Here is a 57671-nt window from a genome sequence, read left to right as displayed (position 1 = left end):
AGTGGTGGACCTGAGCCGATGGAACCAAATGTCGCTGCAACCACTGGATTTTGTCGACGTACAGAATAAAAACTGGCAATTCAACCCGGCACCTGAACTACTGCGTCAACGCCTGCTGGCCGAGGGCATTCAGGTGGTGATCAGTGTCTACGAGACGCCATCCCTGGCCTTTTTGCAATGCAGCAGTTATGGCTGCAGCGAGTTTTATAGCCAGGGCTATGGCCTCTTTACCCGCAGTTTTTTAGGTATGGATATGTATTTCAGCTCTGCGGCTTTTGCCATCAGTGTGGAAACCATCCATCAGCCGGTGGATTTGACGCTGATGCCCAAACTGGAAGCGCTGACCAACTACCAGGCCAAACATAAAGAACTGGGTGATTTTGAGGATCCAAAAGACTTTAACAACATCACCGCCGAAGAAATGGAACCAGTCCGCCAGAGTATTCTGACCTACTTCAGCGGCCTGGGCGCACAAATCAAGGCGTACCTGAATGGCGAAGACCTCGGCAAAACCAGTTAAGTAACCCGCAAAAGCTATACAGAGGAGCAGGAGTATGAAGCAAAAACACATCGCTGCGTTGCTGGTACTGCTGGTTTCGGCCTGGGTTCAGGCCACAGAACTGAACGGCAGCTGGCAGTTGGTGGAAGGGGAATATCTGGATGCTGAAGGCCAATTGGTGTCGTATCAGGATGTCAAAATGACAGCACAAAAAGTGTTGTCGGACCACCACTTCAGTTTTACCTCCATGCGTGACGGCAAATTCTGGGCGGCCGGTTCAGGGACCTACAGCACCAAAGCGGGCCACTACACCGAAACGCTGTCGTTGAATTCGTTTGGTGAGGCCAGCGGTGCACAGTTTTCCTTTAGTTACACAGTGGAAAATGGCGTTTGGACCAACTCACGCTGGAAAGAGGGCAAACGTGTGGAGTATGAAGTCTGGCGGAAACTGGAGTGATCCACAGTGTCACGCCAAAACAAAGGAAGGCTTAGCCTTCCTTTGTTTGTTCTGGTGTATCCAGATAAAAATGCAGTTGCTCAGGCAATAAATACCCATCAAAACTCAACAACTGCACATAAGTTCTCCAGAATGCTGCACTGAACATAGCGACCTCCCAGGGTGGTGACTGCACCTTAAAGTATAGTCCGCTGCACCAACACAGCAGCACTGAACGCCGGCTTGCTGAATGAAGTCAGATTCAACAAGGGCGGGCAAAGCCGGGTTAAGCACCCGGTCCCTGCCCCATGTGCCATGCCAGCTGCCATTGGCGAAAAAACTCCGGGTAGCGCTCCGCCGCAGGCCTTGGGGGGGTAAACAGTGGTTGATGCACCTGGCCGACACTGGCGGTTTGCACCGGCGCCCGGTTCTGGTAAAAGCTCAGCATGGCCGGCTCGAAAGGCAGTTGCAGATGCTGGCAGATACGCCGTAGCGTCTGTTCGGGCGAGTTCAGTAAATCGGCATAGTCCACCGTCAGAATGCGCTCCGGGTACAGGGCCAACCAATGCTGCATCAATTGCCGTTCCAGCCTTAGATAACTGGCAATGTCGTCAGCTCGCCAGCTCCAGTCTGCCTGCTGGCGGAAATTGGTTTTGTAACAGGACCAGGCCGTTTCAGCGTCGTCACGGCGGATATAAATGGCTTTGCCTTGCGGAAACAAGGTGGCCCAGATATCAAAGTACTGGGTCAGGTTCAGCGCTTTATCGACAATAGCACCTTGCCCCGGCGTACGTTCGCCAGCCAAACGCAGGTACAACGCAGCCATATGCTCCAAAGCGGCGCCCGGTGCGCCATGCACCGCCAGGTACTGGTTAAACTGGCTGAGTTGGCTCCGGCTTAAATGCATACAGCTGACGGCCAGCGCCGGGTGTTCAGCCGCCGCATTCAGTGCACTGTGACAACCGAGCATTTGGCCGAGCAAGGTGGTGCCGCTGCGCGGTACACCTAAAATCGCCACTGGTGGTTTAGCGGCGACAACACGGTGCTGGCGCTTTGGGTTTGGCCACTGGCTGTCGGCCATTAACTGCTGTACAAACTGCTGATGCTCCGCCGGCTGATAACGGCTTTGCGCCGCCGCCAATGCCGCACCTTGCTGGTAGCATTGCCAGGCTTGCTGGTAGTCGCCACGGTCGTCCCAGGCTTTGGCCATGGCGTAATGAAAATGCCGGGCTTCGGCTTGGGCTGGCTGCAGATGCTGCTGATAGGCCGCCGACAAGCGGCTAAAGGCCTGCTCGTCTTTGGCAAAGTTCACCATACTCGCCAGCGTCAGCCAGCTGATGCCAGATTGCGGGCTTAAGCTCAGGGCTTTTTTAAGCTCAGTAACCGCCGCTGCAATAGCGCCGGTTTGCGATTTTGCCGTGCCCAGCAAATGGTAAATACCTGGGTAAGGCAAACCTTGTTGTGCCTGCGGCTGCACCAGCTGAATGGCCAGGTCTGGCTGGCCCGCTTCGGCGTATAAACCGGCGCATTGCAGCAGTTCATTCAGCGTCATTTCTTTGCGCTGACGGAATTGGTCCAGTAACAGGCGCGCCAGGGCCAGTTCACCAATTCCAATAGCGACTGCCGCCAGTGGCAGCTTGTTTTGTGGCTCAGATAACCCGGCCAGATACTGCAAAATTGCCTGCGCTTCGGCTCTGCGGCCGGCCCGAACCGCCGCCATTAAATCGTCGGTCTGATAAAGAGGGTGAGCTTGGGTCATGGGTAAGCTCCATAAAAAAGCCGGAGAGGGAAAACTCCGGCTTTGGTGTGACTCACTAGTGATGCTCAGTCTAACCTCAGAACTTCACTTCTGCACTTAAACGCACATAACGTGGGGTCTGGAAGGCCGTTGGCAAACCGTACAGCGCGCTGGTCTCGCCAATGTACCGACCTGTCTCCGGGTCTTCATTCGCATAAATCTCGTTCACTTCGTTAAACTCAGTGGCACGCAGGTTATTGAATACGTTGAATACATCAGCACGCAGGACCAGGTCTGTCCCAGCCAGATCCAGCGCATAAGTCGCGGTCAGGTCCAGCGTCCAGCTGCTTGGCGTTCTGCCCATAGCACCACGGGACGACAACTGACCGTTGTGGACAAAGGATTCCGCTTCATACTGCGACGCGAATACATCAGTCGGGTGGAAACCGAACGAGCTCAGGGGGCGGCCCGATTCCCAGCGGAAGTTGGTACCTAAAGAGAAAGCGTCGGTCAGTGCATAAGAGGCCTGAATTTTCACCATATGGCGGCGGTCATTCGGCAGGTTGCCTGACGCGCCGTCAACCAGACCTGGCTGGTCATAGTTGGTGGTGCCACCGGCATCGTCCTGGCCGTTGTCAGAGCGAACGAAACCTTCGTTGTTACCCCAGCTGTGTGACCAGGTGTAGGTCGCATCTAACATCCAGACATCATCAAAAGCACGCTTGACGTTAAAGTCGATGGCGCCGTACTGACGTTCGGCTTTCGGGTAACCCAGCAGGTTGGCCGGAATGGTGTATTGCTGGTTTGGCAGCGCACCGTCACCGTCCGGGTCTGTGGTGATGGTCACGTCTTTACCCGGGTTGGTCAGCACGTAGTAGTGGAAACCTGAACACATGGTGCAGCTGGAGCCAAACTCTTGTTCCAGGTACTGGTTAAAGCCGTAGTCAATCGCCACGTCTTCCAGCGAGCTCTTCAGATCACGGTAAGTCCCTTTCACGCCGACTGACCAGTCGTCATCCAGCATGGTTTCAAAGCCCAGAATAAACTCGTCCTGGTACATAGGGTCAATGTCGGCATTGACTGTCTCACCAGTGCCTTTTAAGGTGCCGTCTGAATAAACCGTTTTACCTATTGGCGAATCCAGATCAACAATAGGTGAGAAGTCCGGGTTTACGCCTAACAGGTTGTACGTGGTCAGGGTGTACAGCTCGTCACCGGCCAGACGGATATTGGTGTTGGTGGCCACGGGCAGGAAATAACGGCCATAGTTGGCAAACACTTTGGTTTCGCCTTCACCGGTCAGGTCATACACCAGGCCGACACGAGGTGCCCACTGGTCTGACACATCAATAAATTTCTCACCGGCTTTATTGAAGTTCTGGAACTGCTCGTTACGTAAACCAATACGGGCCGTTAACTGGTCGGTGACAGACCAGGTGTCCTGAATGTAGTACGCATTCGACTTGGTCTGGAAGTCACCCGTGTTGCGGTATTCATTAAAACGTACGCGGGTACAACCGGCATTGATCAGGTCACGCTGCGAGGTAAACGCAGAATCACAGCCAATGTACTGATACAAAGCCCCACCGACACGGCCAGTCGCTTCTTTGGCCGTCATGTCTTCATAGTCGATACCAAAACGCAGGCTGTGGTCATCATTCACATACCAATCCACGTCAAACCGCATGGCTTCACGTTTGTCGTTTTGCATGGTGGGTGTAGACAGCGCGTAAGGTGTTAACTGAATGCCAGCGGTTAAATCTGTGGCCGCCACACCTGTATTGCCTGTGTTCAGCTCGCTGTACGAGGTTTTATTCACGCCATATAAAGCGCTGATGGTTAAGTCATCCGTCAGGATACCGGTGTACTGCACCGCATACGACTTACCGCCGCCTTCCAGCACGTAATCACCAAAGTGTTCACCACGGCTGTTTTCGCCAAAACTGTACGCATATTTGCTGGCTTCCAGCTCAGTGGAGTTATCCCAGCCGGTAAATTCCAGAATATGGTTCTGGGTGATGTACCAGTCAATTTTGGCAGAGTACAACACATCGCCGGCATCGCGGTCATAGGCCAAATCGTCCGTGGTGTAATCGCTGACGCGGTCTTTGTAGTTGACTAAACCGAAGAAGAACAACTTGTCTTCCACCAGAGCACCGCTGGCCCAGGCGTTGTAGTTGTTTTCACCGATGTCGTGGTTGCTGTTAATTACATAATACGGCGTACCGTTTTCATTGATTTGAGCCGCGTCGCTCAGAATCACGTCCGGACGCTCAGCGCGCAGTGACGACGGCTCAAAATAAGCGCTGGCGCCGGATTTAAATTCATTGGAACCGGATTTAGTGCGGGCGTTCACCACACCACCAGTGGAACGGCCAAACTCGGCAGAATAACCACCGGTTTTCACTTCAAACGACTCGTACATTTCAAATGGCAGTTCAGAACCACCCAGACCATTACGGAAGTTGGTCACGTTCAGGCCGTTGACATAAAAGGCGTTTTCGCCAACAGAGGCACCGCCAAACGAGGCGAGGTTACCGAAATCAGAGTCACCTTTGGTGGTGCCCGGAGCCAGCAGCGCTACAGACGCCAGGTCACGTGGTACTGGTACTTTGGACAGGAAGTCCGCATTGACCACAATTTCCGCTTCGGCTGAACGGGTGTCAATGGCCGCCACACGGGAACCACGCACCTGAATGGACTCCACATTGCCTTCCGGCAGCATGGTCAGGTTCAGACTGGTGTTGCCACCGGCTGAGACCGTAAACTTTTCTTCCGCGACCACCTCATAACCGGCCTTGGTGGCTTTCAGCGAGTAAGCACCTGGCGGTAACAGCGGGAAACGGTAAGCGCCGTTGCCGCTGCTGTTGACTGTACGGGTTAAGCCGGTTTCCAGGTTGACGATGGTGATCACCACGTCACTGACCACCTGGCCGTTCTGATCCTGAGCCTGGCCAATTAACGTTCCGCGCGATGCATCTTGTGCGAATGCGGGTGCAGCAGCACCCAAAGACGCCATGACCGCTACTGCGGTCAGCGTCTTGCTAAACATGTTTTTTGTCATTTATAAGTTCACTTTGGCTTGTTGTACTACAGAAAAAAGGCGCAAAAACACTATTGCGCGGCGTGCGGTGTACCACCTGACACTTTTGCTTACAACTCAGAAGCCCCGCAATGGGGGGCCGTTAGACGCAGCTTGCAGACCGCTCAGCGCAAGAAATTCGCTGCAACCCAGCAAAAGCAAAACTTCACCAACACCTAATATAAGCAGATGTTCAGATGGCTAAATTCGCGGCAAACAGCGCAGAAAACCAGCAACTTGTCTGACTTGATCCCAAGTGACAGGCAAGCCACAGCAAAAGGCCGGGCAGAAGGTTTGCAGCCGGTCATGGCTGTGTTAGTTTTTGCCAAACCAAAACAAAGGGACACCCCAATGAAAGTTTCTGCATTTTGCGCCGCGCTGCTGTTGACGGGCAGTCTTCAGGCGGCTGAACCCATCACGGCTGAGCACCTGTGGCAGGTTGCCCGGCCAGGCAACCTGGAGCTGTCACCCGACGGCAGCCAGCTGGCCTTTACCCTGACCCGCTTTGACCTGAACACCGACAAAAGCAACGCCGATATTTACCTGCTGAATTTGCGTTCGAATCAGCTGCAGGCACTGACTTCGCATCCGGACCCCGATACCAGCCCGATCTGGAGCCCAAACGGCCAGCAGCTGGCGTTTTTATCCAAACGCGGTGCTGACAAGCCGCAGTTATTTGTGATGCCACTGACCGGCGGCGAAGCGAAAAACCTGACCCAGTTACCGGTTGCGGTGCAGCAGCCGGTCTGGTTTCCGGACGGCCAGCGCATGTTGTTCCTTGCTGATGTTCCCAAAGGCTTTAATGGTGATTTCACGGCGCTGGCCACCCAGCTGAAGCAGAAAAAGCAGCAGCATGTAACAGCCAAGGTGACCGAAAACCGGGTCTACCGTTACTGGGACCACTGGCTGACCGATGACAGCTACCCGCATTTATTCAGCCTGAATGTGCAAAGCGGCGAGATCACCGATTTAACCCCAGGCTGGGACCGCTGGTTCAGCCTGAATGGCGGCGCTGAATTTGAGTTATCGCCAGACGGCCGTTTTATCGCTGTTAGCGCCAATACCAGCCCGGCGCCTTATGACAAACTGAACCAGGATATTCTGCTGCTGAAAACAGACGGTTCAGGCCAGTTTACCAACCTGACGGCCGACAACCCGGCCGACGACAGCAAGCCACACTTCAGTCCGGACGGTAAATACCTGTACTACGGTGCGCAGCGCAGCACCAGCTTTTCATCCGACAATGTGCAGCTGACCCGGCTGGAGTTGGCCAGCGGTAAAAAAGACCCACTGACCGCCCAACTGGATTTATCTGTACAGGACTGGCAGACCGACCCAAGCGGCCAGACGCTGTATTTTTCTGCCGCCGACCGTGCCAAAACCGCCTTGTACAGCAGGCCGGCAACTGGTGGTTCAGCAACACCAAAGGTGCAGCAGATTTTCCGTCAGGGCGACAGCCAGGACTTGAGCGTGGCTGGCGGCCAGCGGCTGTACTTTATCCACCACAGCCTGAACCAGTTGCCTGAACTCTATAGCCTGGACAACAAAGGCCGCACCCTGAAACAGCTGACCCGTATCAACAGCGAACTGCAGCAAAAACTGGCCTGGGGCAAAACCGAAGATGTCAGCTTTGCCGGTGCGGAGGGAAAACAGATACAAGCTTATGTGACCTACCCACCCAACTTTGACCCGGCGAAAAAATGGCCGTTGCTGAACGTATTGCACGGCGGCCCACACAGTTTCAGCGCCGACAGCTTTGGCTACCGCTGGAACCCGCAGGTGTTTGCCGCGGCCGGTTATGTGGTGATCCAGCCGAATTTCCACGGCTCCACCAGTTTTGGTCAGGCCTTTGCTGAATCCATTCAGGGCGACCATGCCAGCAAACCTTTTGCCGACAGCGAAGCCGCTGTGGACTATATGATTTCGCGTGGCTTTATTGACGCCACCCGGCTGGCTGCTGCTGGCGGCAGCTACGGCGGTTATCTGGTCAGCTGGATAGCTGGCCATACCGACCGCTACAAAGCGCTGATCAACCACGCCGGGGTGTACAACCTGATGGCACAGTTTGCCTCTGACTCCACCGAACACAGAGTAAACGCCTACGGCGGTGCGCCCTGGGATGGCCTGCCGAACCTGCTGCAGTCGAGCCCGGCCATGTTCGCCGACAAATTTGTTACGCCCATGCTGATTATGCACGGCGAGCAGGACTACCGGGTGCCTGTGACTCAGGGGCTGGAGATTTACGGTGTGCTCAAAGGCAAAGGGGTTGACGCCCGGCTGGTGTATTTCCCCAATGAAAACCACTGGGTGCTGAAACCCAATAACTCGCTGTTCTGGTATCAGGAGTTTACCGGCTGGTTGCAGCGTTATGTTCCAGCAGGTCCGACCGATTGATCCCCTCGCTTAGTGCGCGTTATCAGCAGCAGGTGCAACAAGGCCTGCTGCAACAGGACGCCGGCCAGCAGCAGGCGCTGGCACAGCTGGAGCTGCGGCTGCAGGCACTGATCCAGCACCAGCCTATGCAGGGCCTGTATCTGTATGGCCCGGTTGGCCGTGGCAAAACCCTGCTGATGGACTGGTTTTATCAGGCCATTCCGGGCGAGCGGAAAAACCGGCTGCATTTTCATCACTTTATGGCCGCCGTGCACAAAGCCTTATTCAAGCTGCAAGGCCAGAAAAACCCGTTGCAACAGCTGGCACAGCACTGGGCGGCGCAGTATCAGGTGCTGTGTTTTGACGAGTTTTTTGTCACCGACATTGCCGACGCCATGTTACTGGCTAACTTGTGGCAGGCGTTATTTGATGCTGGCGTGATGCTGGTAGCTACCTCCAACTGCGCGCCGCAACAGCTGTATCAGAATGGCCACAGGCGCGAGCGCTTCGAGCCTTTTATTGCATTGCTGCAACAGCATTGCCAGATACTGCAGCTGGACGCAGGCCAGGATTACCGACGGCTGGGCGCCGCGTTGCCGCAGTATTACTGGCTGAATACCGACACGCAGACCACGCTGCAACTGGCTTCGCCTTACACTGGCCAGCTGTCTGCCCCCACCGAGCTCCTGCTGAACCAGCGCCGCCTGCCCTGCCTGGGTCAGAATGAGCAGGCCATTGCCTTTGAGTTTTTTGCGCTCTGTGGCGAGGGCCGCAGCCAGCTTGATTATATGCAGCTGGCCAGCCATTTCCGGCTGGTACTGCTCTGTGGCGTGCCGGCCTTTCGTGCTGACGTTCAGGCAACAGTCACCCAGGGCACGGAAGATGGCTATCAGCGTGACGCTGTTGCCGGCCAAAGCGCCCTGCTCGACAATGAAGCCCGGCGTTTTATTGCGCTGGTGGACGAATGTTACGACCGGGGCTGCCTGCTGCTGTTAAGCGCCGAAGTTCCGGTCGAGCAGTTATACCAGGCCAGCCAGTTGCAATTTGCCTTTGCACGCACCATATCCAGGCTGATTGAAATGCAGCGCTGGACGCCGCCCACCCGATCTGAGCTCAGCAGGAGATCCTAATGGAGCAGTATTTACATCAGCTACTCGACCAGTACCAGCATCTGGCGTTACTGATCCTGTTTGGTCTGGTGTTTTTTGAATCTGTGGCTGTGCTTGGTTTGTTGCTGCCTGGCACCGCGCTGATGTTCAGTTTTGGCCTGCTGATTGGCTCAGGCCAGATAGGGTTCTGGCAGGCCTGCCTGGTCGGTGCCGCTGCCGGTATTCTGGGTGACGGTTTGTCTTATCTGGCAGGCCGGCATTTCCGCCCTCAGCTGGAACGCTGGTCCTGGCTGGCCAAACAGCAAAAGCAGCTGGATAAAGTGCGCGCCATGTTGGATAAAAGCGTCTGGCTGGCCATTATTGCCGGCCGTTTTATTGGCCCCAGCCGGCCTTTGTTGCCATTGCTGGCCGGTATGCTGCAACTGGCACCAGCCCGTTATTTTCCGGCGTCCATTCTGGCCTGTTGCCTCTTTCCTGTGGCTTATTTCCTGCCCGGTATTCTGGCCGGTGTCGCCTGGCAACTCAAAGGCACCAATCTGAGCTGGTTTTATCTGTTGCTGGCAGGTTCTATTGTGCTGGCGCTGTTATCCGCCTGGTTGATTACGCGCTATCTGGGGTCTACGGAACCAGAGGAAAAACCCCGTCAGCCCTGGTTTTGGAGCTCCTTGCTCAGTGCCCTGCTGACCGCTTTTTGTCTGTTCGAACTTAGTCAGCACCCGGCCACCCCCATCTACCTGAAGCAGTTGTCTGGGTTGATGTTTTGATCACATAACGCCTTTTGTGCTGAATAATCGACATTCCTTTTTTGACGATCACAGCGCCACAACACCCTATGAACCAAAAAAGGAACACTTCGCTTCTCTGTAGGTTCTGTTGCTGGTAGTGTACAGGCGTTTTTGTTGTGGAAATCGCCAGCTACATGCTTAAGGAAGAGCTAAAAAAATGAGATTTTTCAATCACCTTATCGTCTACACCCCATTTCTGGTTTACTTTCTGTGTTTCCTGCTCAATTGGTATTTTGAATGGGAAATTACCGGCGCACTGGCGGGCACGCTGTTGACTTTGCTGGTGGCTGGCGGCTGTTTTTATAGTGGCCTGAAACGAACATCACCCAACAGAATGCACTTAGCACAAACCTGGATCTCGTTAATGTTTCTGAATTACCTGTTTGGCCCTGTGGGGAAAGATTGGAATGTCGAATCGCATTTCCGCTCGGGTTCACATCTGTACTTTGTGCAAACCAATAATCTGGCGGGGGCAACATCCGGAGTCACCGCCAAAATCAGCGTCATGGACGGCCATTTTTTGCTGCATAACAAACGCGCGTTAAAAGTCGCTTACAACTATGACACCGCTGAATTTATTCAGAAAGAAACTCGATTGATTGTAAAGCTGGGGCGAACCTATATGGTCGAAAGCAAAGATTACCCACCCCATCTCTGTTTTGAACTAAGCCCAGAACAGGCAACAGAAACAGACTGCGCTTTAATCACCACCCCACAGCATTAGTGGGGTGTTTTCTATCTTGGCTTTACAGTCGGTTATTGTGCGCGGAAAAATCCGGCACCGTGCGCTGGTAGTCTTGCGCCACTAAGGTGGAATGCACAATAAAGTCCGCCGTGGCTTTGTTACAGGCCACCGGAATATTCCACACTACGGCCAGCCGGATCAGTGCTTTGACGTCCGGGTCATGTGGTTGTGATGACAATGGATCCCAGAAAAACACCAGCCAGTCGATTTGTTGTTCGGCAATTAAAGCGCCAATTTGCTGGTCGCCACCTAAAGGGCCACTGGCCAGGCATTTCACCGGCTTTTGCAGTACATCCCCCAATAAGCGCCCTGTCGTGCCCGTCGCCACCAGCTCTTTGTCCTGGAAAAAGGCCGCATGCAGTTTTACCCACTCCAGCAATTCCGCCTTTTTCCCGTCGTGCGCAACCAAAGCTATTGTTTTCATTCTGAGTTCTCGTCATCCGCTAATCAGGCTTGTTGTACCACAGCCCATCATTGGGTAACAGAGTCTGCTGGTTTTACCAGAGCAACAGGTAATCGCTTTCTTAATTTATTTTTTTTAAAAACATATAGTTGATAAATATTAACCTGTATGAACCAAATATTTTTTGGTAAACGTTTTCCTTAAGTGGTATAAATAAACACCAGTCAGGTCGCCAGACTTGGACAACAACAAAAAACATCACTTCGGTACGACAGGGGTAGGCAATGACAGTTCGATTCCAGAAAACTGCTGTAGCACTGGCTATGGCACAGATTTTATTCGCTCAACCGCTGCTGGCTCAGCAGCAAGACACTGAACAAACAGCAAAAAAAGCCGAACCTTCAATTGAGGTGATTGAGGTACGTGGTTTTGGTGCTTCGTTAAGCAAATCTTTAATGCAGAAAAAACTGGCTGAATCCACAGTGGAAATTGTCACCACGGACGATTTAGGCCAACTGCCGGATGTGACCATTACCGACTCTCTGGCCCGCCTGCCAGGCATCGCCGCTGAGCGTGACCGGGGTAATGCCAGCAGTATTTCCATTCGTGGCTTGGGTGCCCGTTTAAATGCGGCCACCATGAACGGCCGCGAAATTGTCAGTGCCGAACCCAGCCGCGACGTGCGTTACGAGCAATTCCCGGCCGAACTGATTAACTCGGTTGAAGTGTACAAAAGCCCGCTGGCGTCGAACCTCGAAGGCGGTATTGCCGGTCTGGTCAATATGAATTTCATCAGCCCGCTGGCCAAAGACAAACGCATGATCACCATCACCGGTAACCTGATGGATTACCCGATGGCCGACGATCTGCCAGGTGCCGATGGCACCGGCAAAAAAGGGTCGTTCTCGTACGTCGACCAGTGGACCGACAATTTTGGGGTGGTGTTTGGCCTGACCTATCAGGACCAACCCTCAGTACAACGTGAAACCGCCTCGTACTCCTACAATAAAACCGACGCCGACATGGGCGACGTCAATGGCGATGGCATCAAAGAAGTGGCGCCCTGGGGTGGTAAAGCCGGCACCAAGATGGGCAACAACGAACGCGTTGGCAGCCTGATGATTCTGGAATGGCAGCCGACAGACGCGCTGAATTTCAAATACGACCTGTTTTACTCTGAGTTCGATATTAAAGAACGGGAAGACCAGTTCTGGTTTGACGGCTGGGGTAACTGGCAGGACAGCAGCAACTGGAACTACAACAACTCCGCCACAGCCCCGACTATTGTCACGAACGCCGATGGCAGCCAGCAAATTACCGGCGGTGGCCTGTTATGGGGCGCGCATTCCGCCAATAACGCCACCTGGTTCCAGAAAAACGATTTACTCAGCACGGGCCTGAAAACCACCTTTACCGGCGATGTCTGGACCTCTACGCTGGATATCGGTTACTCAGAAGCCAGCATTGAATCGCGTTGGGTCAACCTGACCTCAGCCTACAACGGCCCAACCCCGCTGGATATCAGCTGGAGCAATGCCGGTGGCCGTTTAGGTATTTGGGTGAATGAAGACATCGGCAACCCGGATTATTACACCTTAACGGGCATGACAGTGGACACAGACCGTGACCTGACCGATGAGATGGTGTCTGTGCGCACCGACTTTGAACGTGGCCTGGACTGGGGTGTGGTGGAAAGCCTGGTGCTGGGCCTGCGTTACAGCGACCGCGACAAAGACAATGACGTGCAAAGCTGGTGGCAGCCTGTGACCAACAGTGGCCTGACCGATTACGGCGTCAGCTACAGCATGGGTGGCGATTTCACAGCGCCGGCACTGTATGGCATGAAGAACTGGGATCAAGTGGTCAGCGACGCCTTTGGTGGCATCGATAACCGCAGTGAACATGAAAAAACCGACACAGACCGCGTGTCGTCCTGGCATGTGACGGAAACCAATACCGCCGCTTATGCCATGTTCAGAATGGCAGGCGAGCTGGGCGATTTGCCTTACACCGGTAACTTTGGGGTGCGTTATGTCCGCACCGACTCCACCTCCAGTGGTTACCAGTTTAAAGACGGCGTCTACTCGCCAGTGTCGGTTGATCATGACTACGACGAAATTCTGCCGGCGCTGAATATGATCTTTAACCTGTCAGACGAAGCACAGGTGCGTTTCGGTCTGTCACGTGCCTTATCCCGTCCGCCACTGATTGAAATGCGTTCGGGCTTCCAGCTGGACGCACAAAGCCCGGTAAAAACAGGTTCAGGCGGTAACCCAAGCCTGGATCCATTTGTGGCCAACCAGGTGGACCTGGGCTTTGAATACTACTGGTCGGAGAAACATGCGTTTTCAGCCTCCACCTTCTTTAAAGACCTGACCACCCATATCGGCAGCGCCACTGAGCCAGTGACCATTGACGGCGTGGTGTATCAGTTTACCGGCCCCATCAATGGTGAGGGTGGCCAGATTAAGGGCATAGAGCTGATGTATCAGCGCGCGCTGGATATGTTGCCAGAGCCGTTCGATGGTTTAGGCTTCTATGCCAACTACTCACTGACCGACAGCAATGTGTATGAGTTTGTACCGGCCGATAACCCAATGCCATTGGGTGGTTTATCCAAACACGTGGGCAGCCTGACGCTGTGGTACTACAAAGCCGGTTATGACGCCAAGCTGTCGTACAACTACCGCAGCGCCAATACCCGGGTCGGCAGTTGGACACCCACGGAGATCACCCGTGCTGATGCCGAGGCAACCTTAGACGCCAGCCTGTCGTACGAAGTGACCGAAAACTTCAAAGTGATGCTGCAGGGGCAAAACCTGACCAACGAGCCTGCGGTCACCTACTTTGACAATGATCCAAGCCGTCCGGCCAATTACACCGAGTGGGGCCGTCGTTTCCTGCTGGGCTTCCAGCTGAATATGTAATTCCCACAGACGTAACCAGACTGGCCCTGCGTGGCGGGGCCAGCTTTCCGAGGTAAATGTTGTGACTCTGCATTCCCCCCACGTACTGCTGACAGGTGCCTCCTCCGGGCTTGGCCGTGCCATTGCGCTGCGTCTGGCGCAGGCTGGTTACCGGCTCAGTTTATCTGGCCAGAATGCGGAAAAATTACAACAAAGCCTTAATCAGTTGCCAACAGACAGCCAGTTGCAGGCCAAAGCCTTTAATCTGGCGGAACCAGAGCAAGTCGACGCCTTTTATCAGCAGGCCATCCGTAGTTTTGGCCCGGTCGATGTACTGGTGAACTGCGCCGGTTTGAATAACAGCAGAACGCCTGCTGATTTGCCCGACTGGGCTGCACTGGAGCTGATGCTGCAGGTGAATTTTAAAGCCCCTGTGCAACTGATGAGCCTGGTGCTGCCGGCCATGCGCCAGCAAGGCCGTGGTGACATTCTGAATGTACTGTCGACTGTCTGTTTATTTTCCAACCCGGGTATTGCCGCCTACACCGCCAGTAAAACCGCACTGGACAGCTACAGCAAGGTGCTGCGCAAAGAGCTGACCGGCAGCGGCGTGCGGCTGATGTCGCTCTACCCCGGTGGCATTAACACCCAATTTCGCGCCACAGCACGGCCGGATTATCTGTCGGCCGATGAAGTGGCCGACGCCGTGCTGATGATGTTGCAAAGCGCCCGCACCAGCCAGTGGCATGAGCTGGTACTGCGGCCTGCAGCCGAAACCAATTACGGCTGAAGTCAGCAGCAATGGCCCTGATCAAAAGGAATAACCCAGTGTTAACACGAGTGATGCAGATTTTATGCTTCAGCGCCATGATGGCCGCCTGTACCCCCCAAACATCGACAGAACAGCCTGCCGCCGTCAGTGCGGCCACAGAGCTGCAGCTGAACCTGCACTGGCAGTTTTTTAAAAGCCAGGTTGCGGACGCGGATTTAACCCAGGCCAGCTGGCAAGCTGTCACTTTGCCACACACACCACAAATCGAGCCTTTGCTGGTGAATAACCAATGGCAGGGCTTTGCCTGGTACAAACGCGAGCTGACCATTGCGCCGGAATGGCAGGGGAAAACGCTGTGGCTGCGCTTTGAAGGCGCGATGAACCATGCCGAGGTTTATCTGGATCACCAGAAAATTGGCGAACATTTAGGGGGTTACCTGCCCTTTACACTGGACCTGACCGGCAAGGTCAGCCCAGGTACAACCCATCAGCTGCTGGTGAAACTGGACAACAGAGACAACGCCATTACAGGACCAAAACCACTGCATTTGCTCGACTTTAATACCTATGGTGGCCTGTACCGCGACGTGCGCCTGCTGGTGAAAAACCCGGTGCATATTACCGATGAACAACTGGCCAACCAGGTGGCCGGTGGTGGTATTTTTGTGCGTTACCCTCACATCAGCGCTGAAGAAGCGCAAGTGTCCGTGCAGACTGAACTGGCCAACAGCGGCGCTGCAGAAGCGGTGGTCACTGTGCAGCAGCAGTTGTTTTTTAACGATCAGCTGGTGAGCACCACAGCACAACAGCTGACACTGGCCGCCAACAGCAATCAGCCACTGACCCAGCTGTTAAAGGTGAAGCAACCTGCGCTGTGGAGCCCGGACGCGCCACACCTGTACCGGCTGGAAACCTCAGTGCTGCACCAAGGCCAGTTACTGGAGCAGCAAACGCAAAAAATTGGCCTGCGCCAGTTCAGCTTCACGGCCAATCACCAGTTACTGATCAACGGCAAAGTGACCTTTCTGCGCGGCGTGAACCGCCACCAGGAACACCCGCATGTGGGGTATGCCACCTCCGCCACTGCCGATTACCGCGACGCCGTGCGGATTAAATCGGCGGGTTTTGACTATGTCCGGCTGTCGCATTACCCGCATTCCAAAGCCTTTATGCAGGCGGCGGATGAGCTGGGCCTGGTGCTGATGAATGCCATTTTAGGCTGGCAGTATTACAACCCGGACCCGGCTTTTATTGCGCACACCATACAAAGCTGCCGTGACCTGATTCGCCGCGACCGTAACCATGCCAGCGTGTTGGCCTGGGAATGTTCGCTGAATGAATCCGACATGCCGAAAGACTTTATCGCCAGCCTGCACCAGACGGTGAAACAGGAATACCCGGGCGCCTATTCAGCTGGCTGGCAACATGGTTATGACATGTACCTGCAGGCCCGTCAGCACCGCCAGATGCACTATGAAACCCCGACTCAGCCGTACAATGTGTCCGAATACGGCGACTGGGAATACTATGCCCAAAACGCCGGTTTGGCCCAAGACAGCTGGGCCGATTTAAAAGAAGAAGAACGCACCAGCCGCCAGCTGCTGAGCCATGGCGAAAAACGCCTGCTGCAACAGGCACGCAATGTGCAGGAAGCGCATAACGACAACCTGAGCACCCCGGCTTATGCCGACGGCTATTGGGTGATGTTCGATTACAACCGCGGTTATGCCAACGACCTGGAAGCGTCAGGTGTGGCCAGCATTTACCGTCTGCCGAAATACAGCTATTTCTTCTACCAGAGCCAGCGCAACCCGGCCACTCAGGCCACGGCTTACCAGGCTGGCCCTATGGTCTATATTGCCAGCGACTGGACGGCCGACTCCGCCCTGGATCTGCGGGTGTTCAGTAATGCCGAAGAAGTGGAGCTGCTGCTCAACGGCCAACTGGTGGCCCGGCAGAAACCGACACAAAACCAGTATTCCACCCATTTGCAGCATCCGCCTTTTGAATTCAGGCTGCCCGCTTTTGCGCCTGGTACCTTAACAGCCCGCGCTTATATCGGCGGCAAACAGGTGGCGGAGCACCAGGTCAGCACACCGGGCCAGGCCAGCACTATTCAGTTGGAGCTGGATACTCAGGGTATTACCCCTGTTCCGCACGACGTGATTTTTGTCCGGGCTTATCTGAAGGATGCCAATGGCACCACAGTGCCCATGCAGGGTCAGCAGGTGCAATTTAGCAGCACGGGTGACGTGCAGATTTTAAACCCGGATGTCACAGTGACTGAGCAGGGTATTGCTACAGTGGTAGTGCGCCTTGGTGAACACTTCAGCGGGGCCAGCATTCAGGCCGGTGTGGCAGCGCTGTCGATACCGGCACAACAAATCACATTTGAATAAAGGACTGAATCATGAAGATTTTAGTGACAGGCGGTGCGGGTTACATTGGGTCTCATACCTGTGTCGAGCTGCTGCAAAGCGGCCACCAGGTACTGGTAGTGGATAACCTGGCCAACAGCAGCCTGGAAGCCATCAACCGCATTGAAGAACTGGCCGGCAAAGCGGTGCAGTTTATTCAGGGTGATGTACGCGATGAGGCCCTGCTGTCTGAAATCTTTACGGCAGCAGCCGCCACTGGCCAGCCGGTCGATGCGGTGATCCACTTCGCTGGCTCCAAAGCTGTGGGTGAGTCGGTGCAGTTTCCGCTGGCCTATTACGACAACAACGTCTGCGCCAGCCGCACTTTAATGGCGGCCATGCAGCAGCATGGCGTGAACTGCCTGGTGTTCAGCTCGTCCGCCACTGTGTACGGCGAACCGGACCAGGTGCCGGTGACCGAAGACTTCCCGACCCGCCCTTTTAACCCTTATGGCCGCACCAAACTGATGGTGGAGCAGATGATGGGCGACCTGGTGGTGGCAGCGCCAGCCTTCAGTGCTGTGGTGCTGCGGTATTTTAATCCGGTCGGCGCGCACCCGTCAGGCCGCATTGGCGAAGACCCACAAGGCATTCCAAATAACCTGATGCCTTTTATTAACCAGGTGGCTGTCGGCCGCCGCCCTTTCCTGTCGGTGTTTGGCAATGACTACGACACACCGGACGGCACAGGCGTACGGGACTATATCCACGTCTGCGATTTAGCCGAAGGCCATGTGCGGGCGCTGGAACAGCTGGCAGCCACACCAGGCTTGCATACCTACAACCTCGGTACCGGCAGCGGCATTTCGGTGCTGCAAATGGTCGAAGCCTACCGCCAGGCCTCTGGCCAGCCGATTGATTATCAGATTGCACCGCGCCGCCCCGGCGATATTGGCTGTTACTACGCCGACGCCAGCAAAGCCGCCCGTGAACTGAACTGGCGTGCCAGCCGTGATTTAACCCAAATGGTGACAGACGGCTGGAACTGGCAACGCCAGAACCCCCATGGTTATGCCAAAAATTAAGTTTGACTCAAGAACAACCCGGAGTTTTCAGACATGTCTGAATTTGAAGCCAAAGATCACCCGCACCGTCGTTACAACCCGCTGACCGGGGATTGGGTGCTGGTGTCGCCGCACCGTGCCAAACGCCCCTGGCAGGGCCAGATTGAAAAAGCAGAAACGGAGCAGAACCCAAGTTATGACCCAAGCTGCTTTTTATGCCCGACCAACACCCGGATCTCGGGCGATCTGAACCCGGATTATCAGCAGCCTTTTGTGTTCACCAATGACTTTGCGGCCCTGATGAACCACACGCCTTTTGCCCATCAGGCCGACGACGAGCTGTTTCAGCTGAAATCTGAACGTGGCACCAGCCGGGTGATTTGTTATTCGCCAGACCACAGCAAAACCATGCCTGAACTCAGCACCGGCCAGATTGAAGCCATAGTGCGCACCTGGATTGCTCAGTACCAAGAGTTGTCGCAGCAGTACAGCTGGGTGCAGGTGTTTGAAAACAAAGGCGCCATTAACGGCTGCTCCAACCCGCACCCGCATGGCCAGATTTGGGCCAGCAGCACGGTGCCGACCCTGCCCGCCAAAGCCGACGCCGCCCAAAAAGATTACTTCGAGCGCCATGGCCGTTCACTGCTGTTGCATTACGCCCACACCGAGCTGCAAAACGGCGAACGCACTGTAGTGGCCAATGCCGACTGGCTGGTGGTGGTGCCCTTCTGGGCCAGCTGGCCCTTCGAAACCCTGGTCCTGCCGTTATTCCCGGTGGCGCGTATGGAGCAGTTAACCGAAGCGCAACAAGCCAGCCTGGCCGATATTCTAAAGCAGCTGACCATTCGCTACGACAACCTGTTCCAGTGCTCCTTCCCTTATTCCATGGGTTGGCACTGTGCGCCTTACAGCCCGGGCCAGGCCGAAACCGACCACAGCCACTGGCAGTTGCATGGCCATTTCTACCCGCCCCTGCTGCGGTCGGCCACCATCAAAAAATTTATGGTTGGCTACGAAATGCTGGCCGAAACCCAACGTGATATGACCCCGGAACAGGCCGCAGAACGTTTGCGGGAGCTGAGCCCTGTCCACTACAAGCAACACGTTCTACAGCAAGGTACCCACTGATGTCTCTGATTGAACAGGTAAAAGCCGAATTCCTCCGCCACTATCAGCAACCAGGTGAACTGGTGTTCCGTGCCCCGGGCCGGGTGAACCTGATTGGCGAACACACCGACTACAACGACGGCTTTGTGTTGCCTTGCGCCATTAACTACGAAACCGTCATTGTGGCCCGCCCACGGCAGGACCAGCTGGTGCGGGTACTGGCGCTGGATTACAGCCACCAGACCGACGAGTTCAGCCTCAATGCGCCGCTTTCGCATCACGCCACCCAGCAGTGGTCGAACTATGTGCGCGGCGTGGCCAACAGCCTGCTGCAAAAAGGCCATACGCTGAAAGGCTGTGACCTCGCCATCAGCGGTAACGTGCCACAAGGTGTGGGGTTAAGCTCCTCTGCCTCACTGGAAGTGGCCTTGGGGCTGGCTTACAGCCGTATTGCCGGCATTGAACTGTCCAGCCGCGACAACGCACTGAACGGCCAACACGCCGAAAACACCTTTGTCGGCTGCAACTGCGGCATTATGGACCAGCTGATTTCAGCCCAGGGCCAACAAGGCCACGCCGTGCTGATTGACTGCCGCAGCCTCGACAGCAAAGCCGTGCCGCTGCCAGCCGGGCTTGCGGTGATGATCATCAACTCCAATGTGAAACGGGGCCTGGTCGACAGCGAATACAACACCAGACGTCAACAATGTGAAGCGGCTGCCGCCAGCTTTGGTGTCAAGGCGCTGCGTGATGTCAGCCCGGAATTACTGCAAAGCCGGATTACCGAGTTAGACCCGCTGGTGGCCAAACGTGCCCGCCATGTGGTGACTGAAAACGCCCGCACCGAACAAGCCGCAGTGGCGCTGGCGCAAGGCGATATCGCCCGCTTAAGCGAGCTGATGGCGCAGTCGCATGTCTCGATGCGTGACGATTTTGAAATTACCGTGCCAGCCATTGATTACCTGGTGGCGCTGGTGGGTGCCGCGCTGGGCCAGAGCGGCGGTGTGCGCATGACTGGCGGTGGTTTTGGCGGTTGTGTGGTGGCGCTGGTGCCGGAAGCGCAGGTGGAGCCCATCAAAGCTTTGATTGCCGCCAACTACCAGACCCAAACCGGCCTCACTGCGGATGTATTTGTCTGCACCGCCAGCCAGGGCGCGGAGCAAGTGGCGTGAGTTCGCCTTTCACGCCCATTCAGTTAACAGATAGCGCTGGCCTGGAGCTGGAGCTGCTGCCTTTTGGCGCCAGCATCCAGCGCATTCGCTTTTTCGGCACTGAAGTGACGGTCGGATACCCCGACCCGGCGTCGTATCAGCACAACCCGTTTTATTTAGGGTCCACGGTCGGCCGTTTTGCCAACCGCATTGCCAAAGGCCAGTTCAGTCTGAACAACCAGCAGTATCAGTTGCCGGTGAATAATGGCCCCAACCATTTGCATGGCGGACCGGACGGCTGGCACCAGCGCCCGTGGCGGCTATTGGACCAGAAAGCCGACTCCGCCCTGCTGTATCTGTGCGCGGAAGATGGCGAAAACGGTTTCCCGGGCACGGTCGAGGTGTGGCAGCGCATTGTGCTGCAACAGGGCGAAGTACGGCTGATGTTTAAAGCCCAAAGCAACAAAGCCACGCCGCTCAGTCTGACCAATCACAGCTATTTCAACCTGAATCAGAGCGCGGCAGACATCAGCAACCATCAGCTGCAGATCTTCAGTGAAAGCTACCTGCCCACCACAGCAGACGCCATCCCAACCGGCGAACTTGCCCCAGTGGCAGAGACGGCCTTTGACTGGACACAAGGCCAGCAGGTCGGCCAGGCGTTAGCGGCAGAGCACCCGCAACTGGCGCTGGCGCGCGGTTTTGACCACAGCTATGTCTGGCCCCACTGGCACAAAGACCAGCTGCCACAACGCCAGGCCAGGCTCTATTCGCCGGAGTCCGGTATTGCGATGGAACTCTGGTCTGATTTACCAGCAGTTCAGTTGTATACCGGCAACTACCTGAGCAGCCCATTTGCGCCGCGTCAGGGGTTGTGCCTGGAAGCCCAGCACTGGCCGGATGCGCCCAATCAGCCGCTGGCCCCGTCGGCCATGTTATGGCCCGGCGATCTGTACCAGCACTGCATTTCCTTTCGTTTCAGCCAACAACAATAAATCTTATGATGGACAGGGTATAACTTATGTTAACTAACTTGGATCTCAGCATTCTGGTCATCTATGTGATTGGCCTGCTGGTTTTGGCCTGGTGGATTTCCCGCGACGACGGCAATCACCAGAAAGACACCAACGACTATTTCCTGGCGGGCAACAGCCTGCCCTGGTGGGCCATTGGCGCCTCGTTAATTGCCGCCAACATTTCAGCCGAACAGATCATCGGTATGTCAGGCTCAGGTTACGCCATAGGTTTGGGGATTGCGTCCTACGAATGGATGGGCGCGCTGACGTTGATTATTGTCGGTAAGTACTTTCTGCCTATTTTCCTGAAACGCAAAATCTACACCATGCCGCAGTTTCTGCAGCAGCGCTTTGATAACCGCGTGCGCACCACGCTGGCGCTGTTCTGGTTGGGTGTCTATGTGTTTGTCAATCTGACCGCTGTGCTCTGGTTAGGCGCACTGGCCATTCATACCATGACCGGGCTGGACTTAACGGCCAGCATGCTGATTTTAGCGCTGCTGTCGGTGGCCTATTCGCTGTACGGTGGCTTAAAAGCCGTGGCCTACACCGACATTATTCAGGTGGTGCTGCTGGTAGCCGGTGGTTTGTTCCTGTCGACCTTAGCCCTGCAACAACTGGGCGACGGTGCTGGTGTGCTGGCCGGTTTAGACCGCCTTTTTGCCGAAGCGCCGGACAAATTCGATATGATCCTGACGCCGGACAACCCGCATTATGTCAGTCTGCCGGGCATCTCAGTGCTGGTCGGTGGCCTCTGGGTGATGAACCTGTCGTACTTTGGCTTTAACCAATACATTATTCAGCGCACCCTGGCGGCAAAAGACCTGCCTGAAGCGCAAAAAGGCATTGTGTTTGCCGCCTTCCTGAAGCTGTTAATGCCCATTATTGTGGTGCTGCCGGGTATTGCCGCGGTGCTGATCCTGCCGGAGCTGAGCAAACCAGACCAAGCCTACCCGCAGCTGATGAGCCTGATGCCGTCCGGTGTCAAAGGCCTGATCTTTGCCGCCCTGGTGGCCGCCATTCTGTCCAGTCTGGCCTCGATGACCAACAGCGTCGCCACTATTTTTACCATGGATATTTACGCCCAGCTCAAACCCAACCAAAGCCAGAAGCAGTACGTACTGGTCGGCCGGGTAGTGAGCCTGCTGGCACTGGTGCTGGCTCTGCTGACCGCAGAGCCGCTGTTAGGCAAATTCGAGCAGGCCTTCCAGTATATTCAGGAGTTCACCGGCTTCTTTACCCCGGGTATAGTGGTGTTATTCCTGCTGGGTATGTTCTGGCGCCAAATGACAGCCACAGCGGCCCTGGTAGCAGCAGTGGGCTCGGCGGCGCTGTCGCTGCTGTTTAAGTTTAATCTGCCAACGCTGCCATTTATGGACCGGGTCGGTCTGGTGTTCCTCTGCTGTCTGGGCCTGGCTGTACTGGTCAGCCTGCTGAAGCCGGAAGACACCAGCGGCAAGGCCGTTGAGCTTGAGGATATTCAATTCGACACCCGTGCCAGTTTCAACTGGGCTTCTGTTGCCGTCTGCCTGGTGCTGGCGGCCTTATACGCAACCTGGTGGTAAGCATGAAAAACTTAACGAACACGCACTGGCTACGGCCTTCTCTGCTGATAACGGCGCTGGCGTTGGCCAGTGCCGCTGCCCTTGCCACGCCAACAGGCCCGGTGAAGGTCGACAACGGCGTGATGCGCTGGGCCGACGGCTCGGAAGTGGCGCTGTTTGGTGTGAACTACAGCGCGCCTTTTGCTTACGGCTACCGTTCCCTCAAACGCCTGGGTGTGGACCATAAAGCGGCGATCCGGATGGATGTGGCCCATATGAAACGGCTGGGGCTGGACGCCTACCGTGTTCACCTGTGGGACCGCGAGCTGGCCGATGACGAAGGCAACCTGCTGCAAAACGAACACCTGGAGCTGTTCGACTATTTGCTGGCCGAGCTGGAAAAGCATCAGATCAAAGTGATCATTACGCCCATTGCCTGGTGGGGCAGCGGTTATCCGGAGCCCGACCCGGTCGAAACCGGCTTTGCCCGCCACTACAGCAAAAACCAGATGAACGAAGTGCCTGCCGCTATTGCGGCGCAGCACCGTTATCTGACCCAGCTGCTGGCGCACAAGAATCCGCTGACTGGCAAAACCTATGCACAAGACCCGAACATTATTGCCTTTGAGCTGTTTAATGAGCCTAAACATGGCCAGGCTCCGGCCAAAAGCGCCGCTTATATTCAGGGCCTGATTGATGTGGTGCGCAAAGCCGGCGTCACCAAACCGCTGTTTTACAACACCAGCGAACAGGGCAACCAGCCTGATTTTGCCAAAGCCCTCTGTGAAACCTCCATCGACGGTGTGGCGTTTCAGTGGTACCCGACTGGCCTGTTAAAATACAGCGCCATCAACGGCAATATGCTGGGCGCTGTGGCGGCTTACCATAACCCCTTTGCGGCCATTGACGCCTGTCAGAGCAAAGCCAAAATGGTGTATGAATTTGACGCCGCCGATGTCGCCGCCAGTACTATGTATCCGGCGATGGCGCGCAGTTTCCGCACTGCGGGTATGCAATGGGCCACGCAGTTTGCCTATGACGCTGCCTACGCGGCGCAAACCAATTCGGAATACAACACCCACTACCTGAACCTGCTGTACACGCCGTCCAAAGCCATCAGCCTGATGATTGCTGCCGAGCAGTTCCGCCAATGGCCACGGCTACAGCACCCTGCGGCCTACCCTGCCAGCAATACAGCCGGCCATGTGACGCTGGACCCACAGACCGACGTGGCGCTGCTGCAAAGTGACAGCCAGTTGCTGTACAGCAACAGCACCAACGCCACGGCCAAAGACATCAGGCAACTGACGCAGATTGCCGGTGTCGGTTCGTCGGCTTTGGTGCAGTATCAGGGCAATGGCGCTTATTTTCTCGATAAACAGCAGGACGGCCTGTGGCGCTTAGAGGTGTACCCGGATGTGCTGGAATTACAGGACCCGTACCAGAATTCCAGCCTGCGCCGTGAAGCACGCCGCCTGTACAGCACCAGCCGCAGTATCACAGTGCAATTGCCAGATTTAGGCCACAGCTATCAGTTGAACGCCATTAATACAGGCAACAGCAGCAAGCAACAGGCCAAAGCGGGCACAGTGCAGGTTCAGCCTGGGGTGTACCTGCTGGCCAAAACGGCCGCTCAGCTTGGTAGCGCCGCGGTCGACAACAGCTATTTGTTGCCAGAAACCCGTACAACCAGCCTGGACGTTGAACACCAAAACCTGCGTGAAGCCGCGCTGAAACAACAGTTGCCACTGAGCTTCCGTATTGGCAGCACTGTAGCGCCAGAGAAAGTAGAACTACTGGTGCGTTATCAGGGCGATCGCCAGTTCACGGCGCTGCCACTGCACAGCGCCAGCAGCGGCTTTAGCGGGGATTACCAGCTGAACTTAAACACCACAGATCAATTTAACCGCCCCGGTGTGTTGGAGTATGCACTGGTAGTCACAGCAGAAGGCAAGCAGCGCAGTTTCCCGGGTAATGCAGAGGGCAGCCCGCAGGATTGGGACTTTGTGCAGACCCAAGCCTACTGGCAAACCCGGCTGGTCGAGCCTGGCCTGCCGGTGCGGCTGTTCAGTGCTGCGCTGGACCAAAGCGTCAGCCAGTACCCGCAGCAAGCCAGTGTGGAGCCACGTTGGCTGACCACCGCAGAAGCTATGGCGCTGCAGCTGGGTATTGCCGATATCAAAGCCCAGCCGACGGACGCAGTGCCGCTGCTGAAAACCACCTTAAGCCCCAACCTGAAGCTGGACCGCTTTGCCTTGCAGGGCTACAACAGCCTGTCGGTAAAACTGCGCAGCTACCAGCCACAGCAACTGCGGCTGGCGCTGTTAGACCAGGATGGCTTGGCGCATGGTGCTGAGTTTGCCGTGAAAACCGGCTGGCAGCAGGTGCTGATCCCCCTGAGCCAGCTCAAGCCGGTGGATACCTTATTGCCGCAGGCTTACCCGACTTTCTCGTCGCCATTACTACCTGCAAATCAGGTGCAGCCACAACCTCTGCAGCTCAACCAATTGCAAGGCCTGCAACTGCAGCTGCTGCGCCAAAGCGGCCAAAGCGGCTGGCAAGGGGTGGAGCTGGCCGAAGTAAGCTTACTAAAACGTTGAATTAAAAGGCCGGTTGCTGAAGAAATTCAGCCCGGCCTATAATCGGTTTTGCTTCAAAGCCAGAACCCGCAACTTATGACCCCAACCTCAGCCCCGACTGCGTTGCCGACAGGCCCTAAGCTGGCGTTGGGCTTTGGTTTTTTATCCACCTTTTTTGCCAGTCAGTCGGTGGCTGTGCTGGCTATTCCTTATTACCAGATGACCTTGGGGCTGGACCCTTTTCTGCTGGCACTGGCGCTCACCTTGCCACTGCTGCTGGGTTCCCTGTTAGGCCCCTGGGTTGGCCATTTATCCGACCACAGCCAAAGCCGCTTTGGCCGGCGTAAACCTTATATTCTGGTGGGCTCCTGGGCCAGCTGCATCAGCTTTGGCCTGATCTGGATGGTGCCTGCCGGCTGGGCCGACTGGGCACAGCTGCTGTATTTTGTGCTGTGTTCCTTGTGTTTTTATGTCTGCGCCACGCTGGTGGCCGTGCCGATGACCTGCCTGGCGTACGAGATGAGCCCGGACTACCACCAACGCACTGAAATTATGGGTTTTACCAGTTACTTTCTGAAGCTGGGGTCTTTGTTGTACCAATGGTTATTTCCGCTGGCGCAGCTCAGCCTGTTTGGTTCGGTGTTTTTTGGCATTCAGGTGGTGGGTTGGGGCGTCGGTATTTTACTGCTTGGCGTCTTGGGCACCATAGCCGCACTCGGCAGCCAGGAAAAAGTGCGGGTCAGTGCAGCCCCCATCCCCCGCCCCTCCTTGCTGACCAGCCTGAAAACCTTATCCGGCAATACAGGGCTGAAGGTGTTATTGGGCCTGACGTTGCTGCAAATGGCCGGTGGTGCCGCCGTGGCCAGCCTGGATTATTACCTGCTGGTGTATGCAGTCAGCGCGGGCTCGATAGAACAAGGCGCTGTGCTGAAAGGCTGGCTGTCGATGGCCTTTGCCGCTTTGGGCATCTTATCCATTCCGCTGCTGGCCAGTCTGGCCAGACGGGTCGGCAAAAAAACGGCACTGCTTTGGGTGTACTGGCTGACTCTGGCCGGAGGTGTCGCCAAATGGTTTATCTACACACCACAAGGTGTGTATTGGTTATGGCTGGACGCACTGCTGTGCACCGCCAGCTGGACAGCCATGACCATGCTGATCCCCTCAATGATTGTCGATTTATCTGACGAAGATGAATTGGCACAGGGCCAGCGCCGCGACGGCGCTTTTGCTGCGGTGCATGGTTGGGTCACCCATTTAAGCGCTGCGCTGGCTTTACTGGCCACCGGGCTTTGCCTGAACCTGATCCAGTTCGACGCGCATCTGGGCGCGGCCCAAAGCCCACAGACGCTGGACTGGATGCGGGCCATTTTATCCGGCGGCACAGTGCTTTTTGCATTGCTGTCACTCTGGCTGCTGCGCCACTACCAGCTGGACGCCGCCCAGTGCAGGAAAAACCGTGAGCAGCTGCAGTTACGCCAGCGGCAGCAAACTGGTACTATCGCAGCAGAAACAGCAGGAGCTGAATAAGAATTTTATGGTCACAATCAAAGACGTAGCCAAAGTGGCCGGCGTGTCCATTGCCACCGTATCACGGGTGATCCACGACGGTGGCCAGGTGGGTGATGCCTGCCGGGCCCGGGTGAAAAAAGTGATAGCCGAACTGGGCTACCGCCCCAACAGCAATGCCCGCGCTCTGGTCAGAAAAACCACCAATACGCTGGGTGTGGTCACACCAAAAATTTCTATGCCGTTTTTCGGCAGCTTAGCCAGTGGTGTGGAAAAAGGCGCACGGGAAAACAACTACAAGTGCCTGATGAGCAACTCTTTGTACGAGACTAAATCGGAGCTGGAAGCCATTGAGTCACTGCGCGACCATAACTGCCGCTCCATTATTCTGCACAGCGAATACTCCGACGAAAAAACCTTATTAAAACTGGCCGAAGAAATTCCGGGCCTGGTGCTGATTAACCGTTATATTCCGGCCATCTCCAACCGCTGCGTCTGGCTGGACAACCAGACCGGCGCTAAACACGCTACGGAGTACCTGCTTAAACGCGGCCACAAAAAGTTTGCCGTGATCACCAGTATTTACCAGAACGGCGACCCGGGCTTCCGGCTGCAGGGCATTCGCGAGGCGTTAAAAACTGCCAACCTGCCACTGCCTGAACAGGCGATTGAGGAATCCACCGCCAACCTGGAAGGCGGCGAGCAGGCCGTGAAAGCCCTGCTGGCCAAAGGCATCAAGTTCACAGCGCTGCTGGCGTACAACGACAATATGGCCATAGGCGCCATTCACGCCTTATTTGAAGCCGGCCTGCGGGTGCCAGAAGATGTGTCGGTGATAGGTTTTGACGATTTAATTATCAGCCGCGTCTGCCGGCCGCGCCTGACCACAGTGCATTACCCGGTGGAAGAAATGGCCAGCTACGCCACCAAACTCGCCATAGAACTGGGTGAACACCCAGACGCCAGCCACCACCGCACCCATTTGTTTATTCCGCATTTGGTGGAGCGGGACTCAGTGGCAGATGCGCCGAAGAGCTAATCTCGGCGGGAGTCACCGCCGCCAGCTTTAGATTCAGTATCATATTCTTTAGCCGACGACTAACTGGTTTTTACTAAAAGCTTTCGCCTTTGGCGAGATACTTTCTTTTGCTTCGCCAAAAGAAAGTATCCAAAGAAAAGCGACCCCAGGTCGCAGCGAAAGCCCGGCCCAAAATCGTGCGTCCAAGGCGCCGGCGCAACTCGCTCGGCATTACCATGCCTCACTCAAACACTCACCGGCTTAAAACCTTGGCCCCCCAATTTTGCCCGGCTCGCACCCTAATGGGGGAATTGGTGCACTAGTTGGTTCTGTTTTATGCAAGCCTACTTTGTGCCAAAAGCGGACATTTTGCGTTGTGGTAAATGCCTGCTCATCACTCTCTTCATAAGCCCAAACCACCGGTCAAAATCCCATATATCCAGCTTGAGTAAAAATAAGAATAACTAGCGCTGTGCGTGTATAAATTTTGTCTGGCGCAAATTCACTGACTTTAGAAAAATCTGTTGAAATAGGGTACATGAACGTTAGCTTGGTATGAGTTGAATTCAGGAAAGAAGGCGTAAAAATGTTGGACTTGCGGGCAGAGCCCCTCCTATTAAATTGTTCTGTCTCGCCGGATTAAGGGCTTTAGATCGGTGGGGCATAATGTCCAGATTTAGAGAACAAACTAATCTTGAAAAGTTTGTGTTGTTCTGCAACGCTCGAAGCGTTCGCGTCACCGCTGATGCGAGCATGCAGACTGATGACGCGCACCAGCTTCGAGTAAAGCCACAAACCCCAACACCGGAGAGTTGTCGCGTCGAGAATTGTTTTACTGCTTGAGTCATAAGGAACCAAGGGAATAGTGGTCCACCGCAAACCAAAGACAGAACAAGACGCTGCAATGGACGCTAAACGAGCCATTGAGCTATATCGTTATGGTGCAAGCTACGTGAGTCGAGAAATAGGGACTGTATGAATCAAAGGACGATGGCAGACATACATTACGGAATTCAAAATCCAAAAGACCTTTTGGATAAACTTCTGCAAGATGCTAGTAAGCTTTCAAAACTTCCAGATAAATATGACTTGTTCAATTTCGTTGTTACAGCAGCTGTTCTGAGTGAGTGGATTTGCAAATTCTATAAAAATGTAATGCCAGAGGATGTGTTGAGGGCCATGAACGGAGAGTCTGAAACCGGACTTCCTATAGATGCTGAAGACTGGATAGATGACAAAAGCTGTTTGCCAAATCCCGCGCAAGGAGCATGCAGGCACATATGCAATGCGATACGTATATGTTGGGGTACAGCCAATGCGAGCAAGCATTACTATTGGCAAAAAAGTAGCGGTGTGCAGTCAATCGGCTCTGAGCCGGAAATTAATGATTTTTATAGTTATTGCAATACCGCAGTAGGGACCGGTATATTCATAAATTACAACGGTGAATATTACACTGTAGAACAAGTTAAAGAGATATTAGTGCAGTTCTATCCCAGCTTCATCGAATACCTGGAAGCCTTGCAAGAGGGGCATGGAAATGCACCATAACAAACGCCAGCACAACGTGCCTTCGGCACTCGACTTGCAACAAGTTGCTCGCGTGTGTGGCGGGCGTTAACGTCAGCAATTCGCTCTTAGCGCACCATAAAACTAGTTAACTTCAACTACTGGCACCAATTCCCCATTAGGGTGCGAGCCGGGCAAAATTGGGAGGCCAAGGTTTTAAGGCTGGGAGTGTTTGAGTGAGGAACGGTAGTGACGAGCGAGTTGCCCAGCCGCCTTGGACGTACGATTTTGAGCCGGGATTTCGCTGCGACCTGGGGTCGCTTTTTCTTTGGGTACTTTCTTTTGGCGAGACAAAAGAAAGTACCTCGCCAAAGGCGAACTCTTTGCTAAGCGATCTTTCCCCATCAAAAAAAATAAAAGAACACAAGATCAGCAGTTAACAGTCAGTACATCCATCTACCAACAAGCGAAGACGATAATCAGGAAATCGGAACTTGCCGCGATCAGGCAAAAAAAAGCCCGGCATAGCCGGGCAAACAACCAAGGTCCACGTAAAAACTCGGTACCTGGGGTTGAGGCTTAGGGAGCCTCGCTACTCACCGACAATCTTCTTCATTGCGGTCATATAGCCCCGTAACTTTTTACCCACCTGCTCAACCGGGTGCTGACGAATCGCTTCGTTCACCGCAATCAGGCGGATATTGTCCACGCCTGTGGCGGCTGAACTTAAACCTTTGCCTACATATTCAGTGCTTAACTGGTTCACAAAATCGCGCAGCAGTGGCACTGCGGCATTGCTGAACAGGTAGTTGCCGTATTCGGCGGTGTCTGAAATCACCACGTTCATTTCATACAAGCGCTTACGGGCAATGGTGTTCGCAATCAGCGGCGTTTCATGCAGCGACTCGTAATAGGCCGATTCTTCAACAATGCCAGCCGCCACCATAGTTTCGAATGCCAGTTCTACCCCGGCTTTGACCATGGCCACAAACAAGATGCCGCGGTCGAAGTAGTCTTGTTCGGCAATCTGTTCGTCCGACACTGGTGCACTTTCAAAACCGGATTGACGGGTTTCTTCACGCCAGCCCAGCAGATTTTTGTCGTCATTGGCCCAGTCGGCCATCATGGTGCGGGAGAACTCACCGCTGATAATATCGTCCATGTGTTTTTCAAACAGCGGACGCAGTTTTACTTTTAACTCTTCTGCCAGATCAAAAGCTTTGATCTTCGCCGGGTTCGACAGACGGTCCATCATATGGGTGATACCGCCGTGTTTCAGCGCTTCTGTGGTGGTTTCCCAACCAAACTGGATCAGCTTGGCGGCATAACCTGGCTCAATACCTTCAGCCACCATTTTGTCGTAGGCCAGGATGGACCCGGTCTGCAACATGCCACACAGAATGGTTTGTTCACCCATTAAGTCGGATTTCACTTCCGCCACGAAGGACGATTCCAGTACACCGGCACGGTCGCCGCCTGTGGCTGAAGCGTACGCCTTGGCAATTTCTAAACCTTGTCCTTTCGGGTCGTTTTCCGGGTGCACCGCAATCAGCGTTGGCACACCAAAACCACGTTTGTATTCTTCGCGCACTTCAGTACCCGGGCACTTCGGTGCCACCATCACCACTGTGATGTCTTTACGAATTTGGGTGCCTTCTTCCACTATGTTGAACCCATGCGAATACGCCAGCGTCGCGCCTTCTTTCATCAATGGCATAATGGCCTGCACCACTGAAGTGTGCTGCTTGTCCGGCGTCAGGTTTAACACCAGGTCAGCCGTTGGAATTAACTCTTCGTAAGTGCCTACCTTAAAACCGTTGGATGAAGCGCTCTGAAACGACTTCCGTTTTTCAGCAATGGCTTCGGCACGCAGTGCGTAGCTGATATCCAGGCCAGAGTCGCGCATGTTCAAGCCTTGGTTCAGGCCCTGAGCACCACAACCTACAATCACAACTTTCCAGCCTTTTAACAGCTGACAACCATTGGCAAACTCTTCTTTGGCCATAAAGCGGCATTTGCCTAACTGCTTTAACTGCTGACGCAGATTTAAGGTGTTGAAATAATTGCTCATACAGGTCTCACATATTCTTTGGGCCGGCTCTCTGGCACAGCGTAACAGTGGCTGACACTTCGCACTGTTTTGATGCGACTGAGAATAAAACAGTGCATTCATTGCGTGAAGTGATATATTCACAATACAGTATTTCACTTTATGCAACACAGAATGGATATCCGCACTGCCCAGTTATTTCTGCATTTGGCCAGCAGCCTGAACTTTGCCCGTACCAGTGAACAGATGTATGTCAGCCCCTCCACCTTAAGCCGCACCATTCAGCGGCTGGAGCAGGAACTGAATGTGGAATTATTTATCCGCGACAACCGCTCGGTGCGCTTAACGGCCGCCGGTATCCGGTTGCAAAGTTTTGTCAAAAATTACCTGGAACAGTGGCATCAGCTGCAGCTGGACCTGAACCAAAACAGTGCAAACCTGACCGGCGAAATCCGGCTGTTTTGTACTGTCACCGCCAGTTTCAGCCACCTGCCTGCCATTCTGGATAAATTCCGGCTGGTTTGCCCTTTGGCCGAAATTAAGCTGATCACCGGCGACGCCGGTCAGGCGCTGGATAAAGTGAAACAGGATGAAGCTGATATTGCGCTGGCAGTCTACCCCGAACATTTGCCAATGAATATGGCGTTTCGCAGCATTGCCAAGGTGCAGCTGCAGCTGATAGCCCCAGTGATCCCCTGTAAAGCCAATGACTTACTCAGCCAAAACCCGGTGCCCTGGGACCAGGTGCCACTGATCCTGCCCGAACATGGGCCGCTGCGGGAACGCTTTGAGCAGTGGCGTAAAGCCAGGGGGATAGAGCCGAAAATTGTCGCCAAGGTGGAAGGCCATGAAGCCATGGTCAGTATGGTGGCTTTGGGCACAGGTGTCGCATTGGCACCTTCTATCGTGGCGTTACAAAGCCCGGCCAAAGACAGAGTGCGGTTTTTAAGCCCGCCAGATGAATTTACGCCATTTAATTTGGGCTTATGTGTGTTGTCCAAACGCCTGCACGAACCGCTGCTGCGGGCTTTCTGGCAAGTGGCTTCGGAATTGAAATAATGCGGCGGGCAAACGCCCGCTTGCGCTTATTTGATCACTTTCAGGTGAGACACTTTTTTGCCGGCAGGGGACGTGGGTTCTGGCGGCTCTGGCAAATGCTCTTCGCTGTCCAGTTCGATGTCGTCCTCTTCCGTCTCGGCTTCAAACATAGTGCCAGCACCGTTTTCACGGGCATAAATCGCCAGCACAGCTTTTAATGGCACAGAAAGCGCAAAAGGCTGGCCTCCAAAACGGGCATTGAAGCTGATGATGTCATTGCCCATTTGCAGATTGCCAATAGCTGAAGGGTTAATATTCAGCACGATCTGGCCGTTTTGCACGTGCTGCTGAGGCACTTTCACTCCACGCAAAGTCGCATTGACCACCAGGTAAGGCGTCAGATTGTTATCGACAATCCATTCGTAAAAGGCCCGTACTAAGTACGGCTTGTTGGATGTCATTTCCATGAAATTACCCTCTTCTGATCTCGCGTTCTGCGCTGGTCAGAGACTGCTGAAAGCCATCGCGCTCAAAGATGCGGCCCATATACAGGTTCAGCGTTTTGCTGCCCATACCGGAGAGCTCAATGCCCATCGCAGGCAAACGCCACAATAAGGCGGCCAGATAACAATCAACCAGGCTGAATTCGTCACTCATAAAATACGGATGTTCCTGAAACAATGGCGCCATCGCCAGCAAACCTTCACGCAAATCACGGCGGGCTATGGCCGCATCGTCACTGTGATTCAGTACCTTGATAGCCAGACTGAACCAGTCCTGTTCAATACGGTGCATCATAACCCTGCTGTTGGCACGGGCCACCGGGTACACCGGCATCAAAGGCGGATGTGGGAAACGCTCGTCCAGGTATTCATTGATAATGGGCGCTTTAAAAACCGACAGCTCACGGTCAATTAAAGTGGGCAGGCTGCCATAGGGATTGACCTCGTACACATCTTCCGGCACTTGCTCTGGCCGCACTAACACTAAATCGTAGGCCACGCCTTTTTCTGCCAGCACAATCCGGACCAGATGGCTGTACAGTTCGTCTTTGTCTGAAAATAAGGTCATGCCAGTACGTCTGTTGGCGTGTTGACTCATGTTTTCCTCCATAAGTGGGGCAAAAATACAAAGGGGCCTTTTGGCCCCTTTATCGGCGTGGCTTGTGCAATCAATGCACGTCGCGCCAGTATTCCTTCTTCAGCAGGAACGCAAAGATAAAGAAGATCACTAAGAAGATCATGACCTTAATACCTAAGCTGTGAGATTCCAGCTTGGATGGTTCACCCACATATTCCAGGTAGTTTACCAGGTCAGCCACAGTACGGTCGTATTCTTCCGTACTCAGCTCACCTGAACCATCGGTTTTGATACCCACATGAACTTCCACAGGCACACCGTCGACCAGACGGGTTTCAGTGGCTTCATAGGGCACCCCTTGCAATTCCTGCAGTACGTGAGGCATACCCACCATTGGGAACACTTTGTTGTTCACACCAAATGGGCGGCTTGGGTCCACATAAAAGGAACGCAGGTAAGTGTAAATCCAGTCCGGACCACGAACACGGGCCACGTTGGTTAAATCTGGTGGTGCGGCACCAAACCAGCGGGCCAGGTCTTCTTTGGGAGCGGCGTTGGTGATGTGTTCACCCACTTTTTCCGCGCCAAAAGCCAGAGTTTCCATGCCCACGTCATCCGGAATCCCCAGATCACGGAAAGTACGGGAATAACGCTGGTACTGCATCTGGTGGCAACCCAGGCAGTAATTCTGGAAAATGCGGGCGCCACGCTGCAGCGACTCTTTGTCATGCAGGTTGATGGGCGCTTTGTCCAGGTGCACCGCATGGCCACCTGCCGCCATTGCAGCGCCAGATGCAACCAGCGCCAGCACAGTCAATAACTTCTTCATCATTATGATAACCTCACTGGCAGCGGCTTGGTTTTTTCGTTTTTACTGTAGAACCATAACAGGCCAAAGTAAGCGAAGTAGGTCAGCGAGAAAATTTGTGCAAACAGGGTGTAAGTTGGAGTTGCTGGCAACACACCTAACACGCCCAGAGCGATAAAGCTGATCACAAAGTTCACCAGGTTCAGTTTGTGGAAAGTGCTGCGGTAGCGCACTGAACGCACCGGGCAACGGTCCAGCCAAGGCAGCAGTGCCAGCAGGATAATGGCCACAAACATTGCAATGGCACCAAACAGCTGGTCCGGAACTGCACGCAAAATGGCGTAGAAGGGGGTGAAGTACCACACTGGCGCAATGTGCTCAGGGGTTTTCATTGGGTTAGCCGGTTCAAAGTTTGGTGGTTCCAGGAAGAAACCGCCGCCTTCAGGCACAAAGAAAATCACCCAGCAGAACACCAGCAGGAAACCGACCACACCGACAATGTCTTTTACTGTGTAGTAAGGGTGGAATGGGATGGCATCCACAATAATTTTCTTACCACCTTTGGTGAAGTATTCATGGAAGCTGAACTTCTCAGACACGTTGTCTTCGTAAGGCGTACCGTCATTGGCACGTTTCACGTCGATACCGTCCGGGTTGTTCGAGCCCACTTCGTGCAATGCGATAATATGCAGGAACACAAGAATCACCAGCACCAGAGGTAAAGCGATCACGTGCAGGGCAAAGAAACGGTTCAGCGTCGCGCCGGAAATCACGTAGTCACCCCGGATCCACAGCGTTAAATCATCACCAATCACCGGAATCACACCGAAGATGGAAATAATTACCTGAGCACCCCAGAACGACATCTGGCCCCAAGGCAGCAGGTAACCCATAAAGGCTTCCGCCATCAGCACCAGGAAAATCAGCATACCGAAGATCCACAGCAGCTCACGTGGCTTCTGGTAAGAGCCATACATCATGCCGCGGAACATGTGCAGATAGACCACGACGAAAAACGCCGAAGCACCGGTGGAGTGCATATAACGCAGCAACCAGCCGTAGTCGACATCACGCATGATGTATTCAACAGAAGCAAAAGCGCCTTCTGACGTAGGAACGAAGTTCATTGTCAGCCAGATACCGGTCAGGATCTGATTGACCAGTACCAGCATGGCCAGAGAGCCGAAGAAGTACCAGAAGTTAAAGTTTTTTGGCGCTGGGTACTGCAGCACGTGGAGATTCATCTTCTCCATAAATGGCATGCGGTATTCAATCCAGCTCATCAGATTTTTAAACATCAGGCTGTCCCCTCATCTGCACCAATCAGAATGGTGGTGTCGTCGACGAACATATAAGGTGGGATCATCAGGTTTTTCGGTGCTGGTACACCAGAGAAGACCCGGCCGGCCATGTCGTAGGTTGACCCGTGGCATGGACAGAAGAAACCGGAAGGAATACCTTCAACCTGCGCGGCAAAATCATTGATCAGATAGGTTGGAGAACAGCCTAAGTGCGTGCAGATCCCCACAGCCACGAAAATTTCTGGTTTTTTCGACCTGTGCTGGTTCTTGGCATAATCTGGCTGTTGTGGTTCTTCAGAAGCCGGGTCACGCAGTTTTTCTTCAGCTTTTGCCAGACTTTCCAGCATGGCCGGAGTCCGTTTGACGATCCACACGGGCTTGCCTCGCCACTCTACCCGGATCAGCTGCCCGTCTTCGAGTTTGCTAATATCAGCAGTCACCGCAGCACCTGCTTGTTTAGCTTTTTCACTCGGATTCCAGGATGCTAAAAAGGGAACAGCAGCTCCAACCGCACCAACCCCACCGACCACAGAGGTCGCAATGGTCAGAAAGCGGCGGCGACCATGGTCTACAGGCGCATTGCTCATCCACTCATCTCCACGTTAAACGCTTAAATGTTGTTTTTTTAAGCGGCTGATTTTCAGCAATTATTATAAGTTGAAAAATACGGCGGATCATAAAGAAAAGCCCTGCTTTACACAAGGATTAAGCCCAATTCAATTGAGGTTGAGCGGCATTTTTTCGACGAATGCCCCTCGCCGATCACAGTGTAAATGGCCCTTTCACAAATTATTAAAACTGACAATGACCCAGGCTAAAACTTTGTCAAAAAACTTAGCAGATTCAGTAAGGAAAGACAGGTTCAGCTGCAAACTTTGTTGGCAGCGTGCAGGCGGCCTTTGCAATAAAACCACAAAGGTGCTCTGGCATGAAAGGCCGGTTGCAGCCATAAAAAAACCCGGCATAAAGCCGGGTTTTTGGCAGACAACAAACGAATTAACGTTTGGAGTACTGTGGACGCTTACGTGCTTTGTGCAGACCGATTTTCTTACGTTCCACCTGACGGGCGTCACGTGTAACGAAACCGGCTTTACGCAGAGCTGGACGCAGAGATTCGTCGAATTCCATCAGCGCACGGGTGATACCGTGACGGATAGCGCCGGCCTGACCAGAGATACCACCACCTTTAACAGTGACGTACAGGTCAAATTTGCCAACCATATCCACCAGCTCTAACGGCTGCATTACAACCATACGAGCAGTTTCACGACCGAAGTATTCAGTGATAGAGCGTTGGTTGATAACGATGTTACCTGAACCTGCTTTGATGAATACGCGAGCTGTAGAGGTCTTACGACGACCAGTACCGTAATATTGATTAGTTGCCATGTTCTGCTCCCGTTAGATGTCTAATACTTGCGGTTGCTGAGCAGCATGTTGATGCTCGGCGCCTGCATACACTTTCAGTTTACGGAACATAGCACGGCCCAGTGGGCCTTTTGGCAGCATGCCTTTAATAGCAGCTTCCAGTACCATCTCCGGTTTCTTGGCGATTAATTTTTCAAAGTTGATTTCTTTGATACCGCCTGGGAAACCACTGTGAGAGTAGTACATTTTGTCTTGTGCTTTTTTGCCAGTCACAGCCACTTTCTCAGCATTTACAACAACGATGTAATCGCCGGTGTCAACGTGAGGAGTGTATTCTGGCTTGTGCTTGCCACGCAGGCGAGCGGCGATTTCTGTTGCCAGACGACCCAGGGTTTTACCTGAAGCATCAACAACGTACCAGTCGCGTTGTACGCTTTCTGGTTTAGCAGTAAAAGTTTTCATCAAAAACTACCCAATTAAATAAAGCTGTTACACCTATAATCCGGCCTTCACCGGATCGCTTGAACGTACCCCTTCGAGTACAACACTGCCTGGCTAAGGCAGATTTCAGGCTGTAACGTGGGCCGGCGCGGGATTATACAGGAGGAATTAACAAAAAACAGCCACTTCACTAAAAATTACGGTAAATGCTCGCGCGCCAGATAGTCACGCGACTGCATCTCCTGCAACCGGCTCAGGCAGCGCTTGAACTCAAAAGACAGAATGCCTTCTGTATACAGCTGTTCCATCGGTATCGCAGCAGAAATAATCAGCTTCACATGACGTTCGTAAAACTCGTCGACCAGCGCAATAAAACGCCGCGCCACATCGTCTTTGCTTTGCCCCATTTGGGTGACATTGGAGATAAGCACCGTATGGTAGAGTTTGCTTAATTCCATATAGTCGTATTGGCTACGGGCGGTCTCACAAAGCTCTGAAAACTCAAACCAGATAATGCCATCCGCCTCTTTGCGGCTTTGCAATTTTCGGCCAGCAATTTCAATGGCGACCGCATCCTGTCTGGGTTCAACCGACAAAGCCTGGAAATAACAATGCAAATTGGCTTCGGCTTTCTCATCCAGAGGGGAGTGGTAAATTTCGGCTTGCTCCAGCGTACGCAGCCGGTAATCAATGCCGCTGTCGACATTGACGATCTGCGTGTGCTGTTTGATCAATGCAATAGCTGGCAGGAAACGGGCCCGCTGCAAACCATTACGGTACAGGCCGTCCGGTTCAATATTGGACGTGGCCACCAGGGTAATACCGCGGGCAAATAATTCCTGCATCAGGGTGCCAAGAATCATCGCATCAGTAATGTCAGACACAAAAAACTCGTCAAAACACAAAATATCGGTTTCCGCTTTAAAGCGGTCCGCTACCACTTTCAGCGGGTCAGAGACACCGGCAAGGGTTTTCAGCTCGTCATGTACTTTATGCATAAAGCGGTGAAAGTGAATACGTAACTTGCGCTGAGTGGGCAGGCACTCATAGAAGGTATCGACCAGATAGGTTTTACCCCGGCCAACCCCTCCCCAAAAATACAGCCCTTTGAGCGGCTGCTCTGCAATGGCTTTCCCTGTCAGTTTTTGCCACAGACTGGCTTTGGCCGGAGTGCGGCTGACAAAATCATCAAACAACCGTTGCAGTTGATTCACTGCATGTTGCTGCGCCGCATCAAACTGGAAATCGTCCCGGGTCAGGTCCTGCTGATATTTTTGTAATGGAGTGGTCATACGACGGATTGAAAAACTACTGTTTCAGCCTTAGATAATGGTCGTAATAGTAACATGCTCTACCACTTTGGATAACAAGTTGAGTTAAACTGTTGTTGGACGAGATTATTTATCAGGAGTGGATATGACTGTTACTTTTGCCTTGGCCTGGTTAATTGCAGGTTTGGTGGTTGGCATAGTGGCAACCCGGTTTTATTGTGTACGTCAGTTTAATCAGAACAAATTGCAGCTGGAACTGAATGACACCAAACAACAGTTACAGCAGTACCGTACTGATGTCACTGAACATATAGAGACCACTCATCAGTTGATGAATCAGCTGCATGAGCACTATGACAAAATAGCCCGCCATATGGCACAAACCAAAATGCAGTTAATTGAACGGCCTGGTTTTGAACCCCGCAGTGACGTCAATTATTTAGCTGGCGACACCGCGGCCCAAATCCGCCAGTCAATTCATAAACTGGATGAGCGTCGCAAAGTGAACGATCAGGCTTCACACCAGCCGCTGGATTATTCGGCTGATGCCAGCGGGTTGATGCGTTCAACCACTGAGCGAACTGCTTCAGACAATTGAACTTTTTGACTGGTAACGCATTCTTAGTGGCGTCGTCCCTGTAAGGAGCATTACCTCTTATGAAGTCGCAGTTTTCTGTTTTAACCGCAGCTATTCTGACGGCCTTGGTGCTGGCGCCTGTAGCGCCAGCTCAGGCAAAAATTCCTTTTTTCGGCTCTGACTCGCAGGAAATGCCAAGCCTTGCGCCTATGCTGGAGCAAGTCACCCCTGCCGTGGTCAATATCTCAGTGGCAGGCAGCCGTGAAGTCCGGGCCCGGTTACCAGGCGGGCTGGAGCAGTTTTTTGGTCGTGGCGAATTGCGCCAGGAACAGCCATTCCGTGGTTTAGGTTCTGGCGTCATTATTGATGCAAAAAAAGGTTATGTGGTGACCAATCATCATGTGATCAACGATGCTTCCGAAATCGAAGTCACCCTAAAAGATGGCAGAGTGTTAAAAGCCAAAAAAATTGGTGAAGACCCCGAAAGTGATATTGCGCTGCTGCAAATTGAAGCCGACGGCCTGACCCAGGTTGAACTGGCCGATTCCGATGCGTTGCGTGTCGGTGATTTCACCATCGCCATAGGGAATCCTTTTGGTTTAGGCCAGACTGTCACCTCAGGTATCGTCAGTGCACTGGGCCGCAGTGGCCTGGGTATTGAAGGCTACGAAGATTTTATTCAGACCGACGCCGCTATTAACAGCGGCAACTCCGGTGGCGCTTTGGTGAACCTGAAAGGTGAACTGATCGGCATCAACACCGCGATTCTGGGCCCCAACGGCGGCAATATAGGTATTGGTTTTGCCATTCCGGCCAATATGATGAAAAACCTGGTGTCCCAGTTTGTTGAGTTTGGTGAAGTGCGTCGTGGCGCTCTTGGGGTGACAGGCCGCGATTTGAACCCGGAAATTGCCAAGTCCATGAATGTCAAAGCCAATAAAGGTGGTTTTGTGCAAGAGGTGGTGCCGGGTTCGGCGGCCGAAAAAGCCGGCCTGAAAAGCGGTGATGTGATTACCCACTTAAATGGCAAACGCATCGACTCTTTCCTTGAACTGCAGGCCAAAGTGGCCACTTTGGGCGTCGGCAAAGAAATTAAACTGGGTATTCTGCGCGAAGACAAAGAGCTGACGCTGACTGCCAAACTGCAGGCCCGCGAAGATACAGTTGCTGAAGCTAAAACCCTGCACCCCATGCTGGAAGGTGCCACGCTGAAAGACAGCGAAAACGGCGTGCTGGTGGAAGACGTGGCTAACCGTTCGCCTGCCGCCATGATTGGCCTGGAAAAGGATGATCTGATCATTGGGGTCAGCCGCATTAAAGTGGGCAACACCAAAGAGCTGAGGGAATTACTGAGTAAAGCCTCTGGCACCACAGCGCTGCAAATTCAACGGGGTAACCGTATCTTATACATTCTGATCCGTTAACTATTTTGCAGTAGCAGGCCAAAGGCTTGCTACTGCAACCATTCATTTAGTGTTATGCTTTTGACACTATTCACTTTTTATTGAATCTCCGTGTCAAAAATTTTGTTCAGCCTGTTGCGCAGTATTGCTTATGGTCTTGCCGCTGCCATGATTTGGCTGATTTTCTTCAGTAATACGCCATTGCTGTTCACGTCTGCAGAACAAGCCAAAGCCGAACCTGTGTCTTATGCCCGTGCGGTGCGCTCTGCCGCTCCGGCTGTGGTCAATGTCTATACCAAAGCGACATCCGCTGATCCCCGGTCTTATCAAAACCGCACTATTCAGCGTCAGGAATTGGGTTCTGGCGTCATTATGAATGCGCAGGGTTATATTCTGACGAACTACCATGTGGTCTACGGTGCTGACCAGATTTCGGTGGCTTTGCAGGATGGCCGGGTCTTTGATGCAGTACTGATTGGTCAGGATCAGCTCACCGATCTGGCTGTACTTTATGTCGAAGCCAGCAATCTGCCCGTGATCCCACAAGATGCCAGCATTGATCCACAGGTTGGTGACTTGGTGCTGGCCATAGGTAACCCCTTTAATCTGGGACAGGCCATTACCCAAGGGGTGATTAGTGCGACAGGGCGGGCCGGTCTGAGCCCTGCCAATGGCTATGCCGACTTTATGCAAATGGACGCGGCCATTAACGCCGGGAACTCAGGTGGTGCGCTTATCAACAGCAACGGCACTCTGGTCGGCATTAACACAGCTGCTTTTCAGCGTCAGCGTAATCAGGATATTCAGGGCATCTTTTTTGCCGTGCCGTACAAACTGGCCAACAGCGTATTGCAGAAACTGATCCAGCACGGCCGGGTGATCCGCGGTTATCTCGGCGTCAGCGGCGATCCCGTGGTGAATCAGGCCGGTGAACCCTTAATCTCCACAGCACAAACCCTGTATGGTGTGCGTATTACTTCTATTGAACCCTTAAGTCCTGCCGCCATTGCTGGTATCAAAACCGGCGATATACTGCGGCAGATTAACGGCGTCCAGTTGTCCAGTGTGCACCATGCGTTGGATATTATTGCCGAAACGGCCCCGAACTCCACGCTGAATATGCTGGTAGACCGGCAAGGCCAGAATCTGACCATTCCGGTGGTAATTCAGGAACTGAATTAAAAAGCCGGCATTGCCGGCTTTTTCTTGAACAAAAACAGGCTTTCAATCAGCCGTTAATACGTTCAATCTGTGCGCCTAAGCCACGCAGTTTGTGTTCGATTTGCTCATAACCGCGGTCGATATGATAAATACGATCCACCACAGTTTGCCCCTGAGCCACCAGGCCAGCAATCACCAGGCTGGCTGACGCGCGTAAATCCGTCGCCATCACCTGGGCACCGGTCAGGCTGGCGGTATGCTTCACCAGGGCCGTATTACCTTCCAGTTGAATATCTGCGCCCATACGTTGCAGTTCTGGCACATGCATAAAGCGGTTTTCGAAAATGGTTTCTGTGACCAGACCCACCCCTTCTGCCACCACATTCAGCACAGTAAACTGCGCCTGCATATCGGTTGGAAAACCCGGGTGCGGCACCGTTTTGATATTGACCGATTTCAGTACCCGGCCTGTCATATTCAGCCGGATCCAGTCAGCGCCTGTTGTGACTTCTGCTCCGGCTTCGCGTAATTTTTCCAGCACCACTTCCAGTTCGGTCGGGTCTGTATTACGGCAGGTCACATCACCACCTGTGACTGCAGCAGCCACCAGGAAAGTACCGGTTTCAATTCGGTCCGGTAATACGGTATGGGCAGCCCCTAACAGCCTGGCTTTGCCGGTAATGCGGATACTGTCGGTGCCGGCACCTTCAATCTGAGCGCCCATAGCCGTCAGATATTTGGCTAAATCCACCACTTCTGGTTCACGGGCAGCGTTTTCAATCACAGTGACACCGTCCGCCAGTACAGCAGCCATCATCAGGTTTTCTGTGCCTGTAACGCTGACCATATCCATCACAATGTGAGCACCTTGCAGGCGGCTGGCTTTGGCTTTGATATAACCGTTTTCGACGACAATATCAGCGCCCATTTTTTTCAGACCATCGATATGCAGGTTGACCGGACGGGCGCCAATAGCACAACCCCCGGGCAATGACACCTCGGCATAACCAAAACGGGCCAGCAACGGACCCAACGCCAGAATAGAAGCCCGCATGGTTTTCACCAGCTCATAAGGCGCCACCTGGTTGTTGATGGCTGTGGCATCCACTGTGACCTGATGGCCTTCGCTTGCCACATCAGCGCCAAACAAACGCAACAGTTTAAAGGTGGTATCAATATCTTTCAGCACAGGCACATTGCTCAGCACTGAGGGTTGTTCAGCCAGAATAGTGGCGAATAAAATGGGTAAAGCGGCATTTTTAGCGCCGGAAATAACGACGTCGCCTTTTAAGGTGGCGCCGCCGGAAACCAGAAACTGTTGCATATAGGGTTACACCGGAGGGTTAAGTAATTTTTCACGACGCCACTGACCGGGCGTAAAAGTTTTGATCGAAACAGCATGAATACTGCCGTCTGCAATAGCACCCATCAGCGGGGCATAGATCATTTGCTGTTGTTTGACCCGGCTGACACCATCAAAGCAGTCCCCCACAGCGGTGACTGCATAATGGTTGCCTTCTGCGCTGACATACACTTCGGCCAGCTGCAGCTGCTGTTGCAGCAACTGCTCAATTTGTTGGGTTTGCATACCCGGCATCTCCGTCGACTAAAGGCAATAAAGATACCACGTCTGACAAAGCGGCCAAAGACTTTAACTGCTCCGGCGCATTCAGCATACGAATGGTAAGACCCTGTTGTTTCGCCGATGACACCTGATGTAACAACCAGGCCAGGCCTGCGGTATCCACCAACGTCAGCCCGCTCAGGTCAAACAACACGTCACCGCTCATCTTTTGCAGCAGCTTAAAAGGAAAATGGGCAGAGACTGTGTCTCTGTCCATCGCACCGCTCAGCAGCAGTAACTGCTCACGTTGTTCAACTTTAAGCATTGTTGCTTTTAACCAGTGGTGCTACAGGAGTCTTGGCTTTTTCAACCAGCAGCGCTGTCACTTTCGGCAAGCCCTGCTGGCGGATCATGGAACCCAACTCGGCACGTTTACTGTCCAGCAAGGAAATACCTTCAGCCACCATATCAAACACCAGCCAATGCTCACTGTCTTTCACACGACGCAATTTAAACTCAATATTGATGTCTGGTTTACCCGGATCAACCACCCGGGTTTTAATGGAGATAATCTTCTGGCCGTCCCCCACTTTCGCCGGTTCAATAATCACTTTCTGGTTCTTGTACTGGGTAAAAGCACCCGCATAAGTACCCACCATATAATCAGTGAAGGCCTTCACAAAGTCTTCGCGGTCCTGCTCACTGGTTTGTTTGATGTAGTTGCCAATCACCCGAAAGGCGGCATAACGGGTGTCAATGTACGGCACCAGCTCTTCATTAACGACCACTCGCAAATGTTCCAGATCCTTTTTAATGATCTCCTGGTCTGCCGCAATACGGCGGAAAGTTTTATCCGCCACAGCTTCCATCATTTTGGACGGGTCGTTGTATTGAGGCACATCTGCCGCTTGCACAGCACCGCCAAAATTCAGCATCAGAACCACTGGTACCCATACCAGCTTCATCAGGGCTTTGCTCATTAGTTGCTCCCTCTGTTAAATAAAAATTGGCCTATCAGCTCTTCCAACACCAGAGCCGATTTGGTGTCCTCAACCGAATCACCGTTTTTCAGGATAGAGACAGTCTCATCAATAAAACCAGGTTGTAAGCCCAGATACTGTTCTCCCAGCAAACCTGAGGTCAGAATGGCCACCGAACTGGTCTCCGGAAAGTTGTTGTACTGACTGCTGATTTCCATCTCCACCACAGGTGCATATTCAGTCGGGTCCAACCGAATCGCTTTGACCCGTCCTACCACCACGCCGCCGACTTTGATCGGCGAACGCACTTTTAAACCGCCTATATTTTCAAACTTGGCATAAAGCGAATAAGTTTCGCCGGAGCCTGCAGAACCCGAATTGGCTACGCGCAGCGACAACATTAAAAAAGCTGCAATGGCCAGGGCCACAAATAAACCCACTAACACTTCTACTTTGCGCGAGGTCATGTTCTATCCACCAAACATTAAAGCTGTTAATACAAAATCAAAACCAAGGACGGCCAACGACGAAGTGACCACTGTTTGTGTCGTTGCCCTGCTGATACCTTCTGAGGTTGGCACTGCATCAAAGCCTTTGTGCAGTGCTATCCAGGTCACAATAAAGGCAAATACCAGGCTTTTAATCAGACCGTTGACAATGTCCTGCTGAAAATCCACATTGGCCTGCATGGCGGACCAATAGCCCCCGGCATCCACACCCAGCCAGTCAACACCAACCAGGTGGCCACCCAGAATACCCACAGCGGAGAAAATCACGGCCAGTAACGGCATACTGATCACACCAGCCCAGAAGCGCGGCGCTATAACACGGCGCAGGGGGTCTACCGCCATCATCTCCATCCCAGACAGCTGCTCTGTGGCCTTCATCAACCCAATTTCAGCTGTCAGTGCACTGCCGGCCCGGCCGGCAAATAACAAGGCGGTCACCACAGGCCCCAGTTCACGCAGCAGACTGAGCGCCACCAAAGGCCCCAACATCTGCTCTGCACCAAATTTTGATAACACAGTGTAGCCCTGCAGCGCCAGCACCATGCCAATGAACAAACCGGACACCAGTATGATCAGCAGGGATAACACACCAACCACATAAAGTTGTTTCAGCAGTAACGGAAAACTCTTACGAGGGGTTGGCAATGCCACCAGAGCACCAAACACCATCAGCGCCGCTTTGCCCAGGCCTTGTACCTGAGCAATGCTATGTTGCCCCAGTTGTTGAAGTTGATTCAGCATCACAAACCTGACTCCATTAATTCTGCGCTGTAACTGTTGGCTTTAAAATGAAAAGGCACAGGACCATCTGCTTCGCCCTGCAGGAACTGCTGAACCAGCGCGGAAGGATGCTGACGCAACTGTTCCGGCGTGCCTTCGCCAATCACTTTTTGTTCAGCCACCACATAGACATAATCGGCAATGCTCATCACTTCGGTCACGTCATGCGACACCACCACAGAGGTCAGACCCAAGGCATTGTTCAGCGAACGGATCAGCCGCACTATCACGCCCATAGAAATAGGATCCTGTCCGGCAAAAGGCTCGTCATACATAATAAGCTGAGGGTCCAATGCAATTGCGCGGGCCAGAGCGGCCCGTCTGGCCATACCGCCGGATAACTCCGCAGGCATCAGGTCACGGGCACCGCGTAAACCTACGGCTTCCAGTTTCATCAATACCATCAGCCGGATCAGCGCTTCTGGCAGCTTGGTATGTTCACGGATAGGGAACGCCACATTGTCGTAAACGGACATATCACTGAACAACGCGCCACTTTGAAACAACATGCCCATTTTCTGCCGCGCTTTGTACAAGTCTTTACGATTCAGGGTCGGAATATTCAGACCGTTGATCAGAATTTTGCCGTGCTCAGGTTTCAACTGCCCGCCGATCAGGCGCAATAAGGTAGTTTTCCCTATACCGCTGGGCCCCATAATGGCTGTCACTTTGCCACGCTGAAATTGCATATTCAGATCGTCGTAAATGACCCTGTCACCACGTTTAAAGGTAAGGTGCTGAATATCTATCAGAATATCTGACACAAAGTTCCTCTTTAAAGTCTGATACAGCCTTGGGCAAAGCGGCGCGCACTATACAACTGCAGCTACAACGCATCAAGCAAAGTGACAAAGGCACAAGCCGTTATTGTAAAGGGTTTTAACTGTCAAAGGTTTAGAAAAATTCGTAACAACTGTTTGCTAAAACCGAATATTCCACTGCCCTGCCCTGAATCTTTTGCATTTACGCCGGATTGATCCGAAAATACCGCCACTTACGGGTTTGCAGTCTGACCAGACTTAACTGAATGCCGGCTTAACATCGGCGCTATGTGCCTGATTTACAGGGGGTCAGCTGGATGTATTGCTTACAAGGTCTGAGTTATGAATATTGATTTTCGTCAGCACGCGCTGCAGGTACTGAGCATCGAAGCTGAAGCTGTGGCTCAGTTGGCTCAATACATCGATTCCCGCTTTAATGAGGCCTGCTCCCTGATATTTCAAGGGGCCGGCCGTGTCGTCGTGTTGGGCATGGGAAAGTCCGGACATATTGCCAACAAAATAGCAGCGACCCTGGCATCAACCGGCACCCCGGCCTTTTTTGTGCATCCGGCCGAAGCCAGTCACGGTGATTTGGGCATGATTACCAATGCTGATATTGTATTGGCTATTTCCAATTCAGGCGAAACCAGCGAAGTGCTGAGTTTAATACCTGTACTCAAACGCCGCGGCATCCGGCTGATTGCGATGACAGGTCGGCCGGATTCCACCCTGGCGACCTTGGCCGATGTCCATCTGTGTGTCCGAGTGGAAAAAGAAGCCTGCCCTCTTGGGCTGGCGCCGACCGCCAGCACCACGGCCACTCTTGCCATGGGTGACGCGCTGGCAGTAGCCCTGTTGGATGCAAGGGGGTTTTCCGTCGATGATTTTGCGCTGTCGCACCCAGGCGGCAGTTTGGGCAAAAGGCTGTTGTTGCGGCTGGACGATATCATGCACAAAGGCGACGACCTGCCGCAGGTGCATCAAAGCGTCAGCCTGAAAGAAGCATTGCTGGAAATTTCCCGCAAAGGCCTGGGTATGACTTGTGTCACCGACGACCAGGGTAAATTGGCAGGGTTGTTCACCGATGGTGATTTACGCCGGGTGCTGGACCTGACTATTGATATCCACAGTGCTGGCATCGCGCAGTTAATGACCAGAAACTGCATCACTGCCAAAGCGCAAATGCTGGCTGCCGAAGGCCTGAAAATTATGGAACAGCGCAAAATCAATGGTCTGATTGTGGTCGATGCCGAACATAAACCCATTGGTGCGCTGAATATGCACGACTTGTTAAAAGCAGGGGTCCTCTGATGCAGCAGCAATTATTTAGTCAGATGTATCAGCAGGTCAGTCCCGACTTGTGGCAAAAAGCAGCGGCAATCCGCTTGCTGATTTGTGACGTTGACGGTGTCTTTTCCGACGGCCGGATTTATTTAGGCAATGACGGCGAAGAACTGAAGGCATTCCATACGCGCGATGGCTACGGCATTAAAGCACTGCGCCAGGCCGGTATTGAAGTGGCCGTGATCACAGGCCGACGCTCCGCCATTGTCGAACACAGAATGAAAGCCCTGACCGTGCCTTACATTTATCAGGGGCAGGAAGATAAAAATGCGGCCTTTGCTGAACTTGGGCAACAATTGCAACTCGAAGCGACTCAGATAGCCTTTATTGGTGACGATCTGGCTGACTGGCAGGTGATGCAGCACTGTGGCCTGGCTGTCGCCGTGTCAGATGCACACCCCTATCTGGCCCTGAATGCCCATTACCGCACCAGCAAAGCCGGGGGTTTTGGTGCGGTACGGGAACTGGCCGATCTGCTGCTGTGCAGCAGAGGTAAGTTCGCAGAATTCTGTGGAAGCAGTTCATGATTAAACAATTTTTATGGTGGTTGCTGGTGGCGGTGGGTGCCGCCGTGATGTTCAGCCTGTTGATGCAACAGCAGGAAACTCAGCTGCAGCAAGCTCAGGACAATCAACCCGATTTTATCGCCACCAATATGACGCGGTTTGTCTACGATCAGGAAGGGCATTTATCCGACCTGATCCGGGCCCAGCGCATGGAACATTTTGACCGTTTCGGTTTTATTCAGTTTGAATTTCCCATTTACACCCTGTACCAGCAAAAAGCCGCCATGTGGCAAGTGACAAGTGAACAGGCCGTGCTTTATCCTGATGACAAACTGATCCTGGAACGCCGGGTGGAATTGCGCAGCATGTCCCAGGATTCCTTATTCACCCGAATCGAAATGCCTGCGGTGGAATTGCTGCTTGCCGACAATCTGTTGCAGTCCACAGAACAGGTCAGAATATTCGGCCATGGCTTTCAAATCACAGGCCAGGGCATGGTGGCGGATTTGAACCAACAACAAATTGAACTGAAACAGCACACAAAAACGGTGTATTACAATGAAGATAACTAAGGTTCTGGCCTTGTTGCTTTGCACAGCCAGTCTGGTCGTGCAGGCGGCTCAGGACGATCATAAAAAGGAAATTCAGGTTGGTTCCGATCGCCAGTTTGGCTCGCTGAAAGACAAAGTGATGACCTTTGTCGACAATGTGAAGGTACAACAGGGCAGCCTGCTGATTGAAGCCGACAAGCTGGAAGTGATCGCCACCGAGGGCAAAGGCAAAGAAGTCTTTATTGCCAGCGGTAATCCGGCTCATTACTCACAAGAGTTTGAACAGGGCAAAAAAATTACCGCCAAAGCCAAAGAAATCAAATACGACGTGGGTGCCGCTTTGTTGATCCTGACCGGCGACGCTGAACTGAGCCAGGCGGGCAGTATGGTGCAGGGCTCAGTGATCCGCTACAACCTGGAAAAGCAGGAGCTGGCTGCCGAAGCCGATGGCAAGAAGTCTGAACGGGTGACCACAGTCTTTACACCGGAAGGAAAACAGGACCAATGAAGTTAGTCGCCGCTCATCTGGCTAAAAGCTATAAAGGCCGCCAGGTGGTGAAAGACGTCAGCCTTGAAGTGAAAGCCGGCCAGATTGTCGGATTACTTGGCCCGAATGGCGCCGGAAAAACCACCACTTTTTATATGATTGTCGGTTTAGTTCCCTCCGACAAGGGCAGCATTACCCTGGATGGCAAAGACATTACCTTTGACCCTATCCATGCCCGCGCCCGTTTGGGAATTGGTTATCTGCCGCAGGAAAGCTCTATTTTCCGTAAACTGTCGGTCTATGACAATTTACTGGCGATTTTGCAGCACCGCAAAGACCTGACTGAAGAACAACGGGAAGAAAAAGCCGATGCTTTGCTGGATGAATTCCATATAGGCCATATCCGCAACAGCCTGGGCATGAGTCTGTCAGGCGGTGAACGCCGTCGGGTGGAAATTGCGCGCGCTTTGGCCGCCGATCCGGCTTTTATTCTGCTGGATGAACCTTTTGCTGGCGTTGATCCGATTTCAGTGTTAGATATAAAAAAAATCATCCAACATTTATGCCAACGTGGCATAGGAGTCCTGATCACCGATCACAATGTGCGCGAAACCCTGGATGTCTGTGAGCTGGCTTATATTGTCAGCCATGGCGAGCTGATAGCCGCAGGGACGCCGCAGGAAGTCCTGGCCAATCAACAGGTTCGGGACGTGTATTTAGGTGAACAATTCAGGCTGTAAGTAACCATATCCGTTAAAGGATTGTCCGGAGCAGATCGGAAGTAGATGAAACCTTCTTTGCAACTTCGCATTGGCACGCAACTTACAATGACGCCGCAGCTGCAGCAGGCCATTAAGCTGTTGCAGCTGTCCAGTATCGAATTGCAGCAGGAAATTCAGGAAGCGCTGGATGCCAACCCCCTGCTGGAATCGGACGAAGAATTTGAGCAGTACCAGGCTCCGTCTAAAGAGGCCAACGCCGAAGAGTATGCCAACGGCGCCGATTCGGTCACAGCTGATGACAGCTACGAACCTGAAGTGCCGGACAGCAGCGAGGCCATGGCTGAGCAGAACATTGCCGAAGACTTGCCACTGGACAGTCACTGGGATGATTTAGTCAGTGCCGCCCCTGTCGCCAACAATAACTTCAGTGGTGACGAAGATACTGTCTATCAGGGTGAAACCTCAGAAACCCTGCAGGATTACCTGCGCTGGCAAATGCAACTGACCCCATTTTCTGAAACCGATCGCACCATTGCCGAAGTGATTATTGAAGCCATCGATGACAATGGCTTACTGACCATTGACGTCGACGAAATACTGGAAGCCCTTGGCTTGCCGGATGTTGAAGCCGATGAAGTGGAAGCTGTGCTCAAACGCATTCAGCTGTTTGATCCTGTTGGAGTCGGAGCCCGCAGCATTCAGGAATGTTTACTGGTGCAGCTGCGTCAATTTGATCCCAATACCCCTTATCTGAAAGAAACCCAACACATTATTCGGGATCATACCGACTTTTTAGCCAACCGTGATTTCCGTTCTTTGATGCGCGTGACTAAACTCAAAGAAGAGGAATTAAAAGAAGTGATGCGGCTGATCCACAGCCTGAACCCCAGACCAGGGGCAGATGTGATACGGCAAGAGCAAAGCTACATAATTCCTGATGTCTCAGTCGCAAAAATCAAAGGACGTTGGGTGGTTGAACTGAATCCGGATGCAATGCCGAAAATCCGTATCAATGAGCAATATGCGGCCATGTCCCGGCAGGCGCGTAATGCATCGGATGGTCAGTTCATCCGTTCCCACCTGCAGGAAGCAAAGTGGTTTTTAAAAAGCCTGGAGAGTCGCAACGAAACCTTACTCAAAGTGGCCAACTGCATTGTTCAGCAGCAACAGGCTTTTTTTGAGCATGGCGAAGAGGCGATGAAACCCATGGTACTCAATGACGTTGCTGAAATGGTGAGTATGCACGAATCCACCATTTCGCGGGTCACGACTCAAAAGTACATGCACACACCACGAGGAATTTTTGAACTTAAGTTCTTTTTCTCCAGTCATGTGAGTACAGAGAGCGGTGGCGAATGCTCGTCTACCGCCATCCGCGCCTTTATTAAAAAATTGGTGGCGGCGGAAAACCCGGCCAAGCCGTTAAGCGACAGCCGGATGGCAGAAATTCTGTCCGAACAGGGCATTAACGTTGCACGGCGTACTATCGCCAAATACCGTGAAGCTATGTTTATTCCGCCGTCTAATCAGCGCAAGAGCTTGATTTAAAAGCTCGCATAAGAAGGAAGAGTCTATGCAAATCAACTTAACTGGTCGTCATGTTGAAATCACTGAAGCATTAAGAGAGTACGTTGGCAGCAAATTTTCCAAGCTTGAACGGCATTTTGATCATATTAACAATGTACATGTAGTGCTGAACGTGGAAAAATTAAAGCAGATTGCAGAGGCTAAATTACACCTCAACGGTGGTGAAGTGTTTGCGGTATCGGAAGACGAAAATATGTACGCGGCGATTGACCAGCTGATTGATAAACTGGATCGCCAAGTGATTAAACATAAAGAGAAAATTTCTCGCCATTGATCCTAAACTTATGAATCTTAGCTCAATGTTATCGGAGGACTGCACTAAGAGTGCGGTCCTTTTTAACAGTAAAAAACGAATTCTGGAATACATTGCCGAACTGGCTCATCAGCATCTGCCCCAGATCCCTGAATACAGTATTCTGGAAGCACTGATGACCAGGGAAAAGCTGGGTTCTACCGGTATAGGTGGTGGCATTGCTATTCCGCATGGCAAACTGAAAGAGGTCAACAGCCCTTTGCTGGTGTTTGTGGTCAGCCAGGATCCGATCCAGTTTGATGCCATTGATAACCAGGCCGTCGATATTTTCTGTGCCATTCTGATCCCGGAAAACCAGTGCCAGACGCATCTGTCGACCTTGTCAGGTATTGCCCGGATGCTGAGCCAGAAAGATTTCACCAAAAAAATCCGCCACAGTCAGGGCGATCAGGCGCTGTATCAGTTACTGTTGTCGGGTGCGGAGCAGGTTCAGGACAAATGAAACTTTTAGTGGTCAGCGGACGATCAGGTTCAGGGAAATCCGTGGCACTGCGGGTGATGGAAGACCTGGGTTACTATTGTGTGGATAATATCCCGGTGAACCTGTTACCTACCCTGGCCACGTCAGTGATGGGTCAATATGAACGGGTGGCCGTCAGCATTGATGTGCGTAACCTGCCTCAAAATCAGGATGAGCTGACCGATATCCTCTGCTACTTGCCCAATAAAGTGGACCTGACGATTCTATACCTGGACGCCGATCACACCTGTTTGATTAAACGTTTCAGCGAAACCCGTCGTTTGCACCCGCTGTCCCATCAGGCAATGTCGCTGGACGAAGCCATTCAGCGGGAGCAGCAGTTATTGGATCCGGTTTCCAGCCGTGCCGACCTGTATATCGACACCACTGAGTTAAATGTGCATCAGCTGGCCGAACAGCTCAGAGAACGAATTTTGGGCCTGAAGACAGGCCGCCTGGTGATTTTATTTGAATCCTTTGGCTTCAAATATGGTATCCCCAAAGATGCCGATTACGTCTTTGACGCCCGCTTTCTGCCTAACCCACACTGGCAGTCTGAGCTGAAGATCCTGACCGGCCTGGATCAACCGGTAAAAGACTATCTGGTTATTCAGCCAGACGTTGCTCGTTATATCTGGCAAATCAATCAGTTTATTGCCACCTGGTTGCCTCAGCTGGAACGGAATAACCGCAGTTACCTGACCATTGCCATCGGCTGCACCGGCGGTCAGCACCGCTCTGTATACATTGCCGAAGCATTGGCTGAGAGTTATCGATTACAACGTGAGGACGTGCAAATCCGTCATCGCGAACTGGTGAGGCATCATGGGCGCTAAACTGAGTCAAACCGTCACCATCGTCAACCAGCTGGGGTTACATGCCAGAGCCGCAACCAAACTGGTGCAGTTATGCCGCCAGTTTGATGCTCAGATAGAACTGCAGCAGGATGGAAAAAATGCCGATGCCAGCAGTGTGTTAGCACTGCTGATGCTTGCCAGCAGTAAAGGAAAATCCCTGGAAGTCTGCACCAGCGGCAGCCAGGCACAGGAAGCGTTAACAGCGGTTGTCTCTTTGATTGAAAACGGCTTTGATGAGAACTGACGCACTTTTTCAGTCTGACTCCAGTTTCGCCTGAGTCTTACCAGAGGTCGATTTTGCGGTTTTTAACTGATGATGCAATGCGGCCTTGATGAGCATATGAGCGGTAATGGGGGCCGTAATAAATAAGAACAGTGCTATCAATAGCTGCTGCAAACTCAGTACCTGCTCTACGCCATTAAAATACAGTAAAGACGCCAGTACCAGACTGCCCAACCCCAAAGTGGTGGCTTTGGTCGGCCCATGCAACCTGGTATAAAAATCCGGCAGTTTGACCAAAGCCAGAGACCCCAGCAGCACAAATAAAGACCCCGCTACCGACAGGATCGCAATACAGCTTTCAATCCAACTCATCTGCCTGTCTCCTTATTCAATAATGTCGCCGCGCAACAAAAACTTGCACACGGCCACAGTACTGACAAAGCCTAACATGGCGATCAGCAACGCCACCTCAAAATTCAGCCCTGTGCCCAGATAAATGCCATAGAGCAATAACAGCGCAATGCTGTTGATGTACATGGTATCCAGCGCCAATAAGCGATCAACATTGGACGGCCCCCGTACCACTGCATACAGATTGAGCAGAAGCGCCAGGCCCACCAGACAAAAACAGCCCTGTAAGATCATCTGCAGCATCAGAACATCTCCTTCAATGGTCTTTCATAACGCTGTTTAATCGCAGCAATCAATGCGGCTTCATTGCCCACATCCAGTACATGCAACAACAGGGCCCGTCTGCCGCTGTCATCGGTTGTCAGCACGTCAGCGCTGACAGTACCGGGCGTTAATGAGATGGTCCCCGCCAGGATGGTCACCGCCAGATCATTGTTCAGCTCCAGTGGATACAGCACAAAACCTGGCCGCAGTTTCTTATTCGACCCCAGCACCAACCGCACCACCTGCAGATTAGCCACGACAATGTCCCAAAGCAGCAGCAGCGCATAATGCAACGCCAGACCAGGGCGTTTCAGTGCAGGTTGAACCAGACGAAACTTATGGCTGAGCAAGGGGATCGCCCAGGCCAATAACAGTCCCGCTACCAGATGCACGGGGGCCAGACTGTTATTCAGCAGTAACCACAGCACAAACAGAATACAACTGCGGATCGGCGTCGGCCATAGTTGTGCCCACATCAAAGCAGCCCTCCCTGAAACAGACGAATCAGCTCAACAAACTGCGTTGCCCCCTGCAAACACCAGGCAGCCAAAGGACCAGCCATCACACTGAGCAGCACACTGGCAGCAGAGAGCATCAGTACTGCGACAGTACGCGACTTGCCGACCAGTCGGCTGCCCTGGTTTGGGCCTGACACCTGCCAGAACAACACAACACCAGAACGGCTTAATGCCAGCAATACCACAAAACTGCTAAGCAGGATGGCAGGCCAAAATGCAAGCATCTGTGCCCCTGGACCGACGGACTGCAGCAACATCAGCTTGCCGATAAAACCGGAAAAAGGAGGCATCCCAGTGATGCTCAGCGCCAGCACCACAAAACAGCTGCCGAGCAACACCGGTTGTGCCACCCTGCGCCCCGTGACCAGACGATCACCTGCTTTTCCCCGCTGTTCCGCAATCAGATCAGCCAGTAAAAACAGTGCCGCCGCCGCCAAAGTAGAATGTATCGCGTAGTACAACACGGCTTGTACGGCCTCCGGTGTTGCCAACGACAGCGCTGCGACCATAGCACCTACCGATAGAATCACCAGGTAGGCGACCAGTTTTCGGAAATCCTCGCTGGCCACTACGCCTATAGCCGCCAGCAAAATCGTCAGTAAGCCGGCCCACCATAACAACGACAACGCCCAGCTGCCGATATAATCCGCCTCTGCAAACACCTGCAGAAACACACGCAACAGGCTGAAAATGCCCACTTTGGTCATCACGGCGAACAACGCAGCCACAGCGGGGGATGCTGAAGCATAAGCAGAGCCCAGCCAGAAATGCAGTGGCATCATCGCAGCCTTCAGACCAAACACCAGCAGTAACAAGGCGGCTGCCGCTTGCATCAGCAGCTGCTGACTGCTGGTCAGACTTTGCAGCCGAACCGCCAGATCCAACATATTCAGCGTGCCTGTGGCGCCATAAATCAGCGCCAGCGCAAATAAAAACAAGGCCGATCCCAGTAAATTCAGTACCACATAGTGCACAGCGGCTTTGGTTTTGGCTTTGCCACCGCCATGGATCAACAAGGAATAAGAGGCAATCAGCAGGACTTCAAAAAACACAAAGAGGTTAAATAAGTCAGCGGTCAGGAAGGCACCGTTAATCCCCATCAACTGGAAGTGAAACAGGCTATGAAAAAAAGGCCCATGCTCATCTTCGCCGGCACAGGCATACACCAGAGCAGCCAGACCCAGTACAGCAGTCAGCACCAGCATCAGCACCGAGACTTTGTCGAGCAGCAAACTGATGCCGAACGGCGCTGGCCAGTTGCCTAACTGATAGAGCTGGCTTTGTCCGTCCGCACTCTGCTGCCATAACACCAGGCTAATCAGCACCAGCCCCAGAGCGCCGACCAGACTCAAGCCCCGGCGGTAGCGGGCCAGCGCATCAAAGGGGGGCAGCAGACAACACAAAGCCACCAGCATAGGCCAGACAATGGGCAATACCATCCAATGATTGGTCACGACTGCCCTCCTCTGTTTTGCTTAGGCACAGGCAGTTTGCCATCCACATGATCATTGCCCAAATCGGCCCGGGCACGAATGGCCAGTACCACTAAAAAGGCGGTCATTGCAAAACCTATCACAATGGCCGTCAGTACCAACGCCTGAGGTAAAGGGTCTGCGTAGTCCTCTGAGGCCTTTAACACGGCACCAGCGCCGATTTTCAGTCCACCGCTGGAAAAAATAAACAGGTTCACCGCGTAGGACAGCATGGTCAGCCCTAACATCACAGCGAAAGTGCGGCCCCGTAGCACCAGAAATACAGCACAGCAGGTCAGGGTTCCGATCAGCACGGCCATCAATAATTCCATCAGCGGTTCTCCTCATGCACAGGCCTGTGGCTGGTGGTCATCTTGCCCAAGTTGGCTAAAATCATCAGGGTAGCCCCGACCACCGTCAGGTAGACTCCGAGATCAAAGGCCATGGCACTGGCCAGCTCAATTTCACCAATCAGCGGCAGCTCAAAATAGTCAAACCAGGAGGTCAGGAAAGGCCGGTCAAACAACCAGCTCATAGCTCCGGTGGCAGCGGCAATCAGTACCCCCGTGGCAATCAGCCGGTGATATTCCAGAGTCAGCCGCTGCTTCACCCAATCTACGCCTTGAGCCACGTATTGCAGAATGACGGCAATAGCGGTGATCAGACCGGCCACAAAACCGCCTCCCGGCAGGTTATGGCCACGGAAGAAAATATACACAGACACCATCAGTGCCATAGGTAACAGAGCCTGAGAGATGACCGCTAATAATAAAGGGTGTTTATCCAGCGCCCAGCTGCGGCCTTCGGCATCCGAAGTAGGTTTAAATAACGGCAGTCGTGTCAATAATTTGAAAATACCCAATGCGGCAATACCGAGCACTGTGATTTCACCTAAAGTGTCAAAACCGCGAAAATCGACCAGGATCACGTTGACGACGTTGTACCCTCCTCCACCGGATTTGGCGTTTTGCAGGAAAAACTCCGAAATACGCTGTTGTGGCTGCAACATCAAAACATAACTCAAACTGCCAATCACGACACCAGACAACAAAGCAATGGCTGCGTCGCGCATCAGCTGGCCAGCCTGTGACGCCCGGTTGATTTTATGCGGCAGAAAAAACAGCGCCAGCATCAGCAGCACTATGGTCACCACTTCAACAGCCAA

Annotated in this window: 57 protein-coding genes (1 of these 57 running past the window's edge); 32 read left to right on the top strand and 25 right to left on the bottom strand. The window is 53.1% G+C overall.

The window, feature by feature from the left end; all coding sequences use genetic code 11:
* On the top strand, positions 1-520 hold the 3' portion of the coding sequence (locus WKJ04_RS04025) for a hypothetical protein (RefSeq protein ID WP_337879220.1). Its footprint begins 260 nt before the window's first position; the window shows 520 of its 780 coding nt (coding positions 261-780); its start codon lies beyond the left edge, outside the window; the stop codon is at positions 518-520.
* A gap of 34 nt (positions 521-554) precedes the next feature.
* Positions 555-956, top strand: a complete 402-nt coding sequence (locus tag WKJ04_RS04020) for a hypothetical protein (RefSeq protein ID WP_337879219.1) — start codon at positions 555-557, stop codon at positions 954-956.
* Between the two features lie 265 nt (positions 957-1221).
* Here the strand turns inward: WKJ04_RS04020 and WKJ04_RS04015 are convergent, their stop codons facing one another.
* Positions 1222-2694: a sulfotransferase gene (locus tag WKJ04_RS04015; RefSeq protein ID WP_337879218.1), complete on the bottom strand. Its 1473-nt coding sequence runs from the start codon at positions 2692-2694 to the stop codon at positions 1222-1224.
* Positions 2695-2770: 76 nt separating this feature from the next.
* The gene (locus WKJ04_RS04010; RefSeq protein WP_337879217.1) at positions 2771-5725 is read right to left on the bottom strand and encodes a TonB-dependent receptor; all 2955 of its coding nucleotides are present in this window, start codon (positions 5723-5725) and stop codon (positions 2771-2773) included.
* Between the two features lie 381 nt (positions 5726-6106).
* Between WKJ04_RS04010 and WKJ04_RS04005 the strand changes: the two genes are divergently transcribed.
* The 4 genes from WKJ04_RS04005 (at position 6107) to WKJ04_RS03990 (ending at position 10746) form a co-directional block, all read left to right on the top strand.
* Complete coding sequence (locus WKJ04_RS04005) at positions 6107-8149, top strand: S9 family peptidase (RefSeq protein ID WP_337879216.1); 2043 nt, start codon at positions 6107-6109, stop codon at positions 8147-8149.
* Positions 8146-9258 carry a cell division protein ZapE gene (gene zapE / locus WKJ04_RS04000; RefSeq protein WP_337879215.1) on the top strand — a complete coding sequence of 371 codons (1113 nt, stop codon included), beginning with the start codon at positions 8146-8148 and terminating at the stop codon, positions 9256-9258. Before WKJ04_RS04005 ends, zapE (WKJ04_RS04000) begins: the two co-directional genes overlap by 4 nt.
* A complete protein-coding gene (locus WKJ04_RS03995; RefSeq protein ID WP_337879214.1) occupies positions 9258-10001 on the top strand; it encodes a DedA family protein in 744 nt (247 codons plus the stop codon). Before zapE (WKJ04_RS04000) ends, WKJ04_RS03995 begins: the two co-directional genes overlap by 1 nt.
* Positions 10002-10179: 178 nt before the next feature.
* A complete protein-coding gene (locus WKJ04_RS03990; RefSeq protein WP_337879213.1) occupies positions 10180-10746 on the top strand; it encodes a hypothetical protein in 567 nt (188 codons plus the stop codon).
* Between the two features lie 22 nt (positions 10747-10768).
* On the opposite strand, the gene WKJ04_RS03985 is transcribed toward WKJ04_RS03990, so the two are convergent.
* Positions 10769-11191 (bottom strand): methylglyoxal synthase, encoded by a 423-nt coding sequence (locus WKJ04_RS03985; RefSeq protein ID WP_337879212.1) that lies wholly within the window; start codon positions 11189-11191, stop codon positions 10769-10771.
* A gap of 263 nt (positions 11192-11454) precedes the next feature.
* On the opposite strand from WKJ04_RS03985, the gene WKJ04_RS03980 reads away from it, so the two are divergent.
* From WKJ04_RS03980 to WKJ04_RS03925, 12 genes are all read left to right on the top strand, one after another.
* On the top strand, positions 11455-14097 hold the full coding sequence (locus tag WKJ04_RS03980; RefSeq protein WP_337879211.1) for a TonB-dependent receptor: 2643 nt from the start codon (positions 11455-11457) through the stop codon (positions 14095-14097).
* Positions 14098-14158: 61 nt separating this feature from the next.
* The gene (locus WKJ04_RS03975) at positions 14159-14866 is read left to right on the top strand and encodes an SDR family oxidoreductase (protein WP_337879210.1); all 708 of its coding nucleotides are present in this window, start codon (positions 14159-14161) and stop codon (positions 14864-14866) included.
* A 38-nt stretch (positions 14867-14904) separates the two neighbouring features.
* Complete coding sequence (locus WKJ04_RS03970; RefSeq protein WP_337879209.1) at positions 14905-17247, top strand: glycoside hydrolase family 2 TIM barrel-domain containing protein; 2343 nt, start codon at positions 14905-14907, stop codon at positions 17245-17247.
* 11 nt (positions 17248-17258) lie between these two features.
* Positions 17259-18290, top strand: a complete 1032-nt coding sequence (gene galE / locus WKJ04_RS03965) for a UDP-glucose 4-epimerase GalE (protein ID WP_337879208.1) — start codon at positions 17259-17261, stop codon at positions 18288-18290.
* A gap of 33 nt (positions 18291-18323) precedes the next feature.
* Positions 18324-19397, top strand: a complete 1074-nt coding sequence (locus tag WKJ04_RS03960) for a UDP-glucose--hexose-1-phosphate uridylyltransferase (protein WP_337879207.1) — start codon at positions 18324-18326, stop codon at positions 19395-19397.
* Positions 19397-20548, top strand: a complete 1152-nt coding sequence (galK, locus tag WKJ04_RS03955) for a galactokinase (protein WP_337879206.1) — start codon at positions 19397-19399, stop codon at positions 20546-20548. Before WKJ04_RS03960 ends, galK begins: the two co-directional genes overlap by 1 nt.
* Positions 20545-21522, top strand: coding sequence for an aldose epimerase family protein (locus WKJ04_RS03950; protein ID WP_337879205.1), 978 nt, complete (start codon positions 20545-20547; stop codon positions 21520-21522). Before galK ends, WKJ04_RS03950 begins: the two co-directional genes overlap by 4 nt.
* Before the next feature lie 26 nt (positions 21523-21548).
* Positions 21549-23108: a sodium/sugar symporter gene (locus WKJ04_RS03945; RefSeq protein ID WP_337879204.1), complete on the top strand. Its 1560-nt coding sequence runs from the start codon at positions 21549-21551 to the stop codon at positions 23106-23108.
* A 2-nt stretch (positions 23109-23110) separates the two neighbouring features.
* The gene (locus WKJ04_RS03940) at positions 23111-25687 is read left to right on the top strand and encodes a hypothetical protein (protein ID WP_337879203.1); all 2577 of its coding nucleotides are present in this window, start codon (positions 23111-23113) and stop codon (positions 25685-25687) included.
* A gap of 75 nt (positions 25688-25762) precedes the next feature.
* A complete protein-coding gene (locus tag WKJ04_RS03935) occupies positions 25763-27193 on the top strand; it encodes an MFS transporter (protein WP_337879202.1) in 1431 nt (476 codons plus the stop codon).
* Positions 27123-28211 carry a LacI family DNA-binding transcriptional regulator gene (locus WKJ04_RS03930; protein ID WP_337879201.1) on the top strand — a complete coding sequence of 363 codons (1089 nt, stop codon included), beginning with the start codon at positions 27123-27125 and terminating at the stop codon, positions 28209-28211. Before WKJ04_RS03935 ends, WKJ04_RS03930 begins: the two co-directional genes overlap by 71 nt.
* A gap of 954 nt (positions 28212-29165) precedes the next feature.
* Positions 29166-29741: a hypothetical protein gene (locus WKJ04_RS03925; RefSeq protein WP_337879200.1), complete on the top strand. Its 576-nt coding sequence runs from the start codon at positions 29166-29168 to the stop codon at positions 29739-29741.
* A 550-nt stretch (positions 29742-30291) separates the two neighbouring features.
* Here WKJ04_RS03925 and ilvC read toward each other — a convergent pair.
* Positions 30292-31770, bottom strand: coding sequence for a ketol-acid reductoisomerase (gene ilvC / locus WKJ04_RS03920; protein WP_337879199.1), 1479 nt, complete (start codon positions 31768-31770; stop codon positions 30292-30294).
* A gap of 141 nt (positions 31771-31911) precedes the next feature.
* Between ilvC and ilvY the strand changes: the two genes are divergently transcribed.
* A complete protein-coding gene (gene ilvY, locus WKJ04_RS03915; protein ID WP_337879198.1) occupies positions 31912-32808 on the top strand; it encodes an HTH-type transcriptional activator IlvY in 897 nt (298 codons plus the stop codon).
* Positions 32809-32834: 26 nt separating this feature from the next.
* Here ilvY and WKJ04_RS03910 read toward each other — a convergent pair whose 3' ends face one another.
* From WKJ04_RS03910 to zapE (WKJ04_RS03875), 8 genes are all read right to left on the bottom strand, one after another.
* On the bottom strand, positions 32835-33254 hold the full coding sequence (locus tag WKJ04_RS03910; protein WP_337879197.1) for a ClpXP protease specificity-enhancing factor: 420 nt from the start codon (positions 33252-33254) through the stop codon (positions 32835-32837).
* Between the two features lie 4 nt (positions 33255-33258).
* Entirely contained in the window at positions 33259-33888 is a 630-nt protein-coding gene (gene sspA, locus WKJ04_RS03905; protein ID WP_337879196.1) for a stringent starvation protein SspA, read from the bottom strand.
* Positions 33889-33958: 70 nt separating this feature from the next.
* The gene (locus WKJ04_RS03900) at positions 33959-34699 is read right to left on the bottom strand and encodes a cytochrome c1 (RefSeq protein ID WP_337879195.1); all 741 of its coding nucleotides are present in this window, start codon (positions 34697-34699) and stop codon (positions 33959-33961) included.
* The gene (locus WKJ04_RS03895; protein ID WP_337879312.1) at positions 34699-35958 is read right to left on the bottom strand and encodes a cytochrome bc complex cytochrome b subunit; all 1260 of its coding nucleotides are present in this window, start codon (positions 35956-35958) and stop codon (positions 34699-34701) included. The genes WKJ04_RS03900 and WKJ04_RS03895 overlap by 1 nt, the downstream gene beginning before the upstream one ends.
* Positions 35959-35972: 14 nt before the next feature.
* Positions 35973-36563 (bottom strand): ubiquinol-cytochrome c reductase iron-sulfur subunit, encoded by a 591-nt coding sequence (gene petA, locus WKJ04_RS03890; protein ID WP_337842844.1) that lies wholly within the window; start codon positions 36561-36563, stop codon positions 35973-35975.
* 409 nt (positions 36564-36972) lie between these two features.
* Positions 36973-37365 carry a 30S ribosomal protein S9 gene (rpsI, locus tag WKJ04_RS03885; protein WP_337842843.1) on the bottom strand — a complete coding sequence of 131 codons (393 nt, stop codon included), beginning with the start codon at positions 37363-37365 and terminating at the stop codon, positions 36973-36975.
* 12 nt (positions 37366-37377) lie between these two features.
* Entirely contained in the window at positions 37378-37806 is a 429-nt protein-coding gene (gene rplM, locus WKJ04_RS03880) for a 50S ribosomal protein L13 (RefSeq protein ID WP_337842842.1), read from the bottom strand.
* Positions 37807-37982: 176 nt separating this feature from the next.
* Entirely contained in the window at positions 37983-39077 is a 1095-nt protein-coding gene (gene zapE, locus WKJ04_RS03875; protein WP_337879194.1) for a cell division protein ZapE, read from the bottom strand.
* 124 nt (positions 39078-39201) lie between these two features.
* On the opposite strand from zapE (WKJ04_RS03875), the gene WKJ04_RS03870 reads away from it, so the two are divergent.
* The 3 genes from WKJ04_RS03870 to WKJ04_RS03860 all read left to right on the top strand — a co-directional run bounded on the left by WKJ04_RS03870 (position 39202) and on the right by WKJ04_RS03860 (position 42218).
* Complete coding sequence (locus tag WKJ04_RS03870; protein ID WP_337879193.1) at positions 39202-39654, top strand: DUF1043 family protein; 453 nt, start codon at positions 39202-39204, stop codon at positions 39652-39654.
* 59 nt (positions 39655-39713) lie between these two features.
* Positions 39714-41057, top strand: coding sequence for a DegQ family serine endoprotease (locus WKJ04_RS03865; RefSeq protein ID WP_337879192.1), 1344 nt, complete (start codon positions 39714-39716; stop codon positions 41055-41057).
* Between the two features lie 90 nt (positions 41058-41147).
* Positions 41148-42218 carry a trypsin-like peptidase domain-containing protein gene (locus WKJ04_RS03860; RefSeq protein WP_337879191.1) on the top strand — a complete coding sequence of 357 codons (1071 nt, stop codon included), beginning with the start codon at positions 41148-41150 and terminating at the stop codon, positions 42216-42218.
* A 46-nt stretch (positions 42219-42264) separates the two neighbouring features.
* On the opposite strand, the gene murA is transcribed toward WKJ04_RS03860, so the two are convergent.
* The 7 genes from murA to WKJ04_RS03825 are packed head-to-tail and all read right to left on the bottom strand — an operon-like array spanning position 42265 to position 46794.
* Positions 42265-43521, bottom strand: coding sequence for a UDP-N-acetylglucosamine 1-carboxyvinyltransferase (gene murA / locus WKJ04_RS03855; RefSeq protein ID WP_337879190.1), 1257 nt, complete (start codon positions 43519-43521; stop codon positions 42265-42267).
* Positions 43522-43527: 6 nt separating this feature from the next.
* Positions 43528-43785 (bottom strand): BolA family protein, encoded by a 258-nt coding sequence (locus WKJ04_RS03850; RefSeq protein ID WP_337842835.1) that lies wholly within the window; start codon positions 43783-43785, stop codon positions 43528-43530.
* The gene (locus WKJ04_RS03845; protein ID WP_337879189.1) at positions 43766-44086 is read right to left on the bottom strand and encodes an STAS domain-containing protein; all 321 of its coding nucleotides are present in this window, start codon (positions 44084-44086) and stop codon (positions 43766-43768) included. The genes WKJ04_RS03850 and WKJ04_RS03845 overlap by 20 nt, the downstream gene beginning before the upstream one ends.
* Complete coding sequence (locus WKJ04_RS03840; protein WP_337879188.1) at positions 44079-44741, bottom strand: ABC transporter substrate-binding protein; 663 nt, start codon at positions 44739-44741, stop codon at positions 44079-44081. The genes WKJ04_RS03845 and WKJ04_RS03840 overlap by 8 nt, the downstream gene beginning before the upstream one ends.
* Positions 44741-45208 carry an outer membrane lipid asymmetry maintenance protein MlaD gene (gene mlaD / locus WKJ04_RS03835; protein WP_337842831.1) on the bottom strand — a complete coding sequence of 156 codons (468 nt, stop codon included), beginning with the start codon at positions 45206-45208 and terminating at the stop codon, positions 44741-44743. Before mlaD ends, WKJ04_RS03840 begins: the two co-directional genes overlap by 1 nt.
* Before the next feature lie 3 nt (positions 45209-45211).
* Positions 45212-45994 (bottom strand): lipid asymmetry maintenance ABC transporter permease subunit MlaE, encoded by a 783-nt coding sequence (gene mlaE, locus WKJ04_RS03830; RefSeq protein WP_337879187.1) that lies wholly within the window; start codon positions 45992-45994, stop codon positions 45212-45214.
* Positions 45991-46794 carry an ATP-binding cassette domain-containing protein gene (locus tag WKJ04_RS03825; RefSeq protein WP_337879186.1) on the bottom strand — a complete coding sequence of 268 codons (804 nt, stop codon included), beginning with the start codon at positions 46792-46794 and terminating at the stop codon, positions 45991-45993. Before WKJ04_RS03825 ends, mlaE begins: the two co-directional genes overlap by 4 nt.
* A 339-nt stretch (positions 46795-47133) precedes the next feature.
* On the opposite strand from WKJ04_RS03825, the gene WKJ04_RS03820 reads away from it, so the two are divergent.
* Genes WKJ04_RS03820 through WKJ04_RS03775 form a run of 10 tightly spaced genes read left to right on the top strand, consistent with a single transcriptional unit; the run spans position 47134 to position 53862 of the window.
* Positions 47134-48102, top strand: coding sequence for a KpsF/GutQ family sugar-phosphate isomerase (locus tag WKJ04_RS03820; protein WP_337879185.1), 969 nt, complete (start codon positions 47134-47136; stop codon positions 48100-48102).
* A complete protein-coding gene (kdsC, locus tag WKJ04_RS03815) occupies positions 48102-48662 on the top strand; it encodes a 3-deoxy-manno-octulosonate-8-phosphatase KdsC (protein ID WP_337879184.1) in 561 nt (186 codons plus the stop codon). Before WKJ04_RS03820 ends, kdsC begins: the two co-directional genes overlap by 1 nt.
* A complete protein-coding gene (lptC, locus tag WKJ04_RS03810) occupies positions 48659-49213 on the top strand; it encodes an LPS export ABC transporter periplasmic protein LptC (protein WP_337879183.1) in 555 nt (184 codons plus the stop codon). The genes kdsC and lptC overlap by 4 nt, the downstream gene beginning before the upstream one ends.
* A complete protein-coding gene (lptA, locus tag WKJ04_RS03805; RefSeq protein ID WP_337842825.1) occupies positions 49200-49700 on the top strand; it encodes a lipopolysaccharide transport periplasmic protein LptA in 501 nt (166 codons plus the stop codon). Before lptC ends, lptA begins: the two co-directional genes overlap by 14 nt.
* Positions 49697-50419, top strand: coding sequence for an LPS export ABC transporter ATP-binding protein (gene lptB, locus WKJ04_RS03800; RefSeq protein WP_337879182.1), 723 nt, complete (start codon positions 49697-49699; stop codon positions 50417-50419). Before lptA ends, lptB begins: the two co-directional genes overlap by 4 nt.
* A gap of 45 nt (positions 50420-50464) precedes the next feature.
* Complete coding sequence (locus tag WKJ04_RS03795) at positions 50465-51949, top strand: RNA polymerase factor sigma-54 (protein WP_337879181.1); 1485 nt, start codon at positions 50465-50467, stop codon at positions 51947-51949.
* A 25-nt stretch (positions 51950-51974) separates the two neighbouring features.
* Positions 51975-52262 carry a ribosome hibernation promoting factor gene (gene hpf, locus WKJ04_RS03790; RefSeq protein WP_337842822.1) on the top strand — a complete coding sequence of 96 codons (288 nt, stop codon included), beginning with the start codon at positions 51975-51977 and terminating at the stop codon, positions 52260-52262.
* A 10-nt stretch (positions 52263-52272) separates the two neighbouring features.
* Positions 52273-52743, top strand: a complete 471-nt coding sequence (ptsN, locus tag WKJ04_RS03785; protein WP_337879180.1) for a PTS IIA-like nitrogen regulatory protein PtsN — start codon at positions 52273-52275, stop codon at positions 52741-52743.
* Positions 52740-53597 (top strand): RNase adapter RapZ, encoded by an 858-nt coding sequence (gene rapZ / locus WKJ04_RS03780; protein ID WP_337842820.1) that lies wholly within the window; start codon positions 52740-52742, stop codon positions 53595-53597. The genes ptsN and rapZ overlap by 4 nt, the downstream gene beginning before the upstream one ends.
* The gene (locus WKJ04_RS03775; protein ID WP_337842819.1) at positions 53587-53862 is read left to right on the top strand and encodes an HPr family phosphocarrier protein; all 276 of its coding nucleotides are present in this window, start codon (positions 53587-53589) and stop codon (positions 53860-53862) included. Before rapZ ends, WKJ04_RS03775 begins: the two co-directional genes overlap by 11 nt.
* Positions 53863-53871: 9 nt before the next feature.
* On the opposite strand, the gene WKJ04_RS03770 is transcribed toward WKJ04_RS03775, so the two are convergent.
* From WKJ04_RS03770 to mbhE, 6 genes are all read right to left on the bottom strand, one after another.
* A complete protein-coding gene (locus WKJ04_RS03770; protein WP_337879179.1) occupies positions 53872-54213 on the bottom strand; it encodes a Na+/H+ antiporter subunit G in 342 nt (113 codons plus the stop codon).
* 12 nt (positions 54214-54225) lie between these two features.
* On the bottom strand, positions 54226-54495 hold the full coding sequence (locus tag WKJ04_RS03765; RefSeq protein ID WP_337842817.1) for a K+/H+ antiporter subunit F: 270 nt from the start codon (positions 54493-54495) through the stop codon (positions 54226-54228).
* A complete protein-coding gene (locus WKJ04_RS03760) occupies positions 54495-54992 on the bottom strand; it encodes a Na+/H+ antiporter subunit E (RefSeq protein WP_337879178.1) in 498 nt (165 codons plus the stop codon). The genes WKJ04_RS03765 and WKJ04_RS03760 overlap by 1 nt, the downstream gene beginning before the upstream one ends.
* Positions 54992-56488, bottom strand: a complete 1497-nt coding sequence (locus tag WKJ04_RS03755; RefSeq protein WP_337879177.1) for a monovalent cation/H+ antiporter subunit D — start codon at positions 56486-56488, stop codon at positions 54992-54994. Before WKJ04_RS03755 ends, WKJ04_RS03760 begins: the two co-directional genes overlap by 1 nt.
* On the bottom strand, positions 56485-56838 hold the full coding sequence (locus WKJ04_RS03750) for a Na+/H+ antiporter subunit C (protein ID WP_337879176.1): 354 nt from the start codon (positions 56836-56838) through the stop codon (positions 56485-56487). Before WKJ04_RS03750 ends, WKJ04_RS03755 begins: the two co-directional genes overlap by 4 nt.
* On the bottom strand, positions 56838-57671 hold an 834-nt coding region (gene mbhE, locus WKJ04_RS03745; RefSeq protein WP_337879175.1), incomplete at its 5' end, for a hydrogen gas-evolving membrane-bound hydrogenase subunit E. The genes WKJ04_RS03750 and mbhE, both read right to left, overlap by 1 nt.

This window comes from Rheinheimera sp. (assembly GCF_037442345.1).
Taxonomy (GTDB): domain Bacteria; phylum Pseudomonadota; class Gammaproteobacteria; order Enterobacterales; family Alteromonadaceae; genus Pararheinheimera.
This window is presented reverse-complemented; position numbering and strand designations above follow the sequence as displayed.

Coding starts and splice junctions, on each gene's coding strand:
- WKJ04_RS04020 (WP_337879219.1), top strand. CDS start 555: ATGAAGCAAAAACACATCGCTGCGTTGCTGGTACTGCTGGTTTCGGCC.
- WKJ04_RS03925 (WP_337879200.1), top strand. CDS start 29,166: ATGAATCAAAGGACGATGGCAGACATACATTACGGAATTCAAAATCCA.
- WKJ04_RS03980 (WP_337879211.1), top strand. CDS start 11,455: ATGACAGTTCGATTCCAGAAAACTGCTGTAGCACTGGCTATGGCACAG.
- galE (WP_337879208.1), top strand. CDS start 17,259: ATGAAGATTTTAGTGACAGGCGGTGCGGGTTACATTGGGTCTCATACC.
- ilvC (WP_337879199.1), bottom strand. CDS start 31,770: ATGAGCAATTATTTCAACACCTTAAATCTGCGTCAGCAGTTAAAGCAG.
- petA (WP_337842844.1), bottom strand. CDS start 36,563: ATGAGCAATGCGCCTGTAGACCATGGTCGCCGCCGCTTTCTGACCATT.
- WKJ04_RS03845 (WP_337879189.1), bottom strand. CDS start 44,086: ATGCTTAAAGTTGAACAACGTGAGCAGTTACTGCTGCTGAGCGGTGCG.
- WKJ04_RS03995 (WP_337879214.1), top strand. CDS start 9,258: ATGGAGCAGTATTTACATCAGCTACTCGACCAGTACCAGCATCTGGCG.
- ilvY (WP_337879198.1), top strand. CDS start 31,912: ATGCAACACAGAATGGATATCCGCACTGCCCAGTTATTTCTGCATTTG.
- sspA (WP_337879196.1), bottom strand. CDS start 33,888: ATGAGTCAACACGCCAACAGACGTACTGGCATGACCTTATTTTCAGAC.
- WKJ04_RS03910 (WP_337879197.1), bottom strand. CDS start 33,254: ATGGAAATGACATCCAACAAGCCGTACTTAGTACGGGCCTTTTACGAA.
- WKJ04_RS03960 (WP_337879207.1), top strand. CDS start 18,324: ATGTCTGAATTTGAAGCCAAAGATCACCCGCACCGTCGTTACAACCCG.
- WKJ04_RS03775 (WP_337842819.1), top strand. CDS start 53,587: ATGGGCGCTAAACTGAGTCAAACCGTCACCATCGTCAACCAGCTGGGG.
- WKJ04_RS03900 (WP_337879195.1), bottom strand. CDS start 34,699: ATGATGAAGAAGTTATTGACTGTGCTGGCGCTGGTTGCATCTGGCGCT.
- WKJ04_RS03850 (WP_337842835.1), bottom strand. CDS start 43,785: ATGCAAACCCAACAAATTGAGCAGTTGCTGCAACAGCAGCTGCAGCTG.
- WKJ04_RS04015 (WP_337879218.1), bottom strand. CDS start 2,694: ATGACCCAAGCTCACCCTCTTTATCAGACCGACGATTTAATGGCGGCG.
- lptA (WP_337842825.1), top strand. CDS start 49,200: ATGAAGATAACTAAGGTTCTGGCCTTGTTGCTTTGCACAGCCAGTCTG.
- WKJ04_RS03840 (WP_337879188.1), bottom strand. CDS start 44,741: ATGAGCAAAGCCCTGATGAAGCTGGTATGGGTACCAGTGGTTCTGATG.
- WKJ04_RS03795 (WP_337879181.1), top strand. CDS start 50,465: ATGAAACCTTCTTTGCAACTTCGCATTGGCACGCAACTTACAATGACG.
- WKJ04_RS04005 (WP_337879216.1), top strand. CDS start 6,107: ATGAAAGTTTCTGCATTTTGCGCCGCGCTGCTGTTGACGGGCAGTCTT.
- ptsN (WP_337879180.1), top strand. CDS start 52,273: ATGAATCTTAGCTCAATGTTATCGGAGGACTGCACTAAGAGTGCGGTC.
- WKJ04_RS03985 (WP_337879212.1), bottom strand. CDS start 11,191: ATGAAAACAATAGCTTTGGTTGCGCACGACGGGAAAAAGGCGGAATTG.
- galK (WP_337879206.1), top strand. CDS start 19,397: ATGTCTCTGATTGAACAGGTAAAAGCCGAATTCCTCCGCCACTATCAG.
- WKJ04_RS03940 (WP_337879203.1), top strand. CDS start 23,111: ATGAAAAACTTAACGAACACGCACTGGCTACGGCCTTCTCTGCTGATA.
- WKJ04_RS03820 (WP_337879185.1), top strand. CDS start 47,134: ATGAATATTGATTTTCGTCAGCACGCGCTGCAGGTACTGAGCATCGAA.
- mlaD (WP_337842831.1), bottom strand. CDS start 45,208: ATGACCTCGCGCAAAGTAGAAGTGTTAGTGGGTTTATTTGTGGCCCTG.
- WKJ04_RS03895 (WP_337879312.1), bottom strand. CDS start 35,958: ATGAGCTGGATTGAATACCGCATGCCATTTATGGAGAAGATGAATCTC.
- rapZ (WP_337842820.1), top strand. CDS start 52,740: ATGAAACTTTTAGTGGTCAGCGGACGATCAGGTTCAGGGAAATCCGTG.
- WKJ04_RS03865 (WP_337879192.1), top strand. CDS start 39,714: ATGAAGTCGCAGTTTTCTGTTTTAACCGCAGCTATTCTGACGGCCTTG.
- WKJ04_RS03770 (WP_337879179.1), bottom strand. CDS start 54,213: ATGAGTTGGATTGAAAGCTGTATTGCGATCCTGTCGGTAGCGGGGTCT.
- rpsI (WP_337842843.1), bottom strand. CDS start 37,365: ATGGCAACTAATCAATATTACGGTACTGGTCGTCGTAAGACCTCTACA.
- murA (WP_337879190.1), bottom strand. CDS start 43,521: ATGCAACAGTTTCTGGTTTCCGGCGGCGCCACCTTAAAAGGCGACGTC.
- WKJ04_RS03765 (WP_337842817.1), bottom strand. CDS start 54,495: ATGCTGCAGATGATCTTACAGGGCTGTTTTTGTCTGGTGGGCCTGGCG.
- WKJ04_RS03750 (WP_337879176.1), bottom strand. CDS start 56,838: ATGGAATTATTGATGGCCGTGCTGATCGGAACCCTGACCTGCTGTGCT.
- WKJ04_RS03870 (WP_337879193.1), top strand. CDS start 39,202: ATGACTGTTACTTTTGCCTTGGCCTGGTTAATTGCAGGTTTGGTGGTT.
- kdsC (WP_337879184.1), top strand. CDS start 48,102: ATGCAGCAGCAATTATTTAGTCAGATGTATCAGCAGGTCAGTCCCGAC.
- WKJ04_RS03760 (WP_337879178.1), bottom strand. CDS start 54,992: ATGTGGGCACAACTATGGCCGACGCCGATCCGCAGTTGTATTCTGTTT.
- WKJ04_RS03935 (WP_337879202.1), top strand. CDS start 25,763: ATGACCCCAACCTCAGCCCCGACTGCGTTGCCGACAGGCCCTAAGCTG.
- zapE (WP_337879194.1), bottom strand. CDS start 39,077: ATGACCACTCCATTACAAAAATATCAGCAGGACCTGACCCGGGACGAT.
- WKJ04_RS03990 (WP_337879213.1), top strand. CDS start 10,180: ATGAGATTTTTCAATCACCTTATCGTCTACACCCCATTTCTGGTTTAC.
- rplM (WP_337842842.1), bottom strand. CDS start 37,806: ATGAAAACTTTTACTGCTAAACCAGAAAGCGTACAACGCGACTGGTAC.
- WKJ04_RS03945 (WP_337879204.1), top strand. CDS start 21,549: ATGTTAACTAACTTGGATCTCAGCATTCTGGTCATCTATGTGATTGGC.
- WKJ04_RS04010 (WP_337879217.1), bottom strand. CDS start 5,725: ATGTTTAGCAAGACGCTGACCGCAGTAGCGGTCATGGCGTCTTTGGGT.
- lptC (WP_337879183.1), top strand. CDS start 48,659: ATGATTAAACAATTTTTATGGTGGTTGCTGGTGGCGGTGGGTGCCGCC.
- lptB (WP_337879182.1), top strand. CDS start 49,697: ATGAAGTTAGTCGCCGCTCATCTGGCTAAAAGCTATAAAGGCCGCCAG.
- hpf (WP_337842822.1), top strand. CDS start 51,975: ATGCAAATCAACTTAACTGGTCGTCATGTTGAAATCACTGAAGCATTA.